Raw genomic sequence first — 44,204 nt, forward strand, 5'->3', positions numbered from 1 at the left:
CGCCGGCGTCTTCCTCGCGAAGCCCTTCATCTGCTACACGCCCGAGGACTACGAGTTGGTGACGTCGGTCAACACGCTCGGCTTCTTCGGGATCACGCAGCGTGTCGTCGCGCAACTGCTCGCGCAGGGCGGCGGCGGCCACATCGTCAACATCACCACCACGCTGGTGGAGCACGCGCATTCCGGCGTTCCGTCGGCATTGACCGCACTGACCAAGGGCGGGTTGGCCGCCGTCACCAAATCGCTGGCCATCGAATACGCCCGCGAAGGGATACGTGTCAACGCGATATCTCCCGGCGTCATCGACACCCCGATGCACGCCGGTGTGGACGCGGCCGCCGCGTACGCGGGCATGCATCCGCAGCGGCGGGTCGGCGCCATCGCCGACGTCGTGCACGGCGCGCTCTACCTGGAGACCGCGCCGTTCGTCACCGGCGAGATCCTGCACGTCGACGGCGGACAGAGCGCTGGCCACTGACAAACGCGACCATTCCGACACACAGATAAGGAGCGAAACCCCATGCCACGCAATCTTTACGGCTCGCTCGCCGCCAACGGCCTCGACTGGCACAGCCTGCCGCTGCGGCTGTTCGCCGGGGGCAATGCGAAATTCTGGGACCCGGCCGACATCGACTTCTCCGGTGAGCGGGCCGACTGGGAGGTGTTGTCGGACCGCGAACGTGACTACGCGACCCGGCTGTGCGCCCAGTTCATCGCCGGCGAGGAAGCCGTCACCGAGGACATCCAGCCCTTCATGTCCGCGATGCGGGCCGAGGCCCGATTTGGCGACCAGATGTACCTGACCCAGTTCGCGTTCGAAGAGGCCAAACACACCGCGGGGTTTCGGCTGTGGCTCGACGCCGTCGGGATCACCGAGGACCTGCACGCTTACCTCGACCAATCGCCAAGCTACAAGCGGATATTCAACGAGGAGCTACCGGCCTCGCTCGCCGTCCTGGCGGCCGATCCGGCTCCGTCGGCCCAGGTTCGCGCCTCCGCGACCTACAACCACGTGGTGGAGGGGATGCTGGCCCTGACCGGCTATCACGCGTGGAACAGCATCTGCGTGCGCCGCGGAATCCTGCCCGGGATGCGGGAATTGGTACGGCGCATCGGTGACGACGAGCGACGGCACATGGCCTGGGGCACCTTCACGTGCCGCCGCCACGTCGCCGCCGACGATGCGAATTGGGCGGTGTTCGAGGCCCGGATGAACGAACTCATCCCCCCGGCGCTGGGGATTACCGAGGAGGTGTTCGCCCTCTACGGCGACGATCCTCCGTTCGGCCTGAAGGCGGACGAACTTCTGAATTACTCCTCCGTCAGGGGGTCGCGGCGGTTGGCCACGATTTCCAACGCTCGCGGGCGTCCGATCGCCGACATCGATGGCGATTACTCGCCGCTGCAACTCGAGGAAGCCTTCGCCGACGAGGATCGGCGCGCCGGGGACTAGGGGCGCCGGTCGTCTCCGACGTCGAACCGAGCGTCGACGTCGCCCCCGCCGCACACACCGGCTGGCGTGCTCGATCGTTTCGTCGGCGCCGGGCCTGTTGTCGGACGAGTCCGCCACACTGGCAGGCGTGCTTGATCTGATCCTGCCGCTGGAATGCGGCGGCTGCGGGGCGCCGTCGACCCGCTGGTGCAGCACCTGCGCGGCCGAGCTCGACGTCAGGCCCGACGAGCCGCACGTGATCAACCCCCGCATCGACCCCGAGGCGCCGGTGTTCGCGCTCGGTCGCTACGCCGGCGCGCGCCGCGCCGCGATCCTCGCCCTCAAGGAGAACGGGCGCGGCGACCTGGTGACCCCGCTGGCCCGGGCGCTGGCCGTCGGGGTGCACCGGCTGCTGGCGTGGGGAATGGTCGAGACGCCGCTGACGATCGTGCCCGCGCCGACGAGGCGTTCGGCGGCGCGCCGCCGCGGCGGCGACCCGGTCACCCGGCTAGCGCGCGCGGCGGTGGCCGGCCACCCGGCGATCGCCGTCGCCCCGGCGTTGCGGATGAGGGCGCTGGTTCGCGATTCGGTGGGCCTGGGCACCGCAGCCCGTGAGCGCAACGTCACGGGCCGGGTGCGGCTGCGCCAAGCGCCGCCGCGCACCGAGGTCGTGATCGTCGACGACATCGTCACCACCGGAGCCACGGCCCGCGAGTCGGTGCGGGAGTTACGGGCGGCGGGGGTTCGTGTCACGGCCGTGCTGGCGGTGGCGGCCGCGTGAGGCTGTGCGGCCGCCAAGAGTATGTGAAGAACTCGCAACAGCTCCGCGAAATCAGTGGCATGGCGAGGCGAACAAGAGCTAACGTCGAGAACAACGTTAATCAACTCACTGGTCTGACTCACTGGTTGCGACATTCCCAGGTTGAGACCCCACTCGCGGGAAAGGGGTGAGTATTCGACACCTTGCATCGGCGAGCAGCCTGCAGCGGTGATTTAGGTGAAAAGACCCGCTCTCCCCACCTCGTCGGCGCGTCGTCAGCAAGCCGGGCACGCAAGGCGCGTGCGACGTGAAAGAGAAACGAGTTGTCACGTATGTCAAGGCTATCCGTGGATTCCGGTCAAATTCTCGACCAACCGCCGACGCAAACCGACGGCCAAGTTCAACCGATTACCAACGCCGAAGTCGTCTTCAAGGGCCGCAACGTAGAAATCCCCGACCACTATCGCGTGTACGTCTCCCAGAAACTCGCCCGCCTCGAGCGGTTCGATCGCTCCATCTATCTTTTCGATGTCGAGCTGAAGCACGCGCCCAACCGGCGACAGCGTAAATCGTGTCAACGCGTCGAGATCACCGCCCGCGGCCGCGGACCGGTAAGCCGCGCGGAGGCCTGCGCGGACAGCTTCTACGCGGCGTTCGAGTCCGCTGTCGACAAGCTGGAGAACCGGCTCCGCCGCGTCAAGGATCGCCGCAAGGTCCACTACGGCGACAAGACGCCGGTGTCGCTGGCCGCCGCCACCGCGGTCGTGCCGCCGCCGGCGCAGGAACGCCTGCCCGAGCCGCCCGCCGAGCGTGACGGTGCCGAGACCGATCACGAGCCCGGCCGGATCGTGCGGACCAAGGAACACCCGGCCACGCCGATGACGGTCGACGACGCGCTCTACGAGATGGAACTCGTCGGGCACGACTTCTTCCTCTTCCACGACAAGCAGACCGAGCGGCCCTGCGTGGTCTACCGCCGGCACGCCTACGACTACGGGCTGATCAGGCTCTCGTAACCGGGTCCTTCTGGCGGCGAGCCTCAGCGCCGGGCTAATGCCGAGCTTGCGATCGCCGCTGGGTCGTCTGGCGGCGATCCGCCGCGCCCGGCTAATGCCGAGCTTGCGATCGCCGCTGGGACGGCCATCACGGCGTCGTCACCTACGATGGGAGTCGCCTTAAGAGATAGAGACTCCTAAACCAACAGGGGACATAGCTGTGCTGTCGAAGTTGCTGCGCCTTGGCGAAGGTCGCATGCTCAAGCGTCTCAAGCGGGTGTCTGACTACGTCAACACCCTGTCCGACGAGGTCGAAAAGCTGACCGACGCGGAACTGCGGGCTAAGACCGACGAGTTCAAGAAGCGGCACGCCGACGGCGAAAGCCTCGACGACCTGCTGCCCGAGGCCTTCGCGGTGGCCCGCGAGGCGGCCTGGCGGGTGCTCGACCAGCGCCCCTTCGACGTGCAGGTGATGGGCGCGGCGGCGCTGCACTTCGGCAACGTGGCGGAGATGAAGACCGGTGAGGGCAAGACCCTGACTTCGGTCTTGCCGGCCTACCTCAACGGCATCGGCGGCAAGGGCGTGCACGTCGTCACGGTCAACGACTACCTCGCCAAACGCGACAGCGAGTGGATGGGCCGCGTGCACCGCTTCCTCGGCCTGGAGGTCGGTGTCATCCTCGCGCAGATGACGCCCGACGAGCGCCGCGTGGCGTACGCCGCTGACATCACCTACGGCACCAACAACGAATTCGGCTTCGACTACCTGCGCGACAACATGGCGCACTCGCTCGACGACCTGGTGCAGCGCGGGCACAACTTCGCCATCGTCGACGAGGTCGACTCCATCCTGATCGACGAGGCCCGAACCCCGCTGATCATCTCCGGTCCCGCCGACGGCGCCTCCAACTGGTACCTCGAGTTCGCCCGGCTGGCGCCGCTGATGGAGAAGGACGTCCACTACGAGGTGGACCTGCGCAAGCGCACCGTCGGTGTGCATGAGCTCGGGGTCGAGTTCGTCGAGGACCAGCTCGGCATCGACAACCTGTATGAGGCCGCCAACTCGCCGCTGGTCAGCTACCTCAACAACGCGCTGAAGGCCAAGGAGCTGTTCAACCGCGACAAGGACTACATCGTTCGCGACGGCGAGGTGCTGATTGTCGACGAGTTCACCGGGCGCGTGCTCTACGGCCGCCGCTACAACGAGGGCATGCACCAGGCCATCGAGGCCAAGGAACACGTCGAGATCAAGGCCGAGAATCAGACGCTGGCCACCATCACGCTGCAGAACTACTTCCGGCTTTACGACAAGCTCGCCGGCATGACCGGTACCGCCCAGACCGAGGCGGCCGAGCTGCACGAGATCTACAAGCTGGGCGTGGTCCCCATCCCGACCAACAAGCCGATGGTCCGTACCGACCAGTCCGACCTCATATACAAGACCGAGGAGGCCAAGTACATCGCGGTGGTCGACGACGTCGTCGAGCGCTACGAGAAGGGCCAGCCCGTCCTGATCGGTACCACCAGCGTCGAGCGCTCCGAGTACCTGTCGCGCCAGTTCCAGAAGCGCCGGGTCCCGCACAACGTGCTCAACGCCAAGTACCACGAGCAAGAGGCCGGCATCGTCGCCGTGGCGGGGCGCCGCGGCGGGGTCACCGTGGCCACCAACATGGCCGGCCGCGGTACCGACATCGTGCTGGGCGGCAACGTCGACTTCCTCACCGACCTGCGGCTGCGCGAGCGCGGCCTGGACCCGGTGGAAACCCCGGAAGAGTACGAGGCGGCGTGGCACGAGGAGCTGCCCAAGGTCAAGGAGGAGGCCGGCAAGGAGGCCGCCGAGGTGGTCGAGGCCGGGGGCCTCTACGTGCTGGGCACCGAGCGGCACGAGTCGCGGCGCATCGACAACCAGCTGCGCGGCCGCTCCGGCCGCCAGGGTGACCCGGGAGAGTCCCGCTTCTACCTGTCGCTGGGCGACGAGCTGATGCGCCGGTTCAACGGTGCCGCGCTGGAGGCGATGCTCAACCGGCTCAACCTACCCGACGACGTGCCCATCGAAGCCAAGATGGTCACCCGCGCCATCAAGAGCGCCCAGACGCAGGTCGAGCAGCAGAACTTCGAGGTCAGAAAGAACGTCCTCAAGTACGACGAGGTGATGAACCAGCAGCGCAAGGTGATCTACGCCGAGCGCCGCCGCATCCTGGAAGGCGAAAACCTCAAGGAGCAGGCGCTGGACATGGTCCGCGACGTGGTCACCGCATACGTCAACGGTGCGACCGCCGACGGCTACGCCGAGGACTGGGACCTCGAGGCGTTGTGGACCGCGCTGAAGACCCTGTACCCGGTCGGCATCGACCACGAGACGTTGATGCGCGTGGACGCCGACTCCGACCGCGACGACCTCACCCGCGAGGAGCTGCTCGACGAGCTGCTCAAAGACGCCGAACGGGCTTATGCCGCAAGGGAAGCCGAGCTCGAAGAGATCGCGGGCGAGGGCGCGATGCGGCAGCTGGAACGCAACGTGTTGCTCAACGTCATCGACCGCAAGTGGCGCGAGCATCTCTACGAGATGGACTACCTCAAGGAGGGCATCGGGCTGCGCGCGATGGCGCAGCGCGACCCGCTGGTGGAGTACCAGCGCGAGGGCTACGACATGTTCATGGCCATGCTTGACGGCATGAAAGAGGAGTCGGTCGGGTTCCTGTTCAACGTCACCGTCGAGGCGGTGCCGCCCCCGCAGGTCGCGCCGGTGGAAACGCCCGAGGGGCTCAAGGACCTCGGAACCGCCGCGGACCAGGGCGACACCACCCCGCCCGCGCGCGAAGAGCCGCCAACCCAGTTGCGCGCCAAGGGGATTGACAACGAGGCGCCGGCCATGACCTATTCCGGCCCATCGGAGGACGGCTCGGCACAGGTGCAGCGCAACGGCGGTGACGGTCAGCGGACGCCGGCGGGCGTGGCCGGGGGCGGCTCCCGGCGCGAGCGCCGCGCGGCCGCCAGGCAGCAGGGTCGCGGCGCCAAACCGCCGAAGTCGGTCAAGCGCCGCTAGGGCTAAACCCGCCGGCTGCGCAGAGCGCCCGGCCGGCCGGGCGCTCGCGGCCGAAAGTGCGGCAGGCCGGGCACTCGGCGGCAGATTTGAGGCACCCGCCCCATGCGGCAACGGCACTCCCGCGCACACGATTCACGGCATGAGCAAAGCACGCACCCCACTGGACGCCGCCACGGCCGTCCTGCAACATCCCGACCTGCCATCCGGAGACGACGAACGGTTCGTCGGCTTCGGCGTGATGGGCCTTCCATTCGCCGGCGGACACTATCTGGCGCTGCGGGTCTTTCCGGCCACGTCCTTCTCGCCCGGCTACCGGTCGGTGTGGCACCGCGACCCCGACGGCGCGTGGACCTTCTACGCGACGACGCCGGGGCCGCAGAGCTGCGCCCGCTTCTTCAGTTCGGCGACCCCCAACGATGCGGTGCAGTGCGACATCGACGTCGCCTGGGTCACCCCGTGGTCGCTGTTCGTCGAGATCCCGGGACTGCTCGCCTGGCACATCGACATCACCACCACCGCGTCCACTCGGCTGATGAGTGCGGTCGGCGGGCGGTTGCCGGCTTGGGCGTGGACCAACCGCGCGGTGTTGGCCACCCTGGGCCGAGCCGCGGGCCCGACCCTGCGGGCCGGCAGCGTCCGCCTCTCCGGCACCGCGCCCAATGGGCAGCGGTTCATGATCGCCCCGGCGCAGGTGTGGTCGGTGGCCCATTCGCGCGCTGCCTGGCGCGGGACGGACCTCGGGCCGGTCGGGCCGCTGCCGAATCAACCGCGGCTGGCCGGTTTCCGGCCGCCGCAACGCGGCCTGTTCGTGGTGGGCGCGGGCCATTTTGAGACCTTCGACGCCGGGCGCCACCATGCCGTCGGACGTACCGTGCCAATCGGCTGACCGCGGACCGATGAGCTGGGCACAATGAGGCCCATGTCGGAGCCCGAACTGCCGACCCGGGCGGAGCTGTTGGCGGCGCTGTCGGTGGCGATCGACCTCGGCCTGGGCCAGCCCGCCGAGCACATGCTGCGGGCGGCGCTCATCGCGACCAGGCTCGCCGACCGGCTCGGGCTCGACACCGAGCAACGGGACTGCACCTACTACACGACCCTGATCATGTGGATCGGCTGTCACGCCGACTCCCACGAATACGCACGGTGGTTCGGCGACGACATCGCCGTGCGCCACGACTCGTATCTCGTGGACTGGTCCGGGCTTCCCTACCTGCGCTTCCTGGCCGGCAACGTGGGCCGCGGCCAGCCGCTGGCGCACCGGTTGAGCGTCATGGCAACGCTTTTCGCCAACGCGCGCGGCCACATCTCCCGCCTGATCCACTCGCATTGCACCTCGGCGGCCGTCCTGGCCGACCGAATGGGCCTGGGGCCCAACGTGCAGGCGGCCGTGGCGTTCGCATTCGAGCGCTACGACGGCGGCGGGCTGCCCGCCGGCGCCCGGGGCGACGAGATCCCGATCCAGATGCGGATCGCTCAGTTGGCCGACATGGTCGAGGTGCACCACCGCACCTACGGCGTCGCGGGGGCCGAGGCCATGGTGCGCGACCGGCGCGGCGGCCAATTCGACCCCCAGGTCGCCGACGCCTTCCTGCGCCACGCCGAGGAAATCCTGGCCGGCCCACCGGCCGACGACGCGTGGGCCGCCGCACTGGCCGCCGCGCCCGATCGGCATCAGGCGCTCGACGACCAATCGCTGGACGCCCTGCTCGTGGCCCTCGGCGACTTCGTCGACCTGAAATGCCCTTTTACACTTGGGCATTCGCGCGCGGTAGCCCGGCTCGCCGGGGACGCCGCGCGGGCCGCGGGCGTCGACGCCGACGCGGTGGCTCTGACGCGACGCGCGGGTCATGTCCACGACCTGGGCCGCATCGGGGTGTCGAACCAGATTTGGTCGCGGGAAGGGCCGCTGACGGCATCGGAATCCGAACGCGTCCGGCTGCACCCGTATCTGACGGTGCGCATCCTCAACCAGGTGCCGGGACTGCGCCAGCTCGCGGAGGTCGCGGGCAATCACCATGAATGCCTGGACGGTTCCGGATATCCGCGCGGGCTCGCCGGCTCCGCGCTCGGTCTGCCGGACCGCATCCTGGCCGCCGCGGTCAGCTACCAGTCCGCCTGCGAGCCCAGGCCCTATCGCGAACCGATGTCCCCGGACGCGGCGGCCCGGCGGCTGCGGGGCCGGGCGCTGGCCGGGGAGCTCGAATCGGTCGCCGTCGAAGCGGTGCTGCACGCGGCGGGCCAACCCGCGCAGCGGCCCAACGTGCGGCCGGACGGGTTGACCCCCAGGGAGATCGAAGTGCTGTGCCTGGTCGCGCGCGGCGCCTCCAACAAGGACATTGCGGCGTCGCTGGTGATCAGCGAGAAGACCGCCCGCAACCACGTCGAGCGCACCTACGCCAAGATCGGCGTATCGAACCGCATCGGCGCCAGCATGTACGCGCTGCGCAACGGACTGGTCAAAAATACCTAGTCCCCGCTCAGCAAAGATGAGGCAAACGACCTATGGTCGAGCGCGTCCACGCGGCGGACACTTGGCGCATGAGGCGATATCTGACGCTTGGTTACGGCGCCGCGGCGTACCTGCTCTTTCTCGCGGCCTTTCTGTATCTCATCGGTTTCGTGGGCAACTTCGCGGTGCCCCGAAGCGTCGATCGTGGGCTCGCCGCGCCCATCGCCGAGGCCATCGGAATCAACGCGGCCTTGGTCGCCCTGTTCGGGGTGCAGCACAGCGTGATGGCCCGGCCCGCGTTCAAGCGGTGGTGGGCACGCTTCGTGCCGTCGTCGATCGAGCGCAGCACCTACGTGGTGTTCTCGAGCGTGGTGCTCGCCCTGATGTACTGGCAGTGGCGGACGATGCCGACGGTCATCTGGGATGTGCGGATGCCGGCGGCCCGCGCGCTGCTTTGGGCGCTGTTCTGGCTCGGCTGGGCGATCGCGCTGCTGGCGACGTTCCTGATCAACCACTTCGACCTGTTCGGGCTTCGGCAGGTGTACCTGGCCTCGCGCCAACAGCCCTACACCAGCGTCGAATTCCGCGTCCGGCTCCTCTACCGCGTGGTGCGACACCCGCTGATGCTCGGGATGGGCATCGCGTTCTGGGCCGCGCCCGTCATGACCGCCGGGCACCTACTGTTCTCGGTGGCCATGACGCTCTACATCCTGGTCGCCACCCAGCTGGAGGAGCGGGACCTGATCGCGGTGCTGGGCCACCAATACGTCGATTACCGCCGCGAGGTGTCGATGCTGGTGCCGATTCCGCGCCGCCGCACGGCGGGGATGGCGCGGCAAGGCTGATTCTCTAGCAGTTCGGCAGGAGGTCGGCGATCCGGTGCCGGCGCCCCCCTCCCACCTGTCAGGATTGACGGTATGGATGTCAAGGAGGTGCTGCTGCCGGGCGTCGGCCTTCGCTACGAATTCACCGATCACAAGGGCGACCGCATCGGCATCATCGCCCGGCGCAGCGGCGACTTCGAGGTCGTCGTGTACGCCCGGGAGGATCCCGACGAGGCCCGGCCGCTCCTGCACCTCAGTGACGAAGAGGCCGAGGCGGTGGCCCAGATCCTGGGGGCGCCCCGGATCGCGGAGCGGTTCACCGAGCTGGCGCGGGAAATACCGGGACTCGAGACGGGGCAAGTTCACATCCTGGCCAACAGTCCCTTCGTGGATCACCCCTTGGGCGACACCCACGCCCGCACCCGCACCGGCGCCTCCATCGTCGCGATCGTGCGTAACGAGGAGGTGCTCGCCTCACCCGGGCCGGCCGAAATGCTCCATGCGCGAGACGTTTTGATAGTCATCGGAACCCATGACGGCATCGCCGGTGTCGAGCAGATAATCGACAAGGGCTAAGTCGTGCAAGTGTCGTGGGCGCTGCTGCTACAGCTCGGCGCCCTCCTGGCAGTGCTGGCCGTATTGGGCGCGGTCGCACGCCGATTCGCCCTGTCGCCGATACCGGTCTACCTGCTCGCGGGCCTATCGCTGGGCAAGGGCGGGATCCTCCCGCTGGACGCGGGCGGCCAGTTCATCACGACGAGCGCGCCCATCGGCGTCGTGCTTCTGCTGCTGACCCTGGGCCTGGAATTCTCCGCCGCCGAGTTTGCCACCAGCCTGCGCCACCACCTGCCGTCGGCGGGCGTCGACATCGTGCTCAACGCGGCGCCCGGCGCGATCGCGGGCTGGATGCTCGGACTGAACGGCGCGGCGATCCTGTGCCTGGCCGGCGTCACCTACATCTCCTCGTCGGGTGTCATCGCGCGGCTGCTGGAGGATCTGCACCGCCTGGGTAACCGGGAGACGCCGGCGGTGCTGTCTGTGCTGGTGCTCGAAGACTTCGCGATGGCGGCCTACCTGCCGCTGTTCGCCGTGCTGGCGGCGGGCGGCGGGTGGCTGCGCGCCGTCGGCGGCATGGTGGTGGCGGTGGCCGCGTTGCTGGCGGCGTTCGCCGCGTCCTACCGGTGGGGCCACCACGTCGGCCGGCTCGTCGAACACCCCGACTCCGAACAGCTGCTACTCCGGGTGCTCGGCATCACCCTGATCGTGGCGGCGCTGGCCGAGTCCCTGCACGCATCCGCCGCCGTCGGCGCGTTCCTGGTGGGGCTCACGCTGACCGGCGAGACGGCGGAACGCGCGCGCCGGGTGCTGGGCCCGCTGCGGGACCTGTTCGCCGCGATCTTCTTCCTGGCCATCGGCTTTTCGGTCGACCCCCACGCGCTGATCCCGATGCTTCCCGCGGCCCTGATACTGGCCGCGGTGACCGCGGCGACCAAGGTGGCCACCGGGATCTTCGCCGCCCGGCGCGACGGGGTGGCGCGGCGCGGGCAGCTGCGCGCGGGCACCGCGCTCATCGCCCGGGGCGAATTCTCGCTGATCATCATCGGATTGGCCGGCACGTCGATCCCCGCGGTCGCCGCGCTGGCGACGTCGTACGTGTTCATCATGGCGATCCTGGGTCCCGTGCTCGCCCGCTACACGAGTGGTCCGCTGGCGCCCGCCGCCGGGCCGTGAGTGCTGGCGGTCAGCCGATGTGCAGGGCCACCACGAGCCAGCGGGCGCCGGCGTCGGCGGGCACCCGTTCGACACGGCAGGCGATGGCGTGCATCCGGTTCCCGCGGCTGTAGGAGCCGGAGACCTCGGCGGCGGCATCGGGGTCTCGGGGGCCGGCCGGCTGCAGCCGCACCCGCCGCAGCACCGCGGCGCCCGCGTGCCCCGCGGCCGAATGGCCCACCGCGACCACGGAATCCACTAGGCCGGGCGCCAGCAACGGGCGCAGCTGCGCGGCCGGTCGCCGGCGGTCGATGACCTCCAGCACGCGGCGCAGCGCCGCGTCGGCGAACGCCGCGGCCTGGCGCATCTGCGGTGACGTGGCGGCGTGGGCCGGCTCCGCCGGTTGCCGCCCGGGCGGGTAGCGGTGGGGGCTGCGCCGGCGCAGCGGCGCGCGCGCCGATGGCCGGCACGCGGGGACGTTGCGCCCGACGTCCTGCGGGGGAGGCTCGTAGTCGACGACGGGCAGGACGGCGAAGGCGTCGGACGGACCCGCGACAGGACTGGTGTTCACCACGCACTCTCCAACTCGTCGGTCGAACCGTGAGCCCGCTGGAGAGTGGCAGGCAGTGGTCATCATGGCACAACCGCGGCCCGCGCGTACCCGCGCTCGGCCGGGACCCGGTGAGGCGGTTACCGTGGGCGGGGCACATCTCCTTAAGTAACAGGGCGATGATTCGACGAGGAGGACTGCGCCCCTATGGTGACCCGGCTGTCCCCATCGGACGCGTCGTTTTTTCGGCTGGAAAACACGGCCACCCCGATGTACGTCGGATCGCTGTCGATCCTGCGCCGGCCGCGCGCGGGATTGAGCTACGAGACGCTGCTGGCCACCGTCGAACAACGGCTACCCCAGATCCCGCGCTATCGGCAGAAGGTCCGGGAGGTCCGGGTCGGCTCGGCCCGCCCCGTGTGGGTCGACGACAGCGACTTCGACATCACCTACCACGTGCGGCGCTCCGCGCTGCCGTCGCCGGGCAGCGACGAACAGCTGCACGACCTGATCGCCCGCCTGGCCGCCCGGCCGTTGGACAAGACGCGGCCGCTGTGGGAGATGTATCTGGTCGAGGGACTGTCCAAGAACCGGGTCGCCCTCTACACCAAGTCGCACCAAGCCCTCATCAACGGCATGACGGCGCTGGAGATCAACCACGTCATCGCCGATCGCACCAAACGGCCGCCGGCGTTCCCCGAGGACATCTGGGTCCCGGAGCGCGACCCGGGTGACGCGCGCCTGATCTTCGGCGCCATCGGCGACTGGTTCGCGGGGCCGGGTACCCAGGTGCAGGCCGTCGGGTCGGCCATCGGCGGGCTGATGACCAACCATGGCGAACTCCTCGCCGCCGGGCGCCGAGTCCTCGATTTCGCCCGCACCGTCGCCCGCGGCACCGCACCCAGCAGCCCGCTCAATGCCACCGTTTCGCGTCACCGGCGGTTCACGGTGGCGTGCGGCAACCTCGACGACTACCGCGCGGTGCGCGCGCGGTACGACTGCGACGTCAACGACGTGGTGCTCGCGGTGATCGCCGGCGCGCTGGGCAACTGGCTGATGTCACGCGGGGTGGCGGTGTCGCCGACCGCGACGGTGCGGGCCATGGCGCCGCTGCCGGTCTACGCCGACGGCCAGCTCGACGCGACCGGGCCCGGCCAGGCCATCAGCCAGGTGATGCCCTTCCTGGTCGACCTGCCGGTGGGGGAGCCGAACGCGGTGGTGCGGCTGTCGCAGATCGCGCACGCCACCGAATCGAACCCGACGGGTGCGCGCCTGGTGGACGCCAGGACGATCGTCACCCTGTCGGGCTTCGCGCCACCTACGCTGCACGCCATGGGTATCCGCGTCGCCACCAGGTTCCCGACCTTCTCCAGGCGGACATTCAACCTGCTGATCACCAACGCGCCCGGGGCCCAGTCGCAGATGTACATTGCGGGTACCAAGCTGCTGGAGACCTACGCCGTGCCGCCGCTGCTGCACAATCAGGTGCTGGCCATCAGTGTGACGTCCTACAACGGCATGCTGTATTTCGGCATCAACGCCGACCGCGAGGCAATGAGCGACGTGGACTTGCTGCCCGGCTTGTTGAGCCAATCGCTCGAGGAATTGCTGGAAGCTTCCCGGTAATTAGTCCAGGTGAAAGCGGTGGCCGGTTCTATCATTCGTTGATGTGAGCACCGCGACGAAAAGCCCCAAGACGAAACCGGCGAAATCGGCGGCACCTAAAGCGCCCAAGATCTCCGAAGCCGTATACCGCGCCGAATTGTTCCGCCTGCAAACGGAATTCGTGAAGCTGCAGGAGTGGGTGCGGCACACCGGCCAGCGCCTGGTGGTGATCTTCGAGGGCCGCGACGGGGCGGGCAAGGGCGGAACCATCAAGCGGATCACCGAATACCTCAACCCGCGCGCTGCCCGCATTGCCGCGTTGCCCGCGCCCACCGATCGGGAACGCGGCCAGTGGTACTACCAGCGCTACATTGCCCACCTGCCCGCCAAAGGCGAAATCGTGCTGTTCGACCGGTCGTGGTACAACCGCGCCGGCGTGGAAAAAGTCATGGGATTTTGCACGCCCCAAGAGCACGCCCTGTTTTTGCGGCAGACCCCGATCTTCGAGCAGATGCTGATCGACGACGGGATCCTGCTGCGCAAATATTGGTTCTCGGTCTCCGCTGACGAGCAGCTGCGGCGGTTCAAGGCGCGGCTGACTGACCCTGTGCGGCAATGGAAACTAAGCCCGATGGACACCGAATCGCTGTACAAACGCGAGGATTATTCCCGCGCCAAGGACGAGATGATGGTGCACACCGACACCCCGGTCAGCCCTTGGTACGTTGTGGAATCGGACATCAAAAGGCACGCGCGGCTGAACATGATGGCGCATCTGCTGGCTACCATCGAATATCACGACGTCGAGCGGCCGCACGTCAAACTGCCCAAGACCCCGGTGGTGAGCGGGAACTACCAGCGCCCGCCGCGTGAGCTGTCCAAGTACGTGGACGACTATGCGGCCACACTGATGGGGGATTCGTGACGCTGGTCTACATCCCGGCCACGCTGGCCATGTTGCAGCGGCTGGTCGCCGACGGCTCGTTGATGCCCGTCAACGGCACCGCGTTCGCGCTGACGCCGACCTTGCGGGAGTCCTACGCCGAGGGGGACGACGACGAGCTCGCCGAGGTCGCGCTGCGCGAGGCCGCGCTGGCGTCGCTGCGCCTGCTGGCCGGCCCGGAAGCCGAGGGCGGGGCCCTGCCGCCGCGGCGCGCGGTGCTGGCCGCCGAGGTCGGCGACGTCCGCTACCGCCCGGACCTCGACGACGCCGTGGTGCGACTCGGTGCGCCAGTCGCGCTGGAAGATGTGGTCGCCGCGTATGTCGACAACGCGGCGGCCGAGCCGGACGTGACCAAGGCGATCGAGGTCATCGACGCCGCCGACCTGGGTGACGAGGATGCCGAGCTGATCGTCGGCGACGCGCTGGACCACGACCTGGCCTGGTACGCCAACCAGGAGCTGCCGTTTCTGCTGGAGCTGCTCTGACGCCCATGTGATGCGTTCGCGGCGCGCGGGCCTAGCTACGCAACCGTAGGTTACGGTACCGTAGGTTTCGTGACGCCCCAGGAATCGACCACAATGGTGAGCGCAACCAAGACGCCGCGTAATGAGCAGGAGCTTCCGCTGGGCAGACGTAACCCCTCCATCGTGGGCAACGTCGTCGAAACCACGCGACCCGTTGTCGCGGGCGCGGACCGGCATCCCGGCTGGCACGCGCTGCGCAAGATCGCCGCGCGCATCACCACACCGTTGTTGCCCGACGACTACCTGCATCTGGCGAACCCGCTGTGGTCCGCGCGTGAACTGCGGGGCCGCGTCCTCGAGGTGCGCCGCGAGACGGAGGATTCCGCGACCCTGGTGATCAAGCCGGGGTGGGGCTTCAACTTCGACTACCAGCCGGGCCAGTACATCGGGATCGGCCTGCTGATCGACGGGCGCTGGCGCTGGCGGTCGTACTCGCTGACGTCGAGTCCCGCCGCGACGTCCGGCTCCGCGCGCACCGTGACCATCACCGTCAAGGCGATGCCCGAGGGGTTCCTCTCGAGCCACCTGGTGGCCGGCGTCGCGCGCGGCACCATCGTCCGGCTGGCCGCGCCGCAGGGCAACTTCGTGCTACCCGACCCGGCGCCGCCGTCGATCCTCTTCCTCACCGCCGGATCCGGAATTACGCCGGTGATGTCGATGCTGCGAACCCTCGTGCGGCGCAACCAGATTGGTGACATCGCGCACGTGCATTCGGCGCCCACCGAGTCCGATGCGATGTTTCGCGCCGAGCTGGCCGCGCTGGCCGCCGAGCATCCGGGCTACCGACTGAAGCTGCGGGAAACCCGCGCCCAGGGCCGGCTCGACCTTGCCCTGCTCGACCACGAGGTGCCGGACTGGCGCGACCGTCACACGTGGGCCTGCGGGCCGGAGGGAATGCTGACCCAGGCGGAGAAGATCTGGTCTGCGGCGGGCATCGGCGACCAGCTGCACCTGGAGCGGTTCGCGGTGTCCAAGGCCGCGCCGGCGGGCGCGGGCGGAACGGTCACGTTCGCCCGGAGCGGCCGCGCGGTAGCGGCGGACGCCGCCACGTCGTTGATGGACGCCGGGGAGGGTGCCGGCGTGCAGATGCCATTCGGCTGCCGGATGGGTATATGTCAGTCGTGTGTGGTTCCTCTGGTGGAGGGTCACGTTCGCGATTTGCGCACCGGCGCGGAGCACGATCCGGGTACCCGGATTCAGACCTGTATCTCGGCCGCCTCGGGCGACTGCGTGCTCGACATCTAAGTGCTACTCATTGGTAACCTACGGATTCGTAGGTTACGATAGCGTAGGTCTGGACCTGGTTTAGGGCCGATCAATCGAACCGTAGGGAGAAGAAGACGATGGCGATCACCGACGTCGACGTATTCGCCCATCTGACGGACGCCGACATTGAAAACCTGGCCGTTGAGCTGGATGCCATCCGTCAGGACATCGAAGACTCGCGCGGCGAGCGGGATGCCCGCTACATCCGCCGCACCATCGCGGCCCAGCGGGCGCTGGAGGTCTCCGGCCGGCTGCTGCTGGCCGCGAGTTCCCGCCGCTCGGCTTGGTGGGCCGGGACCGTGACGCTGGGCGTGGCCAAGATCATCGAGAACATGGAGATCGGCCACAACGTCATGCACGGCCAGTGGGACTGGATGAACGACCCGGAGATCCACTCCTCGACGTGGGAGTGGGACATGAGCGGGTCGTCCAAGCACTGGCGCTACACCCACAACTTCGTGCACCACAAGTACACGAACATCCTCGGGATGGACGACGACGTCGGCTACGGCTTGCTGCGCGTCACCCGCGACCAGCGCTGGAAGCGCTTCAACATGTTCAACCTGGTCTACAACACGATGCTCGCCCTCCTCTTCGAGTGGGGCGTCGGCCTGCAGCACGTGGAGCTCGGCAAGATCGCCAAGAAGCGGATGGACCACGACGACGCCCGCCAGCGGGTCGACGAGTTCCTGGCCAAGGCCAGCCGGCAGGTGGTCAAGGACTACGTCGCGTTCCCGGCGCTGACCGCGCTGTCGCCTGGCGCGACATACCGATCCACGGTGAAGGCAAACGCGGTCGCCAACGTGATCCGCAACGTGTGGGCCAATGCGGTCATCTTCTGCGGCCATTTCCCCGACGGCGCAGAGAAATTCACCAAGACCGACATGGTCGGCGAGACGAAGGGGCAGTGGTACCTGCGCCAGATGCTGGGCAGCGCCAACTTCGAGGCCGGGCCCGCGCTGCGGTTCATGAGCGGCAACCTGTGCCACCAGATCGAGCACCACCTCTACCCCGACCTGCCGAGCAACCGGTTGCACGAGATCTCGGTGCGGGTGCGCGAGGTCTGCGACAAGTACGACCTGCCCTACACCACCGGCTCGTTCCTGGTGCAGTACGGCAAGACCTGGCGCACGCTGGCCAAGCTGTCGTTGCCGAACTCCTACCTGCGCGACGACGCCGACAACGCCCCGGAAACCCGCAGCGAGCGGATGTTCGCCGAACTGGAGCCCGGTTTCGCGGGCACCGACCCGCAGACCGGCCGGCGGCGCGGGCTGAAGACCGCGATCGCGACCGTGCGTGGCTGGCGGCGCGGCAAGCGCACGCAGCGCAACGCTCGGCTCGCCGACGACCTGGCGGCCTAGCCTCCCGCAGCGAAGGCGGCGGGCGGCGCGTCCGCCGTTCGCCATACCCGGCGCTGGCCAGCGACAACGTCGACGTCGAGACATCGCATTCGCCGACTACCTCGAAGTGCTGCCCAAACCGGTGGCCGAGGAGATCAGCGCCTGACCGCAGTGGCCGCCGGGACTACGCTCGAAGGCATGCTCGCAGCGTTCGGATTCGAAACCCTGGGTGTCGTCGTCGGCGACATGTTCTTCGTCGACCCGCGCCCGCAGGAAGGTCAGGAAACGCCGGAGCGGGGCGTCCGGCTGGAACTGCGCCTCGTCGACCGGGACGAGCCGCAAGGGTCGATCTACGCCGGCGTCCCGATCGGCTTCAACCGTCCGGTGTGGCGGGTGGACCTCTTCGGCTCCACCGAAAGCCCGCCCGGGACCCTGGACCGGGCCCATCACCACCCGAAGTTCAACGGGTGGGAGCCCGCGCGCCGGCACTTCGTCCCCGAGCTGTCTGCCGACCCGGTGGCCTGGCTGGCCGATCAGCTCTCCGACCCGGCCGCCGTGCTGGCGCGGGCGGGCGTCGATCCCGACGGAGTCCCCGAGGCCGACAAGGCCGGCCTGGCCGCGGCCGCGCCGGAGATCGTGGCGGCGGTGAAACGCATGCTCGACGGCGTGCGCGACGGGGAGTTGGCCCCGTCGCCGCCCGAGCCGGTCGCCGCCGCCCGCACCGGCTGGCTCTGAGCTACGCGGTCACCTTGGCGGCCAGCGTCGCCAGCTTGGCGTCGAGTTCGCCAGCGGCGCTGAGCAATTCGGGGTTTGGCTCGACGACCATCAGCGATGACGGCTTGACGTAGGTCAAGCTGCTGCCCGCCGGCTCGTCGGTGATCAAGAGTTCGACCGGGGCGAACAGGCCGGCCGTCACATCGTGGCGCAGCATCGTGATCGCGATCAACGGGTTGCCGAGGATGACGCGGATCGCCTTGCGGTCGATGCCGGTCCTGGTGATCCATGCCCCGTGATCGAAGCTGCCGAAAAGCATGAATCCGCTTGGCCCGACATGGGTTTCGATCTCTTGCCGGTATGACTCCCAGTCGTCGTGCCGGTTGGCGATCTCGTTGATGGGGACGGGCCGCTCGCCGATGTCGGCCAGCAGCGCGGCGAGCAGCTCGTCGTAGCTCTTGGCGCTGTCGAAGCGCACCCGTACGCCGTTGAACTCAGTCTCGGTCATAATCTCCCTGTCCTTCGATCTTCGCCAACCTTGAGGATCGGAGTCCGGTTCTCCGGTTGAACCCGGTCCCACAGGCCGCCCTTGCCCAGCGCCCGTCCCAACCCGTCTTCTCTGCGGACCCACTCCTCGGCGTTCCTGATTCGGTTCGGGTGAATCTCGTCGAGCAAGCCGTAATCGCGCTTGATGACTTCGTATTTCCACAAGTTCCAGAATCCGGTGAAGTTGTCGCGGATGTTCATGGTGCTCTTGTCGTTCGGGTCGGCGTTGTACCCGGCGGGCGCATCGGCGGCCCTGCTCATGGGGCCCTCGCGCCAATAGGTGTCCAGATCGGTGTCGATGTAGCGGGCCGGGTGCCCGGTGACCTTTTCGAACGCCGCGGCAAGCTCCGCATACCGGACCTGGTCGATGGCGACTTCGAGATCCATGCCGCTCGCGCGTTCGGGATGGTCGAAAAGCCACCGGACGTAATAGCCGCAGTCTTCGAGAGCCACGTGGGGCACGGCGCCCTCGCCGAGTGGAAGCCGCCACGTCACCACACCGTCCTCGATGGTGGGCGCCATCGGTGTCCCGGGTGAGATCGCCATCTCGATGTATGGACCCGACGTGAACACCGCGGCTCCCATCCGGTCGCCGTTCACCCGATTCTGGAACAGGATCCACTCACCCACCCGGCCCTTGCCGTCATAATGGCCGGTGCGGAATCGGGAGTCGTATCCCGCCTTCTTGAGTCCGTAGTCGAGGTTTCCGTAGACGAAGAACTTGACTCCTTCCTCGATGGCTATCTCGTAACTGCGGATGGCCCAATACATCTCGGTCTTCTCACCGGTGTTGAACCCGTCGATGTTGACGAATGCCGCATCGCAACCGCGGAATCCTTCCCGTAGCTTCGCTTCGTCGGCGAACGAACCTTCCAACACCGACACGTTGTCGAGGGCGAGCAACTCCTTGGCTCGTCGGGAGGCGGGGTCGCGGCTGAGGAATCGCACGGAGTATCTCTTGTCGGCGACCAGGGCGCCGATGATGGGCATCCCCTGGGCGCCGGTGCCGCCGATGACAAAGACTTTCGAGACGCTGGACGACGACATCGTCATCAGCCCATTCGCTCGATGATGGTGGCGTTGGCCATGCCGCCGCCCTCACACATCGTCTGCAGGCCGTACCGCCCGCCGCGCTGTTCCAAAGCATTCACCAGCGTAGTCATGATGCGGGCGCCGCTGGCGCCCAGCGGGTGGCCGATCGCGATGGCGCCGCCGTTGACGTTCGTCTTGGCCAGATCGGCGCCGGTGTCGTGCGCCCAGGCGAGCACGACGGGCGCGAAGGCCTCGTTGACCTCGAACAGATCGATGTCGGCCAGCGTCAATCCCGCGCGCTGGAGCACCATTTCGGTGGCCGGGATGACCCCGGTCAGCATGTACAGCGGATCCGACCCGACCACGGTGGTGGTGTGGATGCGGGCCAGCGGGCGCAGGCCGAGCCGCTTGGCGGTTTCGCTGGTGGTGATCAACACCGCGGCGCTGCCGTCGGAGAGCGGTGAGGAGTTGCCGGCGGTGATCTCCCAATTGATCTGCGGGAAGCGGGCTTTCATCGTCTCGCTGTAGAACGCCGGCCGCAGACCGGCCAGCGTCTCGACCGTCGTGCCGGGCCGGATGAATTCGTCGGCGGACAGGCCGGCGATCGGGATGAGCTCGTTGTCGAAGAGACCATCCTTGCTGGCGCGGGCGGCCTTGTCGTGGCTGGCGGCCGAGAACTCGTCGAGCTGGGTGCGCGAGAAGCCCCACCGCGCCGCGATCAGTTCGGCGCTGATGCCCTGCGGCACCAGGCCGTCGGGATAGCGCCGCGTCATGTCCGCACCGAAGGGATTGCTACCCGGCAAAACCGAGGTTCCCATCGGGACGCGGCCCATCGACTCCACGCCGGCGGCGACGACGAGGTCGTAGGCGCCGGAGAGCACGCCCTGGGCGGCGAAGCTGATGGCCTGCTGGCTGCTGCCGCATTGCCGGTCGATCGTGACACCGGGAACCGACTCGGGGAATCCGGCGCCGAGCAGCGCATTGCGGGCGATGTTGACCGCCTGGTCGCCGACTTGGGCGACGGCGCCGGCGATGACGTCGTCGATCTGCGCCGGGTCCACGCCCGTGCGCGCCACCAGCTCGCGCAGGCTGTGCGCCAGCAGGTCGGCGGGCAAGACGTCGTGCAGCGCCCCGGTGGGCTTGCCCTTGCCGATGGGCGTGCGGACGGCTCCGACGATGACGGCGTCGCGGTTCATGGCTCCTCCTTGAGTCCGACGATCTAAGTATAGATCGCTGTACCCAGGTAAACATCTAGGTACACTGAAAGCAACCCAGCTCGGAGAGTGATTTATGACACTGTTACAGGGACCGCTGGCCGACCGCGACGCGTGGTCGGCGGTCGGCGAGTGCGCGATCGAAAAGACCATGGCGGTGGTGGGCACCAAGTCGGCGATGCTCATCATGCGCGAGGCCTACTACGGCACCACGCGCTTCGATGACTTCGCCCGTCGGGTGGGCATCACCAAGGCCGCCACCTCGGCGCGGCTGTCTGAACTGGTTGAGCTGGGGCTGCTGAAGCGGCAGCCCTACCACGAGCCGGGGCAGCGCCGTCGTGAGGAATACGTGCTCACCGAGGCCGGCATCGACTTCATGCCGGTGGTGTGGGCGATGTTCGAGTGGGGCCGGCGCCACCTGCCCGGGCGCAACCGCCTCCGGCTGACCCATCTGGGGTGCGGCGCCGAGGCGAGCGTCGAAATCCGGTGCGCGCAGGGCCACAAGGTGGCGCCCGACGAGCTCGGCATGCGGCTGGCTAAGTCTGGTTGAGCGCGGCCAGCAGCCGGCGGGCCGCGGCCACGCGGCGGGCGGCCGGGCCGCACAGCGCGTCCAGCGCGCATTCGGGGTCGGCCGGCGGGCCCATGTGCCCGCAGCCGCGCGGACAGTCCTCGATCGCCCCGGCCAGGTCGGAGAACGCCATCAGCACGTCCTCGGGCTCGATGTGCGCCAGCCCGAACGAGCGGATGCCCGGGGTGTCGATCACCCAGCCGGAGGTTGCCAGCGGTAGCGCGACCGACTGGGTGGAGGTGTGCCGGCCCCGGCCGATGTCGGTGACCTCGCCGACCGCCCGTTCCGCCTCTGGCACAAGGCGATTCACCAACGTCGACTTGCCGACGCCGGAGTGCCCGAGCAGCACGGTGATCTTGCCGTCGAGCAGGTCGGCCACCGCGAGCAGCGGGTCGTCGCGGCCCGCGGCCACCACCGTGAGGTCCAGGTCGACGAACTGCTCGGCGAACGGCTCCGGCGGGGCCAGGTCGGTCTTGGTCAGGCACAGGATGGGCGTCAGGCCGCCGGCGTAGGCGGCGATCAGCGCCCGGTCGACCAGGCCGGTGCGCGGCGGCGGGTCGGCCAGCGCCACCACGATCAGCAACTGGTCGGCGTTGGCCACCACCACCCGTTCGGTCGGATCGGTGTCATCGGCGGTGCGGCGCAACACCGTTCGCCGCTCCGCGCGGCGGACGATGCGGGCCAGGGTGTCCAGTCGCCCGGACAGATCGCCCACCACGTCGACGTCGTCGCCGACCACGATCGGCGTGCGACCGAGTTCCCGCGCCCGCATGGCCGTGATCCGGCGTTCGGGGTCGCCGCCCAGCACGCACCCCCATCGGCCCCGGTCGACGCTGACCACCATCGCGGCCTCGGCGTCGGCGTGCTCGGGGCGAGTCTTGGTGCGCGGTCGCGAGCCCCTGCCGGAGCGGACCTTGACATCGGACTCGTCGTAATCGCCGGGCCTCAAATATCGGACCCCAGCATGTGTGCCCACAGCTCCGGAAACTCCGGCAGCGTCTTGGAGGTGGAGCCGATGTCGTCGACGACGACCCCGGCCACCCGCAGCCCCACGATCGCGCCCGCCATCGCCATCCGGTGGTCGGCGTAGGCCCGCCAGACGCCGGGGTGCAGCGGTGTCGCAGTGATCACCAGGCCGTCGGGCGTCTCGGTGCAGTCGCCGCCGAGGTTGTTGATCTCGGTGCGCAGCGCGGCGAGGCGGTCGGTCTCGTGGCCCCGCAGGTGGCCGATGCCGGAGAGCCGCGACACCGAGCCCGGGGTCGCCAGCGCGGCCAGCGCCGCCACCGACGGAGTCAACTCGCCGACATCGCGCAGGTCGACCTCAAAACCCGGGTAGCCGTCGCGTTCGGCCGACCCCTGCACCTCGAGGAACGAATTACCCTGGATGACAACGGCATTCAGCTTGCCCAGCACCATAAGGATGTGCTCGGCCGGTTGCACGCTGGCTTCGGGCCACCCGGTGATGCGCACCGCCCCGCCGCTGACCACGGCCGCCGCCAGGAACGGGACGGCATTGGTCAGGTCCGGTTCGACCTGCCAGTGCCGGGCCGCGACCGGGCCAGGATGCACCCGCCAGGTGTTGGGGACCGAGTCGTCGACCGCAACCCCGGCTTGGCGCAGCATCACCACCGTCATGGCGATGTGCGGCGCGGACGGCAGCGTCGCCCCGGTGTGCCGCACGGTCAGGCCGTCGGTGAACGACGGCGCGCACAGCAGCAGCCCCGACACGAACTGTGAGGACGCCGAGGCGTCGATGTCCACGGTCCCGCCGGCGACCGATCCGCCGCCGTGGACACGGAAGGGCAGGCCCGAGCCCTCGATCGGCACGCCCAGGCCGCGCAGCGCGTCGAGCAGCGGCGCGATGGGCCGCGCCCGGGCCTGCTCGTCGCCGTCGAACTCGACCACCGCCGCGGCCAGCGCCGCCAGCGGCGGGACGAAGCGCAGCACCGTGCCGGCCAGGCCGCAATCCACCCGCGCCTGCGGACCCGGGGCGATCCGGCCACCGACCGTCAGCTCTGACCCGGCGCCGTCGACACGCAAGCCGAGGGTGCACAGTGCGCCGATCATCAGATCGGTGTCCCGGCTGCGCAGCGCCCCGCTGATGGTCGGGGTGCCGTGCCCCTGCGCGGCCGCCAACGCGGCCAGCACCAGCGCCCGGTTGGTCTGCGACTTGGAGCCCGGAACGGTCACGGTCGCGTGCACCGGTTTCGGCGCGCTGGGGGCCGGCCACATACTCACCGCTCCATCATGGCGTGTCACTGACTTCTGCCACCAATAGGACTCAGTGGCTCTGCCACCATGGAACTTATGTGTGGACGGTTTGCGGTCACCACCGATCCGGCGCTGCTGGCCCAGAAGATCAAGGCGATCGACGAGGCCACCGGCGCCTCCGAGGGTGCCGGTGCGCCCAACTACAACGTGGCCCCGACGTCCACCATCGCGACCGTCGTCAGCCGCCACACCGACCCCGACGACGAGCCAACCCGCCGGGTGCGGCTGATGCGCTGGGGCCTGGTCCCGCCGTGGGTGAAGGCCGATGCCGACGGGGCGCCGGAGACCAAGGGCCCGATGCTGATCAACGCCCGCGCCGACAAGGTCACCACCTCGCCCGCGTTCCGGTCGAGCGCCAAGTCTAAGCGCTGCCTGATCCCGATGGACGGCTACTACGAATGGCGCGTCAACCCGGATGCGGCCGGCGGCAAGAAGGCCCGCAAGACGCCCTTCTACATGTACCGCGAGGACGGCGAGCCGCTGTTCATGGCGGGGCTCTGGTCGGTGTGGAAGCCGGCCAAGGCGGGCTCGCCGCTGCTGAGCTGCACGATCATCACCACCGACGCGCCAGGCGAGCTGGCCGAGATCCATGACCGGATGCCGCTGGTGGTGCCGGAGGCGCAGTGGGACCGGTGGCTGGACCCCGACACCCCGGTCGACGACGAACTGCTGACCCGGCCACCCGATGTGAGGGGCATTCGGATGCGCGAGGTGTCGACGCTGGTCAACAACGTCCGCAACAACGGGCCGCAGCTACTCGAGCCGGCCGACCCGGAGCCGGAGCAGGCCCGCCTTCTTTAGGCTGCTTTTAGTTGCTGAGCACCAGCTTCCAGTTGCCGTTGACGTTGCGATCCGGGATGCACCAGAAGTTGTTCCAGTTGCCCGGGGTCGACGCCTTGACGCCTGGCCCGGCGTTCTGGCAGGCCTCGCGGGTGGGATAGTTGCCCTCGGTCTGGATCGTTTCGGCATGGCCGACGCCGACGCCGGCGGTCAGCAGCCCAGCGGCGCCCAGCACACCGGCGGCGAGCAGGGTCGCGGCGCGGGATCGCTTCGTGTTCATGGCGGGAGCGTAACGCCACCGCGAAAAATCCGGCCGGTTTTCGCCATGGCGTTACAAGCGCGGCTACCCGCGGATGTCGGCGGTGACCGCGCCGGTCAGGCGCAGCAGGTCGTGCGGCGAAACGCCGACGTCCCAGCCCCGCCGACCCGCGCTGCAGTACACCCGCTCCCAGCCCAGTGCGCCCGTGTCCAGCACGGCCGGCAGGGTCATGCGTTGCCCGAACGGGGACACGGCGCCCAAGACGTAGCCGGTGGCCCGCTCGGCGGCGGCCGGATCGGCCAAGCTCGCTTTCGTCACCCCCAGCGCCGCGGCGGCCGCCTTCAGCGAAAGCCGGGCCGGCGCGGGCAGTATCGCGACGGCGAGCCCACCTGGCACCGCGATGACGAGGGTCTTGAAGATCTGGTCGGGCGCGATGCCGCGCTCGGTCAGCGCGTTGACCGCCTCGACGCCGAACGAGCGCTCGCGCGGATCGTGGTCGAATGTGACGACCTCGTGCGGCACATCGGCTTTCACCAACGCGGCGAGCGCGGGCGTGGCGGCACGAGGCACGAGAACTTGGCCCGACTAGGGACCCGTGTATCCCGGCGGGTTGACGCCGTCGACCCAGAAGTCGACGCCCAGCTTCCCGCCCGGCACGCAGTTGTAGACCGACAGGTCGGTGACGCCGGATTCCAGCAGCACGTCCTCGCAGAGCAGGGTGTTGCCGGTGTACTCGCGGGCGGGCTTGTTGAGGATCACGTAGGCCGCGTCGGAGTACACCTCCGGCTTGCGCGCGCGGCCCATCGCCTCGTCGCCCCCGAGCAGGTTCTGCACCGCGGCGGTGGCCACCAGGGTGCGCGGCCACAGGGTGTTCGACGCGATCCCCGCCTCGCGCATCTCCTCGGCGATGCCCAGCGCGCACAGGGTCATGCCGAACTTGGCCATCATGTACGCGGTCGGCTTCAGCCACTCCTTGTCGAGCAGCACGGGCGGCGACAACGTCAGGATGTGCGGGTTGTCCGCTTTCTTCAGGTGCGGGATGCAGGCCTGCGACACCGCGTACGTGCCGCGCACCTGGATGCCGTTCATCAGGTCGAACCGCTTCATCGGCACCTCGGTGATGGACCCCAGGTTGATCGCCGACGCATTGTTGACGCAGATGTCGATGCCGCCGAACTGCTCGACGGTCTTGGTCACCGCGGCCTCCACGGACTCCGGGTCGCGCACGTCCCCCACGATCGGCAGGGCCCGCCCGCCCGCCTCTTCGAGCTCCTCGGCGGCGGTATACACCGTGCCCGGCAGCTTGGGGTGGGGCTCGGCGGTCTTGGCGATCAGGGCGATGTTGGCGCCGTCCTGGGCGGCGCGCTTGGCGATCGCCAGGCCGATGCCGCGGCTGGCGCCGGAGATGAACATGGTCTTGCCATTCAGGGACATGGCGTCACACTAACGTTCCCCCACTCTCCGCCGGATCGGGGGACGGCGGCCCCGGATTCCGCCGGGAAATAGCACGTCGGCCGCGGCTGTTGAAGAAATCGGTCTCGAAGTTCCAGTGGGCTCCACCCGGGCAGACAGTGTCGGTGGCAGCCTCTAGATTGGGAGGAGCGGTTTGGTGTCAGCGGCGACGAGCCTGTTGGACCGTCCAATGGGTGCCGAGCAGTTGGCTTGCGTTCTGGCAAGCCCGGTGGCGCTTTCAGTGCTGTCCGGTGACACCGCAGCAGAAGGGACCGGGGTAATCGACATGGCCGACAGCGACGGCGCGACTGCACAGGAGATTGCCGAGCCGGGCCCGCAGGAGACGGACGCGGAGCTGATGGCGCGTTTCGAGCGCGACGCGATTCCGCTGCTGGACCAGCTGTACGGCGGTGCCCTGCGCATGACCCGCAATCCCGCCGACGCCGAAGACCTGCTGCAAGAGACGATGGTCAAGGCGTACGCGGGCTTCCGCTCGTTCCGGGCCGGCACCAACCTCAAGGCCTGGCTGTACCGGATCCTGACCAACACCTACATCAACAGCTACCGCAAGAGGCAGCGCCAACCGGCCGAGTACCCGACCGAGGAGATCACCGACTGGCAGCTGGCGTCCAACGCGGAGCACTCGTCCACCGGGCTGCGCTCGGCCGAAGTGGAGGCGCTGGAGGCGCTGCCCGATGACGAGATCAAGGAAGCGCTGCAGGCGTTGCCCGAGGAATTCCGGATGGCCGTCTACTACGCCGATGTCGAGGGCTTCCCGTACAAGGAAATCGCCGAGATCATGGATACGCCCATCGGGACGGTAATGTCACGGCTGCACCGCGGCAGGCGTCAACTGCGGGCGCTGCTGGCTGACGTGGCCAAGGAGCGGGGCTTCAACCGCGGCCACCAGGCGCACGAGGAGGTGTCGTCATGAGCGAGTTGTCGGGCCCCAGCGACACGTGCCCCAATGACGACGCCCACGGCGCCGTCGGCTGCGCCGAGGTGATCCGCCAGGTCTGGCTCCTGCTCGACGGCGAATGCACGCCCGAGTCTCGGGACCAGCTGCGCCGCCACCTCGAGGCGTGCCCCGGCTGCTTCAAGCATTACGGCCTCGAGGAGCGGATCAAGACGTTGATCGCCAGCAAGTGCAAAGGCGAGAAGGCCCCCGAGGGCCTGCGCGAGCGGTTACGGCTGGAGATCCGCCGGACCACCATCATCCGGGAGACGCAGTAGCGGTTCCTCAGGCGTTGGGCCGCTTGCCGTGGTTGGCCTTGCTGTGTTTGCGGTCGCGCTTCTTCCGGCCCCGTTTGGCCATTTCGGAAAACCTCCGTCGATTGATCAGAACCGGGCGCCCGGCGCCCGTTAGCTTGCCTCACATTCTCGCACGGCCTGTCGGGGGGCCGTGCGCCGCGGTGGGCCGGGCGCCTGTGGTTCGATATACACCGAGCCTGACGGAAGCTAAATGGACCAGCAGCCAGCCTGCGCAATGGCCGAAACGAGTGGGGTGAAGATGGCCGAGGATGTGCGCGCCGAGATCGTGGCCAGCGTGCTCGAAGTCGTAGTCAACGAGGGTGACCAGATTGGCAAGGGTGACGTCGTGGTGCTGCTGGAGTCGATGAAGATGGAGATCCCGGTCCTGGCTGAGGTCGACGGCACGGTCAGCAAGGTGAGCGTCTCGGTGGGCGATGTCATCCAGGCCGGCGACCTGATTGCCGTGATCAGCTAGGCCCCGAGACAGTTTGAAGCCTCTGTTGTCCGCTGCCGGGGAACGGCCCGTGGGGTGAGCGATGTCGACTCTCGGTGACCTGCTTGCCGAACACACCGTGCTGCCCGGCAACGCCGTGGATCACCTGCACGCGGTGGTGGGGGAGTGGCAGCTGCTGGCGGACCTGTCGTTCGCCGACTACCTGATGTGGGTTCGCCGCGACGACGGCATGTTGGTGTGCGTGGCGCAGTGCCGGCCCAACACCGCGCCTACGGTGCTGCTGACCGATTCGGTGGGCAGCGTCGTCGGCGCCGACCGGCTGGCGCTCGTCGCCGAGACCTTCAACTCCGGCATCGCCCAGCGGGATGGCGAAGCGGCGCAAGAGGATTCGTGGTTGCCCGGCCCGCACGTCGAGGCGTCCCCGGTGCGGTACGGCGGGCGGGTGGTGGCCGTGCTCACCCGGCATCAAACCGCCGTCGCGGCCGACCGCGCGTCCGGCCACCTGGAGACCGCCTACCGGGACTGCGCCCGGGATCTGGTCTCCATGCTCGCCGAGGGCACCTTCCCCGACGTGGGCGACGTGGTCATGTCGCGCTCCACGCCGCGGGCCGGTGACGGCTTCATCCGATTGGACGTCGACGGCGTCGTCGCCTACGCCAGTCCCAACGCGGTGTCGGCCTACCACCGGATGGGCCTGACCACCGATCTGGAGGGCCGCAACCTGGTCAAGGTCACGCGGCCGCTGGTCTCCGACCCGTTCGAGGCCCAGGAACTGGCGGAGCACGTGCTCGACCTGCTGGCCGGCGGGCGCAGCATGCGGATGGAGGTGGACGCCGGCGGCGCGACGGTGCTGTTGCGGACGCTGCCGCTGGTGGTCGACGGCGCCAGCGCCGGCGCCGCGGTGCTGATCCGCGACGTCACCGAGGTGAAGCGCCGCGACCGGGCCCTGATCTCGAAGGACGCGACGATCCGCGAAATCCACCACCGGGTGAAGAACAACCTGCAGACGGTGGCGGCACTGCTGCGGCTGCAGGCCCGCCGGACCGCCAACGCCGAAGGCCGGGAGGCGCTGATCGAATCGGTGCGCCGGGTCTCGTCCATCGCGCTGGTGCACGACGCCCTGTCGATGTCGGTCGACGAGCAGGTCAACCTCGACGAGGTCATCGACCGGATCCTGCCGATCATGAACGACGTGGCGTCGGTCGACCGGCCGATCCGGATCAACCGAGTCGGGGACCTGGGCGTGCTGGACTCCGACCGCGCGACCGCGCTGATCATGGTGATCACCGAACTGGTCCAGAACGCCATCGAACACGCCTTCGACCCCGCCGCCCAAGAGGGCTCGGTGACCATCCGCGCCGAGCGGTCGGCGCGCTGGCTCGACGTGGTCGTGCACGACGATGGCCGCGGGTTGCCCGACGGCTTCAGCCTGGAGACGTCCGACAGCCTGGGCCTGCAGATCGTGCGGACGTTGGTGTCGGCCGAACTGGACGGCACGCTGGGCATGCGCCAAGCGCCGTCGCGCGGCACCGATGTGGTGTTGCGGGTGCCGATCGGCCGGCGCACCCGATTGGCGATATAGGCGTGCGCCCACACAACAGCGCGGCCCCGACTTTCGTCGAGGCCGCGCTGTGTGGTCTAAATCGAGTCAGACTCCGCTACGGGCCTTCGTCCGGGCATTGCGACGCTTGAGTGCGCGCCGCTCGTCTTCGCTCATGCCGCCCCAGACGCCCGAGTCCTGGCCGGTATTCAGTGCCCAGGAAAGGCAGTCTGTGGTCACCGGGCACCGATTGCAGACCAGTTTCGCGTCAGCGATCTGCGCGAGCGCCGGGCCGCTGTTCCCTACCGGGAAGAACAGCTCCGGGTCTTCGTCACGACAGACCGCCTTGTGGCGCCAATCCATAAGTTGTTACTCCTCACTGAGTGCGCAGCAAGGCGCACGGCCAATTTTCTTCGGCTGTTAACGCGTGCACAAGAAAAGGGTCCGTACCCCTATCTAAATTTCTGCATGCAACCTTTTGATCGTTTCACAGGCCCAACAGAAGTCAATAGCGTGCGTTACCTCGTGGGCAATCTCACTTTGACCGTTCCGTAGCCGGGCCATTACTCCGTTGTACTACACTCAGACGCCGATCTCGCACAAAATATTCGCCGCCTGACCCCCGGGCGCTTCGTTACCGCAGCTCAGAGTGGGCTTTTTGCGGAGGCGCGACCACGGCCAGCGCGTCCGGAACCGCCCGGAACGTCATGCTTTCGCGCACGCCCAGGTAATCCCCGTCGAACTGGCATGCGACCGGACCCCCGGTCGAGGTGACCCGCAAACAGGGCACGTCGTCCTCGTTGATGAGGTGGTCGAACGCGAACTTGGGCCGTTTGGCGAACATCTGCCGCACGATGCGCAGCGTCGGGATTGGTTTCATGCTCTTGGGCGCGAACACTCCCAGCCCCGACTCGAAGGTGCAGCCGGGATTGGTCCACACCGGGCGGTCGTTGGCGAACGTCCACGGGCTGGAGTTGGAGACGAACACGAAACTCACCCCGGGGATGGGTTCGCGGCCGGGCAATTCGAGCTGCAGCATCGGCTCGCGGCGGGTGTAGCCCCACACGGCGGGCACCGCCGCGCGGATGTAGCGCCACGCCGTGACCTTGCCGCCCTTGTCGCGTTCGGCCTCGACCGCGGCGACCACCTCCGCGTCGACGCCCATGCCGGTGTTGAAGACGGCCCACCGCTCACCGCAGTCGATCAGCCCGATGCGGCGCCAGGTGTGGTGGCGGCTGTAGTCGTCGATCAGCTGGATGAGCTGGTTGGTCGCGGCCACCGGGTCACGCGAGATCCCCAGCGAGCGCGCCAGCACGTTCGCCGAACCGCCGGGAACCACCGCGACCGCCGGCACCGGGCCGGTGGGCCCCGACGCCGAGCCTGGACGGCCGAGTAGACCGTTGACCACCCCGCTGACCGTGCCGTCGCCGCCGTGCACCACGACCAGGTCGACGCCGTCCGCGACCGCCTTCTCCGCGAGTTCGGTGCCATGACCGCGGTGGTGGGTGTGTTCGACGGTGAGCTGTAGGCGGCTCTTGAGCGCGTGCGCCAGCAGGTCGCGACCGGCCGGAGTCGTGGAGGTGGCGGTCGGGTTCACGATCAGCACGGCGCGCATGATGCACGAGCTTATGCGGGCGCCTTAAGGCGGCGCTGTGGGGAACTCCGGCGGTGGCGGGGTGACTACGCTGACGCGGGTGACCGTCTTCCGCCGCAATCCCGGGGCCGCCCCGGCCGCCGTGCGCGGGGCCGGGCTGCTGGTGGCGGTGCAGGGGACGGCCGCGCTGGTCACGGCGGTGGCGCTGGTGGTGCGGTTCGCCGTCGGGGGCGACCAGCGCGTGGTCCACGGCGCCCCCGCAAGCGGGTGGTACTCCCAGGCCACGGCGGTGTTCTTCGTGCTGGTCGGCGCGGTGGTGCTGGCCGCCGGCCGCGCGCTCATCCTCGGCAAGCGCTGGGGCCGAGGGCTGGCCGTGATCACCCAGCTGCTGTTGCTGCCCGTGGCGTGGTACCTGACGGTCGGCTCGCACCGGCCCGGCTTCGGGGTTCCCGCGGGGATCGCGGCGGTGGCCGTGCTGGGCATGCTCTTCAGCCCCGCCGGCCTGCGCTGGGCCGGCGGCGGCGATCAGCGCGACTCGGCCAGCTCGGCCAACCGGGGTCCGGACAGCCGATAGGTGGTCCACTCGCGCTGCGGTGCACCGCCGACGCCGTCGTACAGCGTGATCGCGTCGGTGTTCCAATTCAGCACCGCCCACGACAACCGCGTGTAGCCGTTGTCGAGGCATTCGGCCGCCAGCGTCGCCAGCAGCGCGCGGGCCAGCCCGCGGCGGCGAAAACCCGGACGCACGAACAGGTCTTCGAGGTAGATGCCCGCCACGCCGTCCCACGTGGAGAAGTTGAGGAACCACAGTGCCATCGCGGCGACCTCACCGTCGACTTCCGCGACGTGCCCGTGCAATGTCGGGCGCGCACCGAAAAGCGCTGCGGCGATCTGTTTTTCGGTGACCGAGCATTGGTCGGCGGCGTTTTCGAATTCGGCCAGCTCGTGAATCATCTCGGTGATGGCGGCGGCGTCTTCGGGCCTGGCGGGGCGAATGGTCATCGCTCGACGCCCAGCGCGCGCAGGATGGTGGCGAATTTCGTTGTGGTTTCCGCGACTTCCTCGTCGGGATCGGACTCGGCGACGATGCCGCCCCCGGAGCGGGCCAGCGCGCCGCGGCGGTCGGCCGACAGCTGCGCGCAACGGATCGCCACCACCCAGCGCCCGTCGCCCCGGGCGTCGCACCAGCCCACCGCGCCCGCGTAGAACCCGCGGTCGCCTTCCAGCTCGGCGATGAGCTCGACCGCGGCCTTGGTCGGCACCCCGCCGACGGCGGGGGTGGGATGCAACGCGAGGGCCAGATCGATTGCGGTGGTTGAGCTCTCGCGCAGCCGGCCGCTGATCGGCGTGCACAGGTGCCACACCGCCGCGGTGCGGCTCAACTCGGGCTCGGCGGCGATCGTCAGCTCGTCGCACAGCGGATCCAGGGCGGCCCGGATCGTCTCGATCACCAGCTGGTGTTCGTGGCGGTCCTTGGCCGAACCGGCCAGCGCGGCGCCGTTGGCCGCGTCGACGTTCGGGTCGGCCGCGCGGGGAGCCGACCCGGCGAACGGCTGGCAGGTGACGCGGTCACCGGAACGCGCCACCAGCAGCTCCGGGCTGGCCCCCACCAGCGCCACCCCGGCGTAGTCGTCGCCGGCGGCGGTCAGGTCAACCAGATAGCCGTAGGCGGCGGGATCCGCGGCGATGAGCCGGCGCAGGATGACGCGCGCGTCCAGGGGTGCGTCGGCGACCAGCCGCAGCGCGCGGGACAGCACCACCTTGCTCAGCAGGCTGTCGGGAGCGGTGAGCTGATCGCGGGCGCGGACGATGCGGCGGCGGTAGTCGTCGGGCGGCGGCTCGGCGGCGGCGACGCGCACCGGCGGCAGCGGGCCCGTCGGCCAGTCCGGCGGGCCGTCGGTGCGGAGCACGGCCTCGGGTGTCAGCAGTGCCGAGGGCCGAGCGGCATCGAAGGGCAACGCGCCCAACACTATTGGCGCCGCCCCCGACCTCAAGGCGTCCTGCGCCGCTGCCACGTCGCGGTAGCGCTCCCGCACCCCCTCGGCCAGCAGTGTTTGCTTCGGTCCGCACAGCGCGAACGGCGGTTGGGCGCTCACCCGGGCTTGATCGCCTGCGGCTGAGCGGTCAGGCCGAGCGCGGCGAGCTGGCGCACCCCGTGTTCGAAGCCGCACACGGCGAGCGAGCCGGCCAGCATCCAGAAGCGGCTGCCCTCGACGAGCGGCAGCTCCACCCAGCGCGTGATGACCGAACGCGAGAAGTGGCTGTGTCCCACGAAGACCACATCGCGCGAGCCCATGTGCTGCAACGCGAATGCGACGGCCTCATCGGCACGTTCGCTGACCTGCGCGACGCTCTCGCCGCCGGGGCATCCGTGCGTCCACACCAGCCAATCGGGGACCGATTCCTGGATCTGCGGGGTCGTCAACCCCTCGTAGGATCCGTAATCCCATTCGGCCAGCAGGGGAGAGACCTCGTCGACGGCCAGCCCGGCCAACTTGGCCGTGGTCAGGGCCCGGATGCGCGGGCTGCTCACCACCACCGGGTCGGTGAGGTTGAGTTCGCGCAGGACGCGGCCGGCGAGCTCGGCCTGGACGCGGCCGGTGTCGGTGAGCTCGAGGTCGGTCCTACTGGTGTGCTGGCCGGATTTCGACCACTCGGTCTCGCCGTGGCGGAGCAGTACAAGTCGGTGGTTGTGCAGGCCCATATCGACCGATTCTGCCGGACGACACCCCGGGCCCGTTGGCCGCAGCGCGGGGCGATCGAACATGCCAGGATGGGCACTGTGACCGTGGCAACAAGGAGCGGCGGGCGTTGGCGAGCGCGCGGTGACGATGCGGTGGGGACGAAGCGATGAGGAGGGGCCGCGCCCATGACTAAGACCCGGGTATTGGCGGTGGCCAACCAGAAGGGCGGCGTTGCCAAGACGACGACGGTTGCCTCGCTGGGGGCGGCGATGGTGGACGAGGGTCAACGGGTGCTCCTGGTCGACCTGGATCCGCAGGGCTGCTTGACGTTCTCGCTGGGCCAAGACCCCGACAAGCTCCCCGTCTCGGTGCACGAGGTGCTGCTCGGTGAGGTCGAGCCCAACGCCGCGCTGGTCACGACGATGGAGGGCATGACGCTGCTGCCGGCCAACATCGACCTGGCGGGCGCCGAGGCGATGCTGTTGATGCGGGCCGGCCGCGAATACGCGCTCAAGCGCGCGCTGGCCAAGGTCTCCGACGATTTCGACGTGGTCATCATCGACTGCCCGCCGTCGCTGGGGGTGCTCACCCTCAACGGGCTGACGGCCGCCGACGAGGTGATCGTGCCGCTGCAGTGCGAGACGCTGGCGCACCGCGGCGTCGGCCAGTTCCTGCGCACGGTCGCCGACGTCCAGCAGATCACCAACCCGGAGCTGCGGCTGCTGGGCGCGTTGCCGACGCTGTACGACTCGCGGACCACCCACACCCGCGACGTGCTGATGGACGTCGCCGACCGCTACGACATGCCGGTGCTGGCCCCGCCGATCCCGCGCACGGTCCGCTTCGCGGAGGCCAGCGCGTCGGGCTCGTCGGTGATGTCCGGCCGCAAGAACAAGGGCTCGTCGGCCTATGGCGAGCTGGCGAAGGCGCTGCTCAAGCACTGGAAGACCGGCAAACCGCTGCCAACGTTCGCCGTCGAGGCATAGCGATCAGCGCGAGCAGACGCAAACTCGCACGCCAACTGGCGGTCTCGTGCGATTTTGCGTCTGCTCGGCGGAGACGGCCGCACCCTCAGCCCAGGGCCACCACGGTGTCGCCGCGCTGCTCGAACACCCGAGGTCCCGCGACGGCCGGGACCACCGCCCGCCCGGGCGCGCTGGGCGTCCGGTTCACCGGGATGTAGCGCTCGCTGGCCCCGCTGACGGGGTCATACACCCCGATCGCGCCCGTGACCGGGACCAGCAGGCGGCCGGCCATCATCGCGCCCGGCCCCAGCGGCGCGGTCGTGTCGCCCGCGGCGATGGTGTAGCGCAGCGTCAGGTTGCCCGTCTCGAAGACCATGACGGAATCGCCCGTCCACCACGTGATCAGGCTGCCCGCGTGCGAAACCGCCCCGGGGCCCGACGCAGGTTTGGGCAACAGGTTGCTCGACACGGTGGTGCCGGTTTCGTCGATCACGTCGACCCGCGGCCGCGGTGAGGGCAGGTACACCGCGGTGTTGTTCTCCCACACCGTGAGCACCCGGGCGCCGGAGTCCGCCTTGACCCCGGGTTCGGCCACGAGGCGTTGCTGGGGTTCGTCGTCGTCCTTGCCGGGGCGCAGCAGCACCAGCCGCAGGTCGGGCTCGTTGACGCAACTCTCCAGCGCTGACACCGCCGACGAGCTGGCCGCCGCCGAGACCAGCTTGCAGCCGGAATGCAGGCCGCGCGCCGAGGGCTTCACCCGCGCATCGGTCTCGCCGTAGGCCACCATGCGGACCATGTCCGAGCGCCAGAGCTCCAGCCGGGTGTCGCCGGCCGACAGCACCGTCGTGCCGTCGGAGGACAGCCGCACGCGCTGGTCGGCATAGCCGCTGCGGGCGGGCCCGCGGCGACCGGTGGACCCGTCGAGCGTGCTCACCTGCCCGCACCCGCGGTCGTCGGAAAAGACGGCGACGGCGAAGTGGTAGACCCAGGAGACCCCGCACAGGTCGCTGTCGCGCTGGTAGCTCCACAGGGACTGGCCGGAACCGGGGTCGCGCCCGTCAACCCGGCGACCGTCGCCGGTGACAACCGTCCCGCTGACTGCGACGGGGGCGGTGGTGGCCGGACTGGCCGCGGTCCACAGTTCCTTGAGCGTCGCCGGCACCTGTCGGGCGGGGTTCTGGTTGGGCGCCGGAACGGCGGCCGGCCGGCTGATCGTGGCGCGGGCGTCGCTGGTCCACCAGATCAGGGACGCGACGGCGGCGACGACGACCGCGATGGCGACGGCGGCCAAGACGTCGCCCTTGGTCCGGCGTTCGGGTCTGACCATCTCCTCGGCGGGCGGCTCAGTTGGCGTGCGCGCCGGTTTCGGCGGGCTTGCGGCGCCGACGGCGACGCCGGCTGGTGCCGGAGTTGCCGGTGTTGCCCGACGCCTCCGCGGCGGCTTCGCCGGTGGTGGCGCCGGCCGCGGCGCTCCCGTTGGGGTGGCCGGTGACGGGCTGGCCGCCACGGGTGCGTCGCCGCGGGGCGCCGGAGCGGGCACGCCCGGTCCGCTCCGCCTTCTGGCCGTCACGCTCGCTGCTGCGGCGTTGGCCCTGCGGCTTCTTCGGCGTGCCGACGGTGCCGCCCGACCCGGCGGGGATGCCCAGCTCCTCGTAGAGGTGCGGCGAATTCGAGTAGGTCTCGGCGGGCTCGGGGTTCTCCAGACCCAGCGCCTTGTCGATCATCGACCAGCGGGGCAGCTCGTCCCAATCCACCAGGGTGACCGCGATACCGGTCTTGCCGGCGCGGCCGGTGCGGCCGATCCGGTGCACGTAGGCCTGCTCGTCCTCGGGGATCTGGTAGTTGATGACGTGGGTGATGTCGTCGATGTCGATGCCGCGGGCGGCCACATCGGTGGCCACCAGCACGTCGATGTCGCCGTTGCGGAAGGCCTTGAGCGCCTTCTCCCGGGCGATCTGTCCCAGGTCGCCGTGCACGGCGCCGACCTTGAAGCCGCGCTCGGCCAGCTCGTCGGCGACCTTCTGTGCGGTGCGCTTGGTACGGGTGAAGATCATCGTCGCGCCGCGGCCCTCGGCCTGCAGCACGCGGCTCACCAACTCCACCTTGTCCAGCGCGTGGGCCCGGTAGACGAACTGCTCGGTGGTGTCGTGGGTGGCCGCCGAATGGGGCGCCTCCGCCCGGATGTGGGTGGGCTGGTTCATGAAGGTGCGGGCCAGCGTGATGATCGGGCCCGGCATGGTGGCCGAGAACAGCATGGATTGCCGGTCCTCGGGGATCTGGCGCAGGATGCGCTCGATGTCGGGCAGGAAGCCCAGGTCGAGCATCTCGTCGGCCTCGTCGAGCACCAGCACCGACAGCCCGCCCAGCTGCAAGTGGCCCTGCTGGGCCAGGTCGAGCAGGCGGCCGGGGGTGCCCACGACGACGTCGGCGCCGGCGCGCAGCGCCTCGATCTGCGGTTCGTAGGCGCGCCCGCCGTAGATGGAGATCACGGAGAGCCGGCGTCCGCCTTCGGCCGTCAGGTACTGGGCCGCGGTGGCCAGGTCCTCGGTGACCTGCACGCACAGCTCGCGGGTAGGCACCACGACCAGGGCCCGCGGTGTGCCGTTGAGCGCCCGCACGCCGACTCCGGACGTGATGCGGTTCAGCAGCGGCACGCCGAACGCGAAGGTCTTGCCCATGCCGGTACGGGCCTGGCCGATGAGGTCGTCGCCGGCGAGCGCCAGCGGCAGGGTCAGCTCTTGGATCGCGAACGGGCGCTCGATGCCCTTTTCCGCGAGGGCGCGGACGATTTCGTCACGGACGCCGAGGTTGGCAAAAGTCAATTCGGTTGTGCTGGTGAGTGTGCTCATGCGTGGGTAGTAAGCCTTTCGGTGACATATCCGGTTGTGTCGGTGTTTCTCTGTCGCGGTCACGCGCGCACGAGTTCCGACTTCGAATACGTCGCCGAGTCGCGGGCCCCTGCCCAATCTGGGCGGGCCAGCTGTGCACGCACATTTCGCAGATAGCGGCTTTGGTGAAGAAATACCGCCGCTATCTAGCTACATGATAGCTGGTCGACGGCTGGCCCCCGGTTTGCGCCGGGTCCGCCGACTACAGTGTTGCCATGACCCGGCCCTCTTGCGAACCCTCGGAAGCCGACCTGGGCGCCGGCCAGGCGGACGATTCGCCCGCCCCCCGGCTGTCGGCCGATCACCCCGGTGTCAACGAGTTGTTCACGGTCCTGGCGTACGGCGAGATCGCCGCGTTCTACCGGCTCACCGACGAGGCGCGGATGGCCCCTGACCTGCGCGGGCGGATTTCGATGGCGAGCATGGCCGCCGCCGAGATGCAGCACTACGAGCTGTTGCGCGACGCCCTGGAGCGCCGGGGAGTCGACGTCGTGCCGGCGATGTCGAGGTACGTCTCGGCGCTGGAGAACTACCACCGGCTGACGATGCCCAGCACCTGGCTGGAGGCGTTGGTGAAGACCTATGTCGGCGACGCCCTGGCCGCCGACTTGTACCTGGAGATCGCCGACAGGCTGCCCGACGAGATCGCCGACGTGGTGCGCGCGGCGCTGTCGGAGACCGGGCACTCGCAGTTCGTCGTCGCCGAGGTGCGCGCCGCGGTGACGGCCAGCGGCAAGCAGCGCAGCCGGCTGGCGCTGTGGTCGCGCCGGCTGTTCGGCGAGGCGATCACCCAGGCCCAGTACCTGCTGGCCGACCACGACGAGCTGGTCGACCTGCTGATGTCCGGGACGGGCGGCCTGGGCCAGCTCAGCGCGTTCTTCGACCGGTTACAGCGGACGCACGACCGGCGGATGCACGAGCTGGGCCTGAGCTGACGCCCAGCCGTGATCGCGAGCGCGGCGTAGCCGGGCGCGGCGGGTCACGGCCGTCGGATTCAGCCGTGATCGCGAGCGCGGCGTTTGCCGGGCGCGGCGGGTCACGGCCGTCGGATTCAGCCGTGATCGCAAGCGCGGCGTTTGCCGGGCGCGGCGGGTCACGGCCATCGGCCTCAGCGGGTGCAGGTCGCCAGGCTCGAGTTGGTGGTCGACGCGGCCACCAGTTGGCCGGCGGCGTTGACGATCGAGCAATTCAGCCGGCCGTAGAAGCTGGTGGCGACGACCGACGGGGTCTGGACGCCGGGGTTGAGGATCACCGCCTTGGTCCACGGCAGCGACACGTTGAATTCGGTCTGGGAAGCCCCGCTGCCGTCGGTGTAGACGATGTTCACCAGGTCCAGCAGCTGCTTGGTGCCGGTCACGCTGTAGACGACGGTGCGTGGGTTCAGCGCGGCGGGCGGCGGCGCCAGGGTCAGGGGTGGCGCGGCGGTGGGCGTTCCCGTCGGCGCCAGGCTCGGCGCGGCGCTGGGCGTGGTCACGGTGGTAACCGTCTCGGGCGGCAGCGGGGTGGTCGACGGGCTGGGCTGGGCGCTGGGCGGGGCGGAGCTCCTGGTCGTGGCGGGCGCGGACGTCACCGGTTGGGGGGCCGGTGCCACGGTGGCCTTGGTCGAGGCGCTGTCGCCGCTGTTGATGATGACGGCGGTCGCGATCGCGCCGACGGCCACCACCGCGCCGACGATCGCCGTGACGGGGCGCCAGCGCAGCTCGGTCGGCCAGCCGGTCCAGGTGTAGTCGCCCTCGGGGTAGGCCTCGGCGGCGTAGAACTCGTCGGTGTCGTCGTCGGGGTAATCCCGCACCCTGTGCAGATCGGCAAGTGTGGTACCCATGTTGCCGAAGTTAGCGATGTGAAAACACGAATCACCCCAGCAACCCGGCTCTGGACCCAGCTGCAAGCGAATCGTTATCCGCTCGCGACCATCGTTTCGCTCAGCGCGAACCCGCGGTGGGGGGCTGTCGCGGATGCGGGCCCGCCGCGTCCACTAGCCTGCAGCTGACAGGTCTGTCGACTTCACTGCCTACGGAAGGGGTGACCGTGGAGGTCAAGATCGGTATCACGGACAGTCCGCGCGAGCTGGTCATCGCCAGCGCGCAGACGCCCGCCGAAGTCGAAGAGCTGGTCAGCGCCGCGCTGAGCGAGGGAGCGGGCCTGCTGAGGCTGAACGACGAGCGGGGACGTCGCTTCCTCGTCCACACCAGCAAGATCGCCTACGTCGAGATCGGCCCCGCGGACGGACGCCGCGTCGGCTTCGGCATCGGCGCCGAGGTCACAAAACTCCCCGGCAAGGGCGCTAAAGGCGAGTAAGGGGCACGTGGGATAGCCCGCCCCAGGCGAACTGCACGGTGCCCTCGACGGCGTCCGCCTTGGAGATCGGGCGGTCGGAGTCGAGCCAGTACCGGGCGCAGTCGACGCTGATGCCGACCAGGCCAACCGCGATCATCCGGGCGCGGTGCGGGTCCAGGCCCGAATCCTCGCTGATCAACGCGAACACCGCGTCGATGCACGATTCCGTGGCGACCCGCACCTGCGCGGCCACCTCCGGTTCGGTCACGTAGTCGTTCTCGAAGATGAGCCGGTAACCCTGGCTGTCGTGCTCGATGAAGTCGAAGAACGCCTGCACCGCCGCGTGCAACCGCCGGCGGTTGTCGGTGGTGGTGTTCAACGCCTGCTGCACACCCGAGACCAGGTTTTCCACGTGCCGGGCCAGCACGGCCAGGTACAGCTCGAGCTTGCTCGAAAAGTGTTGGTAGAGGACCGGTTTGCTAACGCCAGCCCGGTCGGCGATCTCGTCCATGCCGGCGGCGTGGTAGCCGCGATCGACGAAGACGTCGCTGGCCACCACGAGCAGCTGCCCGCGGCGCTCGTCTCGGGGCAACCGGTTGCCGCGCCGGCCCGAAGCCGCGACGCCGTCCCCCAGCCGAGCGCGCTCAGCCGACCTGACGGCGCGTCGCGCCGCTGGTTTGGCGAGTTCGCTCATCGAGTCCCCATCTGGTGCGTTGACAACCGGCCGCCGGCACCACAGGGCCAGCCGCGCGCGGATCGTTGCGAGAGACATTACTACCCGAGCCGGTGCGGTGACCGTCATCGCCGCCGTTGTGGCTGGCAGAAAGCGGTGTCGGCCGGTGCATTCGGGCGCGCCAAGGACGGTGCCGGCGCCGACTGTGTAATCCTGGGGAAATGACTTCCCAGCGGCCCGCGCGCGGCACCGGGCGCGTCCCGGTGCTGCACGACGAGTGGCGGGAACCCCTTCGCGCCCTGCGTGACCCGATCGCCCGCGACGGCGGCCGCACCCGGGCCGACAGGGAGCGGCCGCGCCAGTGGCGCAAACAGACATGGCTGGGACGGTTCGTCTCCACCTACGGCTGGCGCGCGTACGCGTTGCCGGCGTTGTCGGTGCTCACCGCGGTGATCGTCTACCAGACGATGACCGGCACCGCCGCGACGAAGCCGACGGCCAACCACCCCATCCAGAGCCCGCAGGCGATGGAGGCCGTAGGCACCTCGATCATCGACGCGCCGCCGCGCGGGCTCGCCGCGTTCGACGCCAACCTGCCGGCCGGCACGCTGCCGGACGGCGGCCCGTTCACCGAGGCGGGCGAGAAGACGTGGCACGTCGTGCCCGGCGCGACGCCGCAGGTCGGCCAGGGCACCGTGCGGGTGTTTCGGTACACCGTCGAGGTGGAGGACGGCATCGACCCCACGATGTTCGGCGGCGACAACGCTTTTGCCCAGATGGTCGATCAGACCCTGGCCAATCCCAAGGGCTGGACCCACAATCCGCAATTCGCGTTCATCCGGATCGACAACGGCAAGCCCGACTTCCGGATCTCCCTGGTGTCCCCGGTGACGGTCCGCGAGGGCTGCGGCTACGAATTCCGTCTGGAGACCTCTTGCTACAACCCGTCTTTCGGCCAGGATCGGCAGTCACGCGTCTTCATCAACGAGGCGCGCTGGGTGCGCGGAGCCGTCCCGTTCGAGGGCGACATCGGCTCCTATCGCCAATACGTGATCAACCACGAGGTCGGCCACGCCATCGGGTACGTGCGCCACGAGCCGTGCGAGCAGCAGGGCGCTTTGGCGCCGGTGATGATGCAGCAGACGTTCTCCACGTCGAATGACGACGCCGCCAAGTTCGACCCGGATTTCGTCAAGGCGGACGGGAAGACCTGCCGCTTCAACCCGTGGCCGTTCCCGATCGCCTAGCCCGGCGACGATGCGCGCCGCGCCGCGGCGTGAGGGGGCGGGCAGTCGAACCTAGCCCGCGCCCCGAGCGTCACGCCAGAGCGACGGCCAGTGCTCGGAGCCACGCCAACGTGACGCTCGGCGCATTGAATTCATTGCCGTCCACCACGGCGACTGCTGTGATGGTGGTGGACGAGGACCCCATTCGCGAGACCGAGGAGGATGTCCGGCCGTGTCGACATCGCAGACCGCGCTGCCGCCGCTCGTGGCGCCGGCCGGCGAGCTGACCCGCGATGAGGTGGCCCGCTACAGCCGCCATCTGATCATTCCGGGCCTGGGCGTCGACGGGCAGAAGCGGCTCAAGAACGCTCGCGTGCTGGTGATCGGCGCCGGCGGGCTCGGCGCTCCGACGCTGCTCTACCTGGCCGCGGCCGGCGTCGGCACCATCGGCATCGTCGACTTCGACATCGTCGACGAGTCCAACCTGCAGCGCCAGGTCATCCACGGCGTGGCCGACGTCGGGCGCCCGAAGGCCCAGTCGGCGCGCGAGTCGATCGCCGCGATCAACCCGTTGGTCAGGGTGCGGCTGCACGAGTTCCGGCTGGATGCCAGCAACGCCGTCGACCTGTTCGGGCAGTACGACCTGGTCCTCGACGGCACCGACAACTTCGCCACCCGCTATCTGGTCAACGACGCCGCCGTGCTGGCCGGCAAGCCGTACGTGTGGGGGTCGATCTACCGCTTCGAGGGCCAGGTGTCGGTGTTCTGGGAGGACGCGCCCGGCGGGCGGGGCCTCAACTACCGCGACCTCTACCCGGAACCGCCGCCCCCCGGCACCGTGCCGTCGTGCGCCGAGGGCGGCGTGCTCGGCATCGTCTGCGCCTCCGTCGCGTCGGTGATGGGCACCGAGGCCATCAAACTCATCACCGGCATCGGCGAATCGCTGCTGGGCCGGCTGCTGATCTACGACGCGCTCGAAATGTCCTACCGCACTGTCAAGATCCGCAAGGACCCGTCCGCGCCCGCGGTCACCGGGCTGGTCGACTACGAGGAGTTCTGCGGCGGGCCCGGCGATCTGGCCGGCGGGTCGGCGATCACCCCGCACGAGTTGCGCGCGTTGCTGGACTCCGGCACGAAGCTGGCCCTGATCGACGTCCGCGAGCCGGTCGAGTGGGAGATCAATCACATCGACGGCGCCCAGCTGATCCCGCAGTCGTCGATCGACTCGGGTGAGGGTCTGGCAAAGCTGCCGCACGACCGCATGCCGGTGCTGTATTGCAAGACCGGGGTGCGTTCGGCCGAGGCGCTGGAGGCGGTGAAAAAGGCCGGGTTCTCCGACGCGGTCCATCTGCAGGGGGGCATCGTGGCGTGGGCGCAGCAAATGCAACCCGACATGGTCATGTACTGACCCGATACGGCAGGTGGCCTCGTCTAGGCTACCTGTGTGAATGTCGAGCCACCGCCGGAGCATGTGCTGGCGGCGTTTGGTTTGACCGGTGTCAAGCCCGTCTATCTGGGGGCTAGCTGGGAAGGCGGCTGGCGCTGCGGCGAGGTCGTCCTGTCACTAGTGGCCGACCACGCCCGGGCGGCCTGGTCGGCCCGGGTGCGCGAGACGTTGTTCGTCGACGGTGTCCGACTGGCCCGCCCGGTCCGCTCGACGGACGGGCGGTACGTGGTTTCGGGGTGGCGCGCGGACACGTTCGTCGCCGGCACACCCGAACCGCGGCACGACGAGGTGGTCTCGGCGGCGGTGCGCCTGCACGAGGCGACCGGCAAACTGGAACGTCCCCGGTTCCTGACCCAGGGCCCCACCGCGCCGTGGGGGGACGTGGACATCTTCATCGCGGCCGACCGCGCCGCCTGGGAGGAACGGCCGTTGGCCTCGGTGCCCCCCGGCGCGCGGACCGCCCCGCCGTCGGCCGACGCCGAGCGGTCGGTGGAGCTGATCAACCAGCTGGCCACCCTGCGCCGGCCGACCAAGAGCCCGAACCAGCTGGTGCACGGAGACCTATACGGCACAGTGCTTTTCGTCGGCACCGCCGCCCCCGGGATCACCGACATCACGCCCTACTGGCGGCCCGCGTCGTGGGCGGCCGGTGTCGTCGTCGTCGACGCCCTGTCCTGGGGCGAGGCCGACGACGGTCTCATTGAACGCTGGAACGCGTTGCCGGAGTGGCCGCAGATGTTGTTGCGTGCGTTGATGTTTCGCCTGGCGGTCCATGCGCTGCACCCGCGGTCGACCGCCGAGGCCTTTCCCGGTCTGGCCCGCACCGCGGCGCTGGTCCGGCTGATCCTCTAGGAGTCCGCTGAATAAGGGTGGTTTGGGGCGGGGCGCCTCGAGCCGTCTTGCGGCGGTGTGAAGTCAGGCCCGA

The 44,204-nt window shown here is 69.2% G+C and carries 47 protein-coding genes and 1 pseudogene; 29 read left to right on the top strand and 19 right to left on the bottom strand.

Translation table 11 applies throughout. From position 1 onward, the window contains the following. The 10 genes and pseudogenes from A5695_RS24400 to A5695_RS24445 form a co-directional block, all read left to right on the top strand. Window positions 1-478 (top strand): SDR family NAD(P)-dependent oxidoreductase (locus A5695_RS24400; protein WP_068088548.1); only part of this gene is annotated, 478 nt, incomplete at its 5' end. Window positions 479-511: 33 nt separating this feature from the next. Next, window positions 512-1,453, top strand: a pseudogene (locus tag A5695_RS24405) (R2-like ligand-binding oxidase); the annotation flags it as partial. Between the two features lie 127 nt (window positions 1,454-1,580). Next, the gene (locus A5695_RS24410) at window positions 1,581-2,213 is read left to right on the top strand and encodes a ComF family protein (protein WP_068088653.1); all 633 of its coding nucleotides are present in this window, start codon (window positions 1,581-1,583) and stop codon (window positions 2,211-2,213) included. A gap of 326 nt (window positions 2,214-2,539) precedes the next feature. After that, on the top strand, window positions 2,540-3,208 hold the full coding sequence (gene hpf / locus A5695_RS24415) for a ribosome hibernation-promoting factor, HPF/YfiA family (RefSeq protein ID WP_068088554.1): 669 nt from the start codon (window positions 2,540-2,542) through the stop codon (window positions 3,206-3,208). 199 nt (window positions 3,209-3,407) lie between these two features. Beyond that, window positions 3,408-6,233 carry a preprotein translocase subunit SecA gene (secA, locus tag A5695_RS24420; protein ID WP_068088556.1) on the top strand — a complete coding sequence of 942 codons (2,826 nt, stop codon included), beginning with the start codon at window positions 3,408-3,410 and terminating at the stop codon, window positions 6,231-6,233. A gap of 139 nt (window positions 6,234-6,372) precedes the next feature. Further along, on the top strand, window positions 6,373-7,119 hold the full coding sequence (locus tag A5695_RS24425; protein WP_068088559.1) for a hypothetical protein: 747 nt from the start codon (window positions 6,373-6,375) through the stop codon (window positions 7,117-7,119). A gap of 33 nt (window positions 7,120-7,152) precedes the next feature. After that, window positions 7,153-8,703 carry an HD domain-containing phosphohydrolase gene (locus tag A5695_RS24430; RefSeq protein ID WP_082946278.1) on the top strand — a complete coding sequence of 517 codons (1,551 nt, stop codon included), beginning with the start codon at window positions 7,153-7,155 and terminating at the stop codon, window positions 8,701-8,703. Between the two features lie 68 nt (window positions 8,704-8,771). Further along, window positions 8,772-9,527 (top strand): methanethiol S-methyltransferase, encoded by a 756-nt coding sequence (gene mddA / locus A5695_RS24435; protein ID WP_068088654.1) that lies wholly within the window; start codon window positions 8,772-8,774, stop codon window positions 9,525-9,527. Window positions 9,528-9,599: 72 nt separating this feature from the next. Beyond that, window positions 9,600-10,082 carry a cation:proton antiporter regulatory subunit gene (locus A5695_RS24440; RefSeq protein ID WP_068088565.1) on the top strand — a complete coding sequence of 161 codons (483 nt, stop codon included), beginning with the start codon at window positions 9,600-9,602 and terminating at the stop codon, window positions 10,080-10,082. A gap of 3 nt (window positions 10,083-10,085) precedes the next feature. Further along, the gene (locus A5695_RS24445; protein WP_068088568.1) at window positions 10,086-11,237 is read left to right on the top strand and encodes a cation:proton antiporter; all 1,152 of its coding nucleotides are present in this window, start codon (window positions 10,086-10,088) and stop codon (window positions 11,235-11,237) included. A gap of 10 nt (window positions 11,238-11,247) precedes the next feature. Here A5695_RS24445 and A5695_RS24450 read toward each other — a convergent pair whose 3' ends face one another. After that, entirely contained in the window at window positions 11,248-11,787 is a 540-nt protein-coding gene (locus A5695_RS24450) for an Rv3235 family protein (protein ID WP_197515607.1), read from the bottom strand. Between the two features lie 186 nt (window positions 11,788-11,973). Here A5695_RS24450 and A5695_RS24455 point away from each other — a divergent pair, with 186 nt between their 5' ends. The 6 genes from A5695_RS24455 to A5695_RS24480 all read left to right on the top strand — a co-directional run bounded on the left by A5695_RS24455 (window position 11,974) and on the right by A5695_RS24480 (window position 18,179). Further along, window positions 11,974-13,392 carry a wax ester/triacylglycerol synthase family O-acyltransferase gene (locus A5695_RS24455; RefSeq protein WP_068088571.1) on the top strand — a complete coding sequence of 473 codons (1,419 nt, stop codon included), beginning with the start codon at window positions 11,974-11,976 and terminating at the stop codon, window positions 13,390-13,392. 43 nt (window positions 13,393-13,435) lie between these two features. Further along, complete coding sequence (ppk2, locus tag A5695_RS24460; protein WP_068088574.1) at window positions 13,436-14,296, top strand: polyphosphate kinase 2; 861 nt, start codon at window positions 13,436-13,438, stop codon at window positions 14,294-14,296. Continuing rightward, window positions 14,293-14,799, top strand: a complete 507-nt coding sequence (locus A5695_RS24465; RefSeq protein ID WP_156749827.1) for a hypothetical protein — start codon at window positions 14,293-14,295, stop codon at window positions 14,797-14,799. The genes ppk2 and A5695_RS24465 overlap by 4 nt, the downstream gene beginning before the upstream one ends. 96 nt (window positions 14,800-14,895) lie before the next feature. Then, window positions 14,896-16,083, top strand: coding sequence for a ferredoxin reductase (locus A5695_RS24470; protein ID WP_369830234.1), 1,188 nt, complete (start codon window positions 14,896-14,898; stop codon window positions 16,081-16,083). 98 nt (window positions 16,084-16,181) lie between these two features. Further along, the gene (locus tag A5695_RS24475) at window positions 16,182-17,465 is read left to right on the top strand and encodes a fatty acid desaturase (protein WP_068088577.1); all 1,284 of its coding nucleotides are present in this window, start codon (window positions 16,182-16,184) and stop codon (window positions 17,463-17,465) included. A gap of 177 nt (window positions 17,466-17,642) precedes the next feature. Next, window positions 17,643-18,179: a hypothetical protein gene (locus A5695_RS24480; RefSeq protein ID WP_068088579.1), complete on the top strand. Its 537-nt coding sequence runs from the start codon at window positions 17,643-17,645 to the stop codon at window positions 18,177-18,179. A gap of 1 nt (window position 18,180) precedes the next feature. Here the strand turns inward: A5695_RS24480 and A5695_RS24485 are convergent, their stop codons facing one another. The 3 genes from A5695_RS24485 to A5695_RS24495 are packed head-to-tail and all read right to left on the bottom strand — an operon-like array spanning window position 18,181 to window position 20,932. Continuing rightward, window positions 18,181-18,666 carry a DUF302 domain-containing protein gene (locus A5695_RS24485; protein WP_068088582.1) on the bottom strand — a complete coding sequence of 162 codons (486 nt, stop codon included), beginning with the start codon at window positions 18,664-18,666 and terminating at the stop codon, window positions 18,181-18,183. Next, complete coding sequence (locus tag A5695_RS24490; RefSeq protein ID WP_068088666.1) at window positions 18,663-19,751, bottom strand: NmrA family NAD(P)-binding protein; 1,089 nt, start codon at window positions 19,749-19,751, stop codon at window positions 18,663-18,665. Before A5695_RS24490 ends, A5695_RS24485 begins: the two co-directional genes overlap by 4 nt. Window positions 19,752-19,756: 5 nt before the next feature. Further along, window positions 19,757-20,932 (bottom strand): thiolase family protein, encoded by a 1,176-nt coding sequence (locus A5695_RS24495; protein WP_068088586.1) that lies wholly within the window; start codon window positions 20,930-20,932, stop codon window positions 19,757-19,759. A gap of 94 nt (window positions 20,933-21,026) precedes the next feature. Between A5695_RS24495 and A5695_RS24500 the strand changes: the two genes are divergently transcribed. Then, the gene (locus tag A5695_RS24500; protein WP_067268455.1) at window positions 21,027-21,500 is read left to right on the top strand and encodes a helix-turn-helix domain-containing protein; all 474 of its coding nucleotides are present in this window, start codon (window positions 21,027-21,029) and stop codon (window positions 21,498-21,500) included. Here A5695_RS24500 and rsgA read toward each other — a convergent pair. After that, on the bottom strand, window positions 21,487-22,467 hold the full coding sequence (rsgA, locus tag A5695_RS24505) for a ribosome small subunit-dependent GTPase A (RefSeq protein WP_068088590.1): 981 nt from the start codon (window positions 22,465-22,467) through the stop codon (window positions 21,487-21,489). The genes A5695_RS24500 and rsgA overlap by 14 nt on opposite strands. Then, window positions 22,464-23,756 (bottom strand): 3-phosphoshikimate 1-carboxyvinyltransferase, encoded by a 1,293-nt coding sequence (gene aroA, locus A5695_RS24510; RefSeq protein WP_156749828.1) that lies wholly within the window; start codon window positions 23,754-23,756, stop codon window positions 22,464-22,466. Before aroA ends, rsgA begins: the two co-directional genes overlap by 4 nt. A gap of 69 nt (window positions 23,757-23,825) precedes the next feature. Here aroA and A5695_RS24515 point away from each other — a divergent pair, with 69 nt between their 5' ends. Next, complete coding sequence (locus A5695_RS24515) at window positions 23,826-24,590, top strand: SOS response-associated peptidase (RefSeq protein ID WP_068088595.1); 765 nt, start codon at window positions 23,826-23,828, stop codon at window positions 24,588-24,590. Between the two features lie 7 nt (window positions 24,591-24,597). Here A5695_RS24515 and A5695_RS24520 read toward each other — a convergent pair whose 3' ends face one another. The 3 genes from A5695_RS24520 to A5695_RS24530 all read right to left on the bottom strand — a co-directional run bounded on the left by A5695_RS24520 (window position 24,598) and on the right by A5695_RS24530 (window position 26,262). Continuing rightward, window positions 24,598-24,849: a hypothetical protein gene (locus A5695_RS24520; protein ID WP_068088598.1), complete on the bottom strand. Its 252-nt coding sequence runs from the start codon at window positions 24,847-24,849 to the stop codon at window positions 24,598-24,600. Window positions 24,850-24,912: 63 nt separating this feature from the next. Then, window positions 24,913-25,398, bottom strand: coding sequence for an aminoacyl-tRNA deacylase (locus A5695_RS24525; RefSeq protein WP_068088601.1), 486 nt, complete (start codon window positions 25,396-25,398; stop codon window positions 24,913-24,915). A gap of 15 nt (window positions 25,399-25,413) precedes the next feature. Next, on the bottom strand, window positions 25,414-26,262 hold the full coding sequence (locus A5695_RS24530; protein WP_068088605.1) for an NAD(P)-dependent oxidoreductase: 849 nt from the start codon (window positions 26,260-26,262) through the stop codon (window positions 25,414-25,416). A gap of 304 nt (window positions 26,263-26,566) precedes the next feature. Between A5695_RS24530 and A5695_RS24535 the strand changes: the two genes are divergently transcribed. Together A5695_RS24535 and rsrA are read left to right on the top strand one after the other, a co-directional pair. Then, a complete protein-coding gene (locus A5695_RS24535) occupies window positions 26,567-27,214 on the top strand; it encodes a sigma-70 family RNA polymerase sigma factor (protein ID WP_068088609.1) in 648 nt (215 codons plus the stop codon). Next, window positions 27,211-27,513, top strand: coding sequence for a mycothiol system anti-sigma-R factor (gene rsrA / locus A5695_RS24540; protein WP_068088612.1), 303 nt, complete (start codon window positions 27,211-27,213; stop codon window positions 27,511-27,513). The genes A5695_RS24535 and rsrA overlap by 4 nt, the downstream gene beginning before the upstream one ends. Before the next feature lie 7 nt (window positions 27,514-27,520). Here the strand turns inward: rsrA and A5695_RS30410 are convergent, their stop codons facing one another. After that, window positions 27,521-27,595, bottom strand: a complete 75-nt coding sequence (locus A5695_RS30410; RefSeq protein ID WP_011728008.1) for a 50S ribosomal protein bL37 — start codon at window positions 27,593-27,595, stop codon at window positions 27,521-27,523. A 195-nt stretch (window positions 27,596-27,790) separates the two neighbouring features. Between A5695_RS30410 and A5695_RS24545 the strand changes: the two genes are divergently transcribed. Further along, window positions 27,791-28,006, top strand: coding sequence for a biotin/lipoyl-binding carrier protein (locus tag A5695_RS24545; RefSeq protein WP_044512934.1), 216 nt, complete (start codon window positions 27,791-27,793; stop codon window positions 28,004-28,006). A gap of 61 nt (window positions 28,007-28,067) precedes the next feature. Next, window positions 28,068-29,567, top strand: a complete 1,500-nt coding sequence (locus A5695_RS24550; RefSeq protein WP_068088613.1) for a sensor histidine kinase — start codon at window positions 28,068-28,070, stop codon at window positions 29,565-29,567. A gap of 66 nt (window positions 29,568-29,633) precedes the next feature. Here A5695_RS24550 and whiB1 read toward each other — a convergent pair whose 3' ends face one another. Both whiB1 and A5695_RS24560 read right to left on the bottom strand, forming a co-directional pair. Beyond that, the gene (gene whiB1 / locus A5695_RS24555) at window positions 29,634-29,888 is read right to left on the bottom strand and encodes a transcriptional regulator WhiB1 (RefSeq protein ID WP_007168139.1); all 255 of its coding nucleotides are present in this window, start codon (window positions 29,886-29,888) and stop codon (window positions 29,634-29,636) included. Between the two features lie 271 nt (window positions 29,889-30,159). Further along, window positions 30,160-31,140, bottom strand: coding sequence for a diacylglycerol kinase family protein (locus A5695_RS24560; RefSeq protein ID WP_068088614.1), 981 nt, complete (start codon window positions 31,138-31,140; stop codon window positions 30,160-30,162). 79 nt (window positions 31,141-31,219) lie between these two features. Here A5695_RS24560 and A5695_RS24565 point away from each other — a divergent pair, with 79 nt between their 5' ends. After that, on the top strand, window positions 31,220-31,693 hold the full coding sequence (locus A5695_RS24565; protein WP_068088615.1) for a hypothetical protein: 474 nt from the start codon (window positions 31,220-31,222) through the stop codon (window positions 31,691-31,693). On the opposite strand, the gene A5695_RS24570 is transcribed toward A5695_RS24565, so the two are convergent. The 3 genes from A5695_RS24570 to A5695_RS24580 are packed head-to-tail and all read right to left on the bottom strand — an operon-like array spanning window position 31,645 to window position 33,823. Next, window positions 31,645-32,121, bottom strand: a complete 477-nt coding sequence (locus A5695_RS24570) for a GNAT family N-acetyltransferase (RefSeq protein WP_068088616.1) — start codon at window positions 32,119-32,121, stop codon at window positions 31,645-31,647. The genes A5695_RS24565 and A5695_RS24570 overlap by 49 nt on opposite strands. Further along, the gene (locus A5695_RS24575; protein ID WP_068088618.1) at window positions 32,118-33,215 is read right to left on the bottom strand and encodes an isochorismate synthase MenF; all 1,098 of its coding nucleotides are present in this window, start codon (window positions 33,213-33,215) and stop codon (window positions 32,118-32,120) included. The genes A5695_RS24570 and A5695_RS24575 overlap by 4 nt, the downstream gene beginning before the upstream one ends. Next, window positions 33,212-33,823, bottom strand: coding sequence for an acid phosphatase (locus tag A5695_RS24580; protein WP_068088621.1), 612 nt, complete (start codon window positions 33,821-33,823; stop codon window positions 33,212-33,214). Before A5695_RS24580 ends, A5695_RS24575 begins: the two co-directional genes overlap by 4 nt. Window positions 33,824-33,988: 165 nt before the next feature. Here A5695_RS24580 and A5695_RS24585 point away from each other — a divergent pair, with 165 nt between their 5' ends. Further along, entirely contained in the window at window positions 33,989-34,789 is an 801-nt protein-coding gene (locus tag A5695_RS24585) for a ParA family protein (protein WP_068088624.1), read from the top strand. An 85-nt stretch (window positions 34,790-34,874) separates the two neighbouring features. Here A5695_RS24585 and A5695_RS24590 read toward each other — a convergent pair whose 3' ends face one another. Continuing rightward, window positions 34,875-36,095 (bottom strand): hypothetical protein, encoded by a 1,221-nt coding sequence (locus tag A5695_RS24590; protein ID WP_068088632.1) that lies wholly within the window; start codon window positions 36,093-36,095, stop codon window positions 34,875-34,877. A 16-nt stretch (window positions 36,096-36,111) separates the two neighbouring features. After that, window positions 36,112-37,617, bottom strand: coding sequence for a DEAD/DEAH box helicase (locus tag A5695_RS24595; protein ID WP_068088635.1), 1,506 nt, complete (start codon window positions 37,615-37,617; stop codon window positions 36,112-36,114). Window positions 37,618-37,871: 254 nt separating this feature from the next. Between A5695_RS24595 and A5695_RS24600 the strand changes: the two genes are divergently transcribed. Next, the gene (locus A5695_RS24600; RefSeq protein WP_068088637.1) at window positions 37,872-38,591 is read left to right on the top strand and encodes a ferritin-like fold-containing protein; all 720 of its coding nucleotides are present in this window, start codon (window positions 37,872-37,874) and stop codon (window positions 38,589-38,591) included. 173 nt (window positions 38,592-38,764) lie between these two features. Here the strand turns inward: A5695_RS24600 and A5695_RS24605 are convergent, their stop codons facing one another. After that, window positions 38,765-39,478 (bottom strand): MmpS family transport accessory protein, encoded by a 714-nt coding sequence (locus tag A5695_RS24605; protein WP_068088642.1) that lies wholly within the window; start codon window positions 39,476-39,478, stop codon window positions 38,765-38,767. 206 nt (window positions 39,479-39,684) lie between these two features. Here A5695_RS24605 and A5695_RS24610 point away from each other — a divergent pair, with 206 nt between their 5' ends. Then, window positions 39,685-39,954 carry a DUF3107 domain-containing protein gene (locus A5695_RS24610; RefSeq protein ID WP_067268527.1) on the top strand — a complete coding sequence of 90 codons (270 nt, stop codon included), beginning with the start codon at window positions 39,685-39,687 and terminating at the stop codon, window positions 39,952-39,954. Here the strand turns inward: A5695_RS24610 and A5695_RS24615 are convergent. Beyond that, window positions 39,941-40,627, bottom strand: a complete 687-nt coding sequence (locus tag A5695_RS24615) for a TetR/AcrR family transcriptional regulator (protein WP_068088646.1) — start codon at window positions 40,625-40,627, stop codon at window positions 39,941-39,943. The two genes, A5695_RS24610 and A5695_RS24615, sit on opposite strands and share 14 nt — an antisense overlap. Window positions 40,628-40,827: 200 nt before the next feature. Between A5695_RS24615 and A5695_RS24620 the strand changes: the two genes are divergently transcribed. From A5695_RS24620 to A5695_RS24630, 3 genes are all read left to right on the top strand, one after another. Next, window positions 40,828-41,853: a DUF3152 domain-containing protein gene (locus A5695_RS24620; RefSeq protein ID WP_156749829.1), complete on the top strand. Its 1,026-nt coding sequence runs from the start codon at window positions 40,828-40,830 to the stop codon at window positions 41,851-41,853. A 211-nt stretch (window positions 41,854-42,064) separates the two neighbouring features. Further along, window positions 42,065-43,240, top strand: coding sequence for an adenylyltransferase/sulfurtransferase MoeZ (gene moeZ / locus A5695_RS24625; RefSeq protein ID WP_068088649.1), 1,176 nt, complete (start codon window positions 42,065-42,067; stop codon window positions 43,238-43,240). Between the two features lie 36 nt (window positions 43,241-43,276). Then, the gene (locus A5695_RS24630) at window positions 43,277-44,131 is read left to right on the top strand and encodes a TIGR02569 family protein (protein ID WP_068088652.1); all 855 of its coding nucleotides are present in this window, start codon (window positions 43,277-43,279) and stop codon (window positions 44,129-44,131) included. Window positions 44,132-44,204: the final 73 nt, after the last annotated feature.

The sequence above is a fragment of the Mycobacterium sp. E1747 genome, from assembly GCF_001667775.1.
Lineage (GTDB): Bacteria > Actinomycetota > Actinomycetes > Mycobacteriales > Mycobacteriaceae > Mycobacterium.

Excerpts from the sequence above, each read along its gene's own strand:
- A5695_RS24425 (WP_068088559.1), top strand. The coding sequence starts at position 6,373 with ATGAGCAAAGCACGCACCCCACTGGACGCCGCCACGGCCGTCCTGCAA.
- A5695_RS24430 (WP_082946278.1), top strand. The coding sequence starts at position 7,153 with ATGTCGGAGCCCGAACTGCCGACCCGGGCGGAGCTGTTGGCGGCGCTG.
- mddA (WP_068088654.1), top strand. The coding sequence starts at position 8,772 with ATGAGGCGATATCTGACGCTTGGTTACGGCGCCGCGGCGTACCTGCTC.
- A5695_RS24440 (WP_068088565.1), top strand. The coding sequence starts at position 9,600 with ATGGATGTCAAGGAGGTGCTGCTGCCGGGCGTCGGCCTTCGCTACGAA.
- A5695_RS24455 (WP_068088571.1), top strand. The coding sequence starts at position 11,974 with ATGGTGACCCGGCTGTCCCCATCGGACGCGTCGTTTTTTCGGCTGGAA.
- A5695_RS24475 (WP_068088577.1), top strand. The coding sequence starts at position 16,182 with ATGGCGATCACCGACGTCGACGTATTCGCCCATCTGACGGACGCCGAC.
- A5695_RS24480 (WP_068088579.1), top strand. The coding sequence starts at position 17,643 with ATGCTCGCAGCGTTCGGATTCGAAACCCTGGGTGTCGTCGTCGGCGAC.
- A5695_RS24485 (WP_068088582.1), bottom strand. The coding sequence starts at position 18,666 with ATGACCGAGACTGAGTTCAACGGCGTACGGGTGCGCTTCGACAGCGCC.
- A5695_RS24490 (WP_068088666.1), bottom strand. The coding sequence starts at position 19,751 with ATGTCGTCGTCCAGCGTCTCGAAAGTCTTTGTCATCGGCGGCACCGGC.
- A5695_RS24495 (WP_068088586.1), bottom strand. The coding sequence starts at position 20,932 with ATGAACCGCGACGCCGTCATCGTCGGAGCCGTCCGCACGCCCATCGGC.
- A5695_RS24500 (WP_067268455.1), top strand. The coding sequence starts at position 21,027 with ATGACACTGTTACAGGGACCGCTGGCCGACCGCGACGCGTGGTCGGCG.
- A5695_RS24515 (WP_068088595.1), top strand. The coding sequence starts at position 23,826 with ATGTGTGGACGGTTTGCGGTCACCACCGATCCGGCGCTGCTGGCCCAG.
- A5695_RS24520 (WP_068088598.1), bottom strand. The coding sequence starts at position 24,849 with ATGAACACGAAGCGATCCCGCGCCGCGACCCTGCTCGCCGCCGGTGTG.
- A5695_RS24530 (WP_068088605.1), bottom strand. The coding sequence starts at position 26,262 with ATGTCCCTGAATGGCAAGACCATGTTCATCTCCGGCGCCAGCCGCGGC.
- A5695_RS24535 (WP_068088609.1), top strand. The coding sequence starts at position 26,567 with ATGGCCGACAGCGACGGCGCGACTGCACAGGAGATTGCCGAGCCGGGC.
- rsrA (WP_068088612.1), top strand. The coding sequence starts at position 27,211 with ATGAGCGAGTTGTCGGGCCCCAGCGACACGTGCCCCAATGACGACGCC.
- A5695_RS24545 (WP_044512934.1), top strand. The coding sequence starts at position 27,791 with ATGGCCGAGGATGTGCGCGCCGAGATCGTGGCCAGCGTGCTCGAAGTC.
- A5695_RS24550 (WP_068088613.1), top strand. The coding sequence starts at position 28,068 with ATGTCGACTCTCGGTGACCTGCTTGCCGAACACACCGTGCTGCCCGGC.
- whiB1 (WP_007168139.1), bottom strand. The coding sequence starts at position 29,888 with ATGGATTGGCGCCACAAGGCGGTCTGTCGTGACGAAGACCCGGAGCTG.
- A5695_RS24560 (WP_068088614.1), bottom strand. The coding sequence starts at position 31,140 with ATGCGCGCCGTGCTGATCGTGAACCCGACCGCCACCTCCACGACTCCG.
- A5695_RS24570 (WP_068088616.1), bottom strand. The coding sequence starts at position 32,121 with ATGACCATTCGCCCCGCCAGGCCCGAAGACGCCGCCGCCATCACCGAG.
- A5695_RS24580 (WP_068088621.1), bottom strand. The coding sequence starts at position 33,823 with ATGGGCCTGCACAACCACCGACTTGTACTGCTCCGCCACGGCGAGACC.
- A5695_RS24585 (WP_068088624.1), top strand. The coding sequence starts at position 33,989 with ATGACTAAGACCCGGGTATTGGCGGTGGCCAACCAGAAGGGCGGCGTT.
- A5695_RS24590 (WP_068088632.1), bottom strand. The coding sequence starts at position 36,095 with ATGGTCAGACCCGAACGCCGGACCAAGGGCGACGTCTTGGCCGCCGTC.
- A5695_RS24595 (WP_068088635.1), bottom strand. The coding sequence starts at position 37,617 with ATGAGCACACTCACCAGCACAACCGAATTGACTTTTGCCAACCTCGGC.
- A5695_RS24600 (WP_068088637.1), top strand. The coding sequence starts at position 37,872 with ATGACCCGGCCCTCTTGCGAACCCTCGGAAGCCGACCTGGGCGCCGGC.
- A5695_RS24605 (WP_068088642.1), bottom strand. The coding sequence starts at position 39,478 with ATGGGTACCACACTTGCCGATCTGCACAGGGTGCGGGATTACCCCGAC.
- A5695_RS24615 (WP_068088646.1), bottom strand. The coding sequence starts at position 40,627 with ATGAGCGAACTCGCCAAACCAGCGGCGCGACGCGCCGTCAGGTCGGCT.
- A5695_RS24620 (WP_156749829.1), top strand. The coding sequence starts at position 40,828 with ATGACTTCCCAGCGGCCCGCGCGCGGCACCGGGCGCGTCCCGGTGCTG.